The following is a 57,671-nucleotide window of genomic DNA, read 5'->3' as shown; positions in this document are numbered from 1 at the left end:
GGTTTACGTAAAATGCTTGTTCGTGAATTCACAAATGTAGATGTTCAGGAAGTTGTTAATGTGTTAACAACGACTTTACCAGCATTAAAGCAATTCTCACCAGCTGTGAATAGTTATTTAACAAATGAACTCGGCCCTGTTTCAGCATTTTTACCAGAGGATCACCAATGAAAACCTACAAGGCATATTGTTTTGATTTAGATGGTACAGTGTACCGTGGAAAGGATGGCATTCCTTCTGCGATTACTTTTATTCATCGGTTACAACAAATAGGAATCGAGCCATTTTACGTAACAAACAATTCTTCTAAGACAAGAGAGCAACTGCAGGAAGCTTTAAGCGCTATAGGTGTGAATGCACCGTTAGAACATATTTACTCTAGTGCATTAGTTACTGCAAAATATGTAGCCTTGAATTTCCCTGGCAAAAAAGTAGCCATGCTAGGTTCTGATGGTATTCGTAAAGCGTTATTTAATGAAGGCATTGAACCAACTGAGGATGAGCCAGAGGTATTTGTTATGGGAATTGATCGAAATCTAGATTATATGGCACTTGCGAAGGCTACAATTGCTGTGCAAAATGGTGCGACGTTTATAGCAACGAATCAAGATATTAAATTCCCGACAGAACATGGTTTTTTGCCAGGTAATGGGTCGTTTGCCCGATTAGTAGGTGAGGTTGCAGACGTTGAGCCAATCTATATCGGTAAACCATCACCTGCAATGCTTGAAGTCATTGCAACAGAGCATGACTTTAAGAAAGATGAAATGGTGATGATTGGCGATAATTACGACACAGATATTATGTGTGGAATTCGTTATGGCTGTGACACAATCCATGTAAATACGGGTGTTACACCAACAAAGGTTGTACTTGAGAAGGAGCAGCAACCTACCTATGTAGTAGAAGCTTTAATTGCCGAGGCATAATTGAATGAATAGTTCAAACATAAAAAAAGGATGCTTATGTCGATTTTTTTGGCATAACATCCTTTTTATATGTTCAAATTTAGAGTAAGTGTTTCATCATTATATGAATGAGGTATTACGCCTTCATTACCATAACGGATTTTCTTCGATAAATTGATAAATGGCATTCGTCAACGCTTCAGGAGAATCAGCCTCAACTAGTTCACCATTGACGATTGCATAAAATGATTCTGAACATTTTGTACAGTAACTAAGACAGCCATATTCCAAAACGTCGATGTTCGGATCACGCTCTAATATTTCATAAGTTTTTTGGGAGCCGTTTGCTAAATTACTTATACAAAATTCAACCATTGGATTCATACATGTCACCTCACCAAAGTAATGCTACTCGCTTTTAAAACATTCGTCAATGATTTGAGTTGATCATGATATAAAAGCAGATACTAAGTGATAAAGTTGTGCGCACGCCAAATGATGTAAATTCCCTTTACAAAAGTGAAGAGAAGAAAACGATATTCAAGGAAAATTCGAACAATAGCGACAATTTATCGGATCTCAAATGATACAAAAATCGTTCGAAAAAAGCAAGTTAGCATGTATTTTGTGAAATCTTTCACAAAATTGCATTCTGATATTGTGAAACTTCTCACAATCAGTTATACTCATTTGTGGATACTTTGTGAACAATTAATACAAGAGATATAAAAGGAGACTATTATGGGAAAATTAGTACTTTTAGGTGGCGGCTACGGCAATATGCGTCTGATGCTTCGATTATTACCAAATGTTCCATTAGACACAGAAATCGTGCTAGTAGACAGAGCCCCTTTCCATAGTTTAAAAACAGAATTTTACGCATTAGCAGCAGGGACTGCAACAGATAAAGAAATTCGAGTAAGCTTTCCAGAGCATGAACGTTTATCGGCTGTATATGGAGAAGTTGTTGAAATTAATCGTGCGGAAAAAGTAGTCATTCTAGAAGATGGACAACGTATTGACTATGATGATTTAGTAATTGGTCTTGGCTGTGAGGATAAATATCACGGTGTACCAGGTGCAGAGGAGTACACATATAGCATTCAGACAATGGCGAAATCACGTTCAACATTCCAAGCACTTTGTGGTTTACCAGCAGGCTCTACAGTCGGAATTGTAGGAGCTGGCTTAAGTGGTATTGAGCTTGCAAGTGAGTTACGTGAAAGCCGATCAGATTTGAAAATAAAGCTATTCGACCGTGGTCCTCGTATTCTGAAGGACTTCCCAGAAAAGCTAAGCAAATATGTAAAAGACTGGTTCGTAAAACATAATGTCGAAGTCATTGCCAATTCAAATATTACAAAAATTGATCAAGGTAAAATTTACAATCACGAAGATGAAATTGCACTCGATTCTGTAGTTTGGACTGCTGGTGTACAGCCTGTCAAAATTGTTCGTGATTTAGAAGTTGAGAAAGATAAACAAGGACGTCCGCTTGTCACACAATATTTCAATCTTCTTGATGATGAGCATGTATATGTTGTAGGTGACTGTGCTGCTTCAGAATTACCTCCAACTGCGCAGTTAGCGGAGGAACAAGCAGAACAAATCGTCAAAGTACTTCGCATGCGTTGGAAAGGCGAAAACTTACCTGAGAAAATGCCTGATATTAAATTAAAAGGATTCATGGGAGCTCTTGGTAAAAAACAAGGCTTCGTTTACTTAGCAGATACAACAGTAACAGGACGTATCGCACGCTTAATGAAATCAGGATTATTATGGTACTACAAACGTCAAAATGACTAATTAGTTCGTTGATCTTTATAAAAAGGAATTGTTTCAAAATTTACTTTTGAAACAATTCCTTTTATTTCTTTTAAACAGTTTCGTCAGGAACGAAACCTAAATTTTCAAGTGCAGTAAATACAGGCTTTAATTGCACATAGCCTTCGCCCACTACTTCATTATTTATAAGGACAAGTGGATAAAAAAATTCATCTTCTTGAATGCGTGTAGCATAATCTTGATCGCGCTCATTCTCAATTGGTCCCTCGATATCGATATAGCGAATATCATATCCTTGGTTTGGATATTTTCGATCTATGGCTGCTTGTAGCCACTCATATGTATCCTTTGAAGATGGCGCATTGACACAACTTGCGCAAATTATCGCTGTTCCGTAAATTTCAATCAGTGGTTTCGTTTGACTCATTTCATTTCCACTCCTCGTGATTCAATATTGGATTTTTTCTGTTGCTAACATTATAATCATTATAAGGAAAGGAGTCGAGACAAATGGCAGAAGCAACAATTAACGATCAAGTTCAAGAGGTATTAGATAAATTACGCCCATTCTTACTACGTGACGGTGGAGACTGTGAATTAGTAGATGTAGAAGACGGCATTGTAAAATTACGTTTATTAGGTGCATGTGGTAGTTGCCCAAGTTCAACAATTACACTTAAAGCTGGTATCGAGCGCGCATTATTAGAAGAAGTACCAGGTATTATTGAAGTAGAGCAAGTATTCTAAAACGACTAAAAAAAGTTCTAGCTGATGTATTCAGACTAGAACTTTTTTTCTTAAACTTGGCGGGCATGTTCTTTTTCTTCTCGAATAATTGCCCATTGTTCCTTAGCCATATCTACGATCTTCGCTTCTCCGCCAATACTTTGCTTTTCAATGACCTTTGAAAAGAAGCGTGTAGCATTTTCTAAATCACCTACACGTCGTGATAGTTCGGCAATCATATACATAATGCGTATATCTGACATTTGCGTTGAGCTGTAATCCTCAGTTGAATAAGAATCCATATAGTAATCTCGGGCCATTGTCATAAAGCGTTGCTCTTGGCCTTCGTTTTTTAGTGAACGATATAGCCATGCAAGACGTAATGTAAGCCCAGCTATAGCAACAAATTTTTCTTTTTTAATCGTACCGCAAAGGAAGGCTAATTTATATGCTTGTATTGCTTGGAATACAGTGCGTTCGCCCTTAAAATCATGGTGTACCCATTTTTCTGTAATTTGCGCGCGAATATCATCTTGCGTGCCAGGAGAAAAATATTTTGAAAAGTCCTCTGTAAATGAAAATCCGCAATGCTCACAAACAAATACATTATAATAAAGGGCATTTACACCGTCTGCATAAATAGGATGAAAATCTGTTTCTGTATGATCTACTTTAATGAATTTAGAGCGTACTTTTAATGTTGGAAATTCTTTTTTGCAATTAAGACATTGAATTTTTTTTACGTAATAAGGTGAAATCTCCATATTTTATACCTCTTTCATCGACTTATTATAACTATTATACCAATGAAGGTTTTATAGAAATGGATAAAAAATACTAAAAATGTGAAAAATATTAGAATTTTTACTAAAAACCCTTTTGAAGCTGAATGTTTGTCATACAATAGTCAAAATTGATATGATAATAAGTAAGAAGGAAGGTGATTGGGATGACAAGTAAGCAAGTAATTGAAGTTACTGAAGCGGCTGTCTTTCATATTAATGAAATGATGGAGCACAATGAAGAGCAAAGTTCGTTTTTACGTGTAGTTGTTAATGGTGGCGGCTGCAGTGGCCTATCATACGGTATGCATTTTGATAAAGAGAAAAAAGAAGATGATTTTGAAGATATACAACATGGTTTAACAATTCTTGTTTCCCGTGAAGATGCGCCGATTTTAATAGGGACAAAAATTGACTATAAGCAATCGCTAATGGGCGGAGGCTTCACCATCGATAATCCAAATGCAATCGCATCTTGCGGCTGTGGCACAAGCTTTAAAGCGGCGAAACGTGAAGGTACGCCTGAGATTTGTGATTAGAAATAAATTGTCTAAATGTGTGTAGATACCAAGCCTTTTTAATTTGTATGTTGGAAAACATAACGAATTGAAAAGGCTTTTTTGTATGTTCTTGAAAAAGATGAAATATAAGCTGTAGGTAGCAATGGAGAAGAAATCTCCTAACCACAAGCCTCTAGTTTGATAGGCGATGGAGTTGGCAATTTCGTCTTACTCCATAATAGTTCCCATAGATATGAAAGTGTAAGCCAAAATGTATTCTTCGTTGTCTTTTCATCCTTCTTAATTTTAGTTAAAATGCTGACAAGATTTAAACAAAAAATGATCCCGAGTATAGGCATGAAGTAAACGATAATAAACGCAAAAATAATCAAATTACTACCTCCCCATATATAACGTGCAACAGATGAGATTGACCGTTACCACAGGGAAAAAAGATAAGGTCAAAACAGATTTAGCTTACAAGAATAATTGAAGAAACCTCTTAGAAGCAATCCTGTGTGCTGTTAGAAGAAAACAAAAGAACTTGGCAGGGATGAAAATCAATCCTAGATGCAAGTCCTATCTTTTATGGCTATATTAAAATTTGTGATCATTCATAAACAAACTTTGAACAAAGACCCCAATAAGAGCTATCATAGTATTCCGGATATTCAATGAGAAGTTGAGAACGTTCGATCCACAATTTAAGTTCTTTTGATTTGGTTGTATTTTCAATCGTATCTAGTAATTGAGATAGCTTTTGAATATCTCTACCTACCCGAACCATATCTCCAGTGAAAACATATAAAGTATTAAGGAAATAAGAAGTATGTTCACATTGCTCATCCTCAACAAATGTACAAATCATTGGTATATTTTCGATTTTATAGATAGCGAGTTCCCAATCTTGCACAGGTTCCATTTCATCACTATATGCCCATTTTTTTATCTCTTTTTGCGTAGGATTCCAAGGGTCTTTAAACATCATTTTGTACTCCTTTTAAACTAATATTAATTTTCTTCAAAATTATAACATGGAATATTATTCATTGGTATTGAAATGGTAAATGTGCAGTAAGTCATAAAGCTATGTGTTGGGTTAAATTGGGCATAAGAAAAGGACTCGTAAATCTGAGAATCACTCATCAATACAAGCCCCAATTTTAAAGATCCTGTTAGTTCAATAATATTTTTTATTTTTCGATAAGAATGGTAAATCCGATAAAATTAAAATGAGTGATATAACTAATGGTGAAAGTACAATATTGTAAAAAGTTATTTTGGATGGTTCTCTTAAATAGTAAAAAATAAAATTACAACAACTAATTAGAATAGTCATAATAATAAGTTTAAAGAACCGTTTTCTTTTATCCATCTTATCCAATTTTCTTAAATTTATTATAGATACGGTTACTATATAAATAAGGAATAAAACAAGAAAAATTAAATAACCAAATACAAATTTAGCTAAAAATAAATTATCAATATCCTTATATACAAAAAATAATGTGATGATCATACCTACAAAAACTAGGATATACAAAATGCTTGTAAAAATATTTTTCTTCAAATAATTACTACCTCGAAATCTTTATGTATTACAATTATTTTCTCAAAGATAAACAATTTTGTTAACTGGAAAGTAATGTATGCGAATGGTTGTTAGGAACTTCTAATTGGAGGTGAATTACAAATGAGTTGTGAAAGTATAGAGGTCGGTTTTTTGATGTTGAAGAGGCTTTAATATTAATTGAAAATGAAGATTTTAAACATGAACTATTACTTTGCTTAAACTATGGGGCAGAACCTTTTTATATTTCTTTTTAAATAAGAATAAGGCCACGATTATTTTTTATCGTGGCCTTATTACTGTACCGATAATTCACAACTAGTGAAGCTGTGTTAAAACATAATCATAAATTTCATCGGATGGTTTATTAAGAGCTATTGAAAATTCCGAAAAGATAGTATCTTGTAAAGATTGCAATAATTTTTCTTCCTGGTTAGGGAATTTTTTTTCATTGGTCTTATATTCGAGCTTTTTTCGTAGCAATGTGTTTAACAGCTTTGCTTGTTTTTGGCGATTGCCAGATTTAATGATTTCTAAATGAAATCTCATTCGATGTGTATTTTGTTCAATCCATTCCACACCGGGTGATGTGAATGAATGTAAAATACTGAGGGCTTCTTCTTTTTTAATAACATCTCTAAGCTGTTTTTTGGAATTGTCAATAGGGGTACGAATGATTAATTGTGGTTCATTTAGTGGTTGTAAAACGTAATAAGATTTAGTAATGTCGTTAAAGGTTTGTTCACAAATATCTTCAATAGAACAAAGTCCATGTGATGAGTAAATAACTACATCGCCAATGTTGTACATGTATATCCCCTCCAACAAACTATATTGTCAACTAAGTTGACTAAATTAATTGTAAGCAATTTAAAGATTTTTGTCAACTTGGTTGACGATTGATGTTGTTTTTTGTATATTAATAACGAAAAATAGGAAATGAAGGTGAACTAGTTGAAGGACGAATTGCAGAATCGAGATGTCATTGATTTATTGAGCGAACGTCATGAACTACTTCGAAGACTTGCAGAAGAGAAGTGGAATAAGCATAACGATATATATATTTCAAATTCGGAATGGTATATTTTGGGCATGATTTATAAAAAACAACTTACGATTTCAGATGTAGCTAAAAATGTTAAATTTTCAAGACAAGCAACCCATAAAATAATAAAGAGTTTGGAAGTTAAAGGGTTGGTGACAATTACGAGTGTCGAACACAGTAAAAAACATAAAGCTATTCGTATGACTGAATTTGGTGAAGATTGTTTTGAAAAAAATCAATTTTGTAAAGCAGAAATAGAAAAACAACTGGTCAATACAATTGGAGAAGATCAGGTCATCCGATTAAAAAATATATTAAAGCTTAATTGGGATATGAAGCAGTTGGAAGCATAATTTTCGTAGTTTAGGTACGGAAAATGTTTGAACAGCTTATAACATAAAAAGGTAGGGTACTATCTTAGCATGTGGGCTACATTGAAAAATTCCAAAAGCCACTTTCGTTCTACTCGAAAGTGGCTTTTATAACCTCCTTCAGCAGGTGTTCAAAATAATCGTTACTTTACCTTCTCGCGCTCTACGAATGTAGCGCCATTGTCATTTACTAAATTGTAAATGGCGCTTTTTTCATCTAAGCCAAATTGTCCGTTTTCTTTAATGGCAAACTTTTCGTTATTTTTCGTTTGGAAAGAATAAGTGCCTGCCGCACCTATTTCATACTCATAAATGACTTCCTTAATATCCTGCCATTCATATGTAGTTTGATGATGAAATTCTTTGAAAACAATTTGTGTTTTTTGTATAGCGGTATAACTTAAAAGAGAAAAATAGCCTAAAACTAGACTGCTCACGATGACTATAAGTGTAATCAAATAGGTGTATTTATTTCGTTTGAAACCAAGCATGATCAACGTTAAAATAATGAACGCAATTGCTAGGAAAAGCATAGTGAAGTTGCTTGTTGGAGTAATCAGCACGATATTATCTCTGCTAAAATAAAACGTTTGGGAAATGGTTAATGGCAACAAGAAAACGATGAAGGGCAATAGTAAGAGTAACACTATCGCTATAATAAAAAGTTTTGCATTAGGTGATATTTCGTTTAACATAAAACGCCTCCCTATAAATAGAGTGAATACTCCCTTTACTAAAAAGTGTAACATATTTACAAAATTGGAACCAGTGTGTATTTATGATTGGGAGTATGAAGCAATCATAATATTCTGATTTAATACTTCTATATATGGAGAATTGGTCGTTATAATAGTGCTATAGGAGTGAAGCTTATGAAAAAAGATAGAGGAAAAGTTTGGTTAGGTGTTGCAGGGGTAACAGTAAATCCGTTAGGTCAATGGTTAGTTGTTAAAAAGGCTTATAGTGGATTAAAGGGAAGATGGTCATTGCCAGCTGGTTTTGTCAATGCTGGTGAAACCGTAGATGAAGCGGTTGTTCGCGAATTAAAAGAAGAAACGGGTATCGATTGCCACGTATCAGGTTTAATTGGTTTTCGAACGGGTGTGATTCGCGGTGACATTAGTGATAACATGGCGATATTTTATTGTCGGATGAAGGATGAGCAGCAGCAGATTTGCATTCAGGAAAATGAATTATTAGCAGCGGAATGGATGTATCCAAAGGAGCTCGTTCAGGATGAAATGACATCAGTGATGTTAAAAGAAATGGCGTCCAACCAATTTGAAAAGCACCAATTAGAGGGGATTGTAGGCATTAACCCAGGAGATGTCTTTGGCTATTCCTCTTATAAATTGTTCTTTAAAAAATAATGTGACAAAGGATGGGACCTATGATGGAACTATTTTTGTTTATGTTAGAGCGAGTAGGACTAATCATTGTGTTTGCCTTTTTAATGTCAAGATGGCGGCTCTTTCGAGGAGTGTTATTTCAGGATCAAGGGGTTAAGGAAAATGTTTGGCTTATTATTATTTTTAGTGCTTTAAGTATAGTTAGCAGCTATACAGGGATAAAGATCGAAGGTGGGTCTATCAATCCTTTAAATCAAATGATACATAGCACTATAAATGCAGAGGAAGCTATTGCGAATACGAGGCTAATTGGCGTAACGATTGCTGGTATTTTGGTGGACCACTTGTTGGTGTTAGCGTGGGGATTATTGGAGCCTTGGAGTAATTCTAAATACAAGTTGATTTTGCATAATAGAGATTCGATGCTTGTTAGCAGGCTTTATATGAAGGATGTGCGCAAGATTTTCCAGCTATCAAAATAGCTGCATTTCAACAGTAGAAAACACCCTTTCAACTTAAAATTCTGACATTTTAGCGAATTTTACGAATAATCTATCAATTTATATGCTATGATGTGGAAAACGTAAAAAGGAGTGATAACATGAATGCTATTACAATTGTAATAGGTTCCATTTGTGTACTGATGATTAGCTATCGTTTGTATGGCATATTTTTCACAAAGAAGGTACTTAAGATAAAAGATGATACGCCCACCCCAGCACACGCTATGGAGGATGGTAAAGACTATGTTCCGACGAATAAGTGGGTAACATTTGGTCATCATTTTGCAGCGATTGCAGCAGCTGGACCGTTAGTTGGACCTATTTTAGCTGCACAATTTGGATATTTGCCAGGGCTTCTTTGGTTGTTAATTGGTGCAGTAATCGGTGGTGCAGTACATGATGCGGTAGTGTTATTCGCTTCTATGCGCCATGGAGGAAAGTCGTTATCAGAGGTAATGAAGAAGGAATTAGGACCTGTTGCAGGATTTTGTACAGGCCTTGCCATGCTTTTCATTATTACAATTACAATGGCCGGGCTATCGATGGTTGTCCTTGGTGCGTTGGAGCGAAATCCGTGGGGAACTTTTGCAGTAGGGATTACGATTCCAATAGCGATGCTTGTTGGTATTGCTTATCGTAAAACAGGAAATTTAATTGTTACGTCAACAGTTGGCTTTATTTTGTTAATGATCGGTGTATTTGTTGGACCGATGATTCAAGGGACAGCATTTGGTGATTTTTTAACGTTTGACCGTAATACCTTATCGATTATTCTACCTATCTATGCATTCTTTGCGGCGGCATTACCTGTATGGCTCTTATTAGCCCCGCGTGATTATTTAAGTAGTTTCATGAAAATTGGCGTATTTATTGCGTTAATCATTGGGGTCTTTTTCGTGAACCCAATCATTCAATTTCCACCAATTACAGAGTTTATTCATGGTGGTGGTCCAGTAATTGCTGGTCCAGTATGGCCATTCGTCTCCATTACAATTGCCTGTGGGGCTATTTCTGGCTTCCATGCGTTTGTAGGCTCTGGGACAACTCCAAAAATGATTGATCGCTGGGAAGATATTCGTATCGTTGGTTTTGGTGCTATGCTCGTAGAATCTTTAGTAGGTGTAATGGCTTTAATCGCAGCAACGGCTCTACATCCTGCAGATTATTTTGCGATAAATTCAGCTCCTGCAGTCTTTGCTACATTAGGAATGGAACCGGTACATTTACATGCATTAGCCGAAAGTATTGGGATGGACTTAGAAGGACGCACAGGTGGAGCTGTAACGCTAGCAGTTGGAATGACTGATATTTTCACGGGGATTCCTTGGTTTGCCGAATTGTCTTCTTATTTCTATCAATTCGTTATCATGTTTGAGGCGGTCTTTATTTTAACGGCTATTGATGCTGGGACACGTGTAGCGCGCTATTTAATTCAAGATTTTGGCGGCAATGTCTACAAGCCACTGAAGCGTACAAATTGGCTTCCAGGTACAATCTTTGCAAGTGCACTTGCATGCTTTATGTGGGGCTATTTATTGTATTCAGGAGATATCAGTTCGATTTGGGTATTATTTGGCGTTTCGAATCAGTTGATGGCAACAATCGGTTTAGTATGTGGTGTAACAATAGTCTTAAAAGTTGCAGATAAACGAATCTACGCCTTAACTTGCTTTATTCCATTGGCCTATTTATATGTCACTGTAAATGTAGCTGGCCTTTGGATGATTAAAAATGTTTATTGGAATACAGCGGCTGCTGGATACAATATGTTAAATGGTGTATTGTCTGTTATTATGTTAATTTTAGGCTTAATAATTGTGATAGCTGCTTTTAAAAAATGGGCAAAGCTTTGGAAGTCATCAAAGTATTTATTATCACAAACTGCTTCATAATGAAAAGAGAGAAACTATTGAAAATTAGTCGTATACTAGTTTTCAATAGTTTCTTTTATTTCTTAATGATGGTTCATCATCAAAAATAGCGGATGATTTGTTGAAATGTATGTTATTTATAAGTTGATTGGAGTGGAGGCTGGACGCCCCAAGAAGCTTTGCTCTGCGCGAAAGCGAAGCATCAGTCGGAACGGAAATTAACCACACGTTATGGTCATAATCCCTAAATATGACGAACAAGCGAAATCAAGGATATGTTCATTGAAAGCGTTGTAGTAATCATGTAAACTAATGAGAGGAAAACGGAGGTTATACATACATGGATGGTCCAGTTTCATTAGTACAGTTAATTATTTCAATTTTGTTATTTTTCGTCATGTTCTTTGGTATTGGATTTTTATTGAATATGCTACTGCGAATGACTTGGTTAATGGCAATTGTGTATCCAATTGTTGTTATCTTTATTATCGATGATGTAAGCTTTTTAGATTATATTTTCAAGCCAGGTTCCGCATTTCCAGCACTTTTAGATAAGTTGCAAGCACTGCAGTTTGTAGATATTTCTATCTTATCTGGTGGCTTTGCCGGTTCAATTGTTGCGGGGATTGTCATGATTTATTTGCGTAAAAGTGGTTATCGAATGTTTTAACTTCTTTCAGCAGGTTTCTTTTGTACCGAAAGCGTAGCGACAGGTACAGATGTCCAAACATTAGCTGAAATAGAGGAACTCAGTCTAAGAACGCCACATCCTGTCAACGACTGAGTGACCAACATCGTGCTGCTGCTGACGCTTCGCTTTCGCACATACAAAACACTTTGCTGACGCTGCGTTAGCACTACGCTTTCGCGCAAAAAACATCTGATGGCCTAAAGCCTCCGGCGGATGTCACGGAATGCCTAAAACGATCGCATCCATGCGATAACGGCTAACTGACCTGCATCACGCAGGCCTTAGCACAAAGCCGATTCCAGACGAAATTATGCCGAGGCATAATTGATCTTATTTCAGTATTCTTCTTTCTATGAAGAGAAGAATACTGATTTTTTTATGTTTCCGATAAATCACAAAAGTGTTCCGATATAAAAAAACACAGCCTCAACATGAGGATGTGTCTGTCTTCACAAAATAAACTGGTATGTGATGATGGCGATAAAAATGCCGGTTAATGCCCCGAAAAATACCTCACTCCGTTTATGGCCTAGCAATGTTTTTAGCTCTTCCATTTTTTCTTGCCCATCCATTTGTGGCCATTTTTTTAAATCATGAAGTAAAGTTTGAAAGTCTTTACGCAGTTGATTTAATACAGCTGCATGCTGACCTGCCTGAAAGCGTACTCCACTCGCATCATACATGACGATAAATGAAAACATAGCGGCTACGGCAAAAATGGGGGAATCTAATCCTGTTTCATAAGCAATAGATGTTGTTAGTCCTGTTACGGAAGCAGAGTGGGAGCTAGGCATTCCTCCGGTGGAAGTAAATAATCCCCAGTTAATCTTTCTTGTCATAAAAAAATGAATAGGAATTTTTACAAACTGTGCAAAGAGAACTGCAAAAAGGGCAACGAGTAAAGGGGTATTTTGAAGTAAACTCATAATCATCACAACCTTCACTTATAATTACTTTTATTATAACATTCATTATTTTCTAAAAGCTAAATATAACGCGTTTTCTGAAACTTAGGTATAATAGAATTAGTGAATGGAGGAATTTAACATGCATATTGTAAAAGAAGCAAAAACATTTGAAACGATTTCTACTGAAGTGTTAGTAGTGGGAGTCACTAAACATCGTGAGCAAATGCAGGATTGGGCAAGCTTTTCATCATTTTATGGAGAATCCCTTGATATGTGGATTAGTGCAGGGGATGTAACTACTGAGCTTAAAAAAATGACGAAATTGCCATTCTTAAAAGACCATACAACTCTTAAACGTATTTTATTCGTTGGTTTGGATGAGCGTAAAAATTTAACTGAAGGTGATATTCGTGCAGCATTTGGAATGCTTGGCAAGGAACTAAGAGCTTTAAAGGTTAAAGAATATTCGATTTGGCTTGAGTCGTTTACGACAGAGTCGATTACTGTAACAGATGTTGCCTTTTTAGCTGGTGAAGGAACAGGTCTTGGATATTATTCAATTCCTCATTACAAAACAACATCAAATGAAGTAGAGAAACGTATTGACGCTGTTCACCTTGTAACTACTGCTAATGATTTAGATGAAGTGGTGGCAAGCTTTGAGGTTGGTGCTATTTATGCAAATGCAGTAAATGAAGCACGTAGTTTAATTAATTTACCACCAAACTTACTGACAGCGATAGACTTAGCCAATTACGCAGAGTCCCTTGCGGTCGAGTACGATTTCGAAGTAGAAATTTTAGATAAAGCACAAATGGAAGAGCTTGGTATGGGTGGTGTTTTATGTGTCAATCAGGGCTCTCGTGAAGAACCTCGTTTAATCACGTTAAAATATAAAGCGACTGAAGACTTTGACGATCCAATTGGCCTTGTCGGCAAAGGAGTTACATATGATACAGGTGGTTATTCCTTAAAGCCAAAAGATTCAATGGTAGGCATGAAGGGCGATATGGGCGGTGCGGCAGCCGTGCTAGGTGCCATGAAAATCATCGGTGAATTACGCCCTAATAAAAATGTCGTTGCAGTTATTGGTTCTACTGATAATATGGTATCCGGCACAGCATTTAAGCCAGATGATGTCATTACGACATATAGCGGTAAAACGGTAGAAGTTTTAAATACCGATGCGGAAGGACGTTTAGTATTAGCAGACGCTACAACATATGCTAAACAACAAGGAGCTACTGCCTTGATTGATGTTGCAACGTTAACAGGTGGAGTAATTACAGCACTAGGTATGGATAAAACAGGTGCCCTTTCTAATGATGATGAATTCTTTGCTGCTTTCATGGAAGCTGCACAGGAGACTGATGAATTTGTGTGGCGCATGCCTTTAACAGAAAATGATAAAAAACGAATTCGTAAATCAGACGTCGCTGATTTAAATAACTCTCCTGGTCGTGATGGACACATGATTTTTGGAGGAGGCTTCGTTGGGGAGTTCGTTGGTGATACACCATGGATTCACTTAGATATTGCAGGAACATCAGATGCTATTGCTGTACATGACTTAGGCCCAAAAGGTGGTACAGGAGTAATGGTACGTACACTAGCAAACTTTGTGCAACGTTTAGGAGAAGAAAAATAGAATAGGCAATAGACATGTGATAAATGCATTCTCCTACATAAGATAGAGTAAAAAAAGGGAGGAAGCTTATGACATTCTTCGGAGGTTTTCCAGGAGGCTTTATGCCAGTAGGTGGGCCGTTTTTCCGACCATTTCCGCCGTTTTTCGGACCGCCGTTTTTCGGACCGCCGTTTTTCGGACCACCATTTTTCGGACCACCATTTTTCGGACCGCCGTTTTTCAGACCACCGTTTTTCAGACCGGGTCCACCATTTAGAGGGCCATTTAGAGGGCCTCGTAGATTTTAATTCAAACAACATAGATCTCAAAAAAACCAGATGTCAGCAAGTGACACCTGGTTTTTTCTTTAACTTCTTTTAGCAAGTGTTAAGTAGCGAAAGCGAAGTGACAGGTACAGAAGTCTCCCACTTCTATAGGTGGTGGGTTGAACGCGGTTTTAAGTCACTTTTCAGCAGGTGTCAAAAACATCGGCTGAAATATAGGAACTTACTAAGAACGTCACGTCCTGTAGCAACGACTGAGTGACCAACATTATGTTGTTGCTGTCGCTTCGCTTGCGCGCAGAAAACACTTGTTGCTGCCGCTTCGCTTTCGCACAGAAAACACTTGTTGCTGCCGCTTCGCTTTCGCACAGAAAACATTTGTTGCTGCCGCTTCGCTTTCGCACAAAAAACATCTGTTGCTGTCGCTTCGCTAGCGCACAAAAAACATCTGTTGCTGCCGCTTCGCTTTCGCACAGAAAACATCTGCAGGCCTAAGCACAAAGCCGATTCTGGACGCAATTATGCCGAGGCATAATTGATTAAGTAAAATTAAATAAAAATCATTTTTTAGGCACTAAATAATGTATTGACAGAATATACTATATTATTTATTATTCTTATTATATTACTAAGAATTAAATACGTAGCTGACTAGTAAACTAGAGGCTCTTATTATTCACAGGCATTGCTTTGCCTATGGATAATTTGAGTCTCTTTTTTCTATCTCAAGCAAGAGAAAAGAGGGAGTGAAATCAAATGGGAAAAGTTTTTATAGTGGGTGCAGGTCCTGGCGATGTGGATCTTATCACGGTAAAAGGATTACGATGTATCGAATGTGCTGATGTCATCCTATATGACAGACTCATAAATAAGAATCTACTATCCTATGCTAAACGAGAGGCTAAGCTTATCTTTTGTGGTAAGCTGCCTCAGCGGCACGCTATGATCCAAGAGCAAATTAATCAATCACTTGTCAGCTATGCAGAGCAAGGATTGATTGTAACAAGATTAAAGGGAGGCGACCCATTCGTTTTTGGAAGGGGGGCTGAGGAAGCAGAGGTGCTAGCTCAGCATAATATTCCATTTGAAATTGTGCCTGGCATTACTTCTGGGATAGCAGCGCCTGCTTATGCAGGGATTCCTGTTACACATCGTGACTTAAGCTCAAGTTTTGCAGTGGTCACTGGGCATATGAGAGAGGGCAAGGATGATACTATTCAATGGGAAAGTCTGGCAAAAGGAATCGATACGATTGCTATATATATGGGGGTCGGTAACCTTCCCTATATCCGTCAACAGCTACTCAAGTATGGACGTGATAAAGAAACACCGATAGCACTCATCCATTGGGGTACATTTTCACAACAAAAAACAGTTACAGGAACTTTAGCTAATATTGAAGAACTAGTACAGCGTGAAAATATCCAAAATCCAAGCATAATTGTAGTAGGAAAAGTTGTTGCTTTGAGGGAAACAATTCAATGGTTTGAGCAAAACATTCCGCAGCCACATCTAGTGGAAGCTTCTGTGTAAGGATGTGGATTCATGCAAGCTATTTTATATGTCGCTCATGGAAGTAGAGTAAAGGCAGGCGTGGAGCAAGCAAAAATCTTTCTTAAGAGTGTACAACAGGACATTGAAATACCGATTCAAGAAATTTGTTTTTTAGAGCTTGCGACGCCGACGATTGCAGATGGAATAGCAAGCTGTATTAACAGAGGGGCTACAGCTATAGCGATCGTGCCTATTTTATTGCTTGCTGCTCAGCATGCAAAGCACGATATTCCAAGTGAGATTGATAAAGCGAAAAAACAGCATCCACAAGTGCGATTTACATACGGTGAACCACTTGGTGTCCATGAATTATTAATTGATACACTACAGACTAGAATTTTAGAAGCAAGGTGCCCTACTAACGATGCAAGTGTTTTACTTATAGGTCGTGGGAGTAGTGATCCTGCAGTAAAGAGTGATTTAGATAAAATTGCAACAAGATTGCGTGATAAATATGCCTATGAAGCAGTAGACACATGCTTTTTATATGGAATGGGTCCTACGTTTGAAGATTGGATACAACAAGAAAAGAATAGGATCCATCCAGTGTTTATAGTGCCGTATTTGTTATTTACTGGGATTTTGCGCCAAAGTATAGCAAGGCAATTACAAGAGTATGAGAATAAGAACGTTATTTTATGTGAAAGTTTAGGCTATGACGACAATGTAAGGGAAGTTTTAGTGGAACGTATTTGTCAATTATTAAAAATTACTAAGGAAGGTGTTTTGTAATGGTAGATAAAAGGACCGAAAATGTAAATCTAGCATTAGATAATATCCGCCAAATTTTAAATACTGTAAACCACGGATCGATTACATTAATTGTGCAAAATTCCTATGTGGTTCAAATTGAAAAGAAGGAAAAAATACGACTTCGATAATTTTAACTTTTCTCGGTAATCGTATGGTGATAAATCATCAGCAAATGACCTTGAAAATAGTTGTGAAACGCAACCAAATTCAAACAAATAATCAAGATTAGAAATTGATACTAAAACGTGAGGTGGCAAGATTGAAACTACAAGTAGTAAATAGTCCATTTAATGAGGAGCAGGTAAAGCTGTTAAATGAGCTGCTTCCTAAACTAACAGGAGAACAGAGGATTTGGTTAAACGGCTATTTAAGCGCACCACTAGCAACTATTGATTCTGTTGTCGAAAAAGCAACGCCGATAGTAAAAACAAGCACTAAGACCGTGACGATTTTATATGGTTCACAAACAGGCAATAGCCAGGGGTTAGCTGAAAAATATGCCTCAGCTTTGGAAGATAACGATGTCGACGTAACCATTTCATCGTTAGCAACGTTTAAACCAAATAATTTGAAAAAGGTAGCGAATCTTTTGCTCATTGTTAGCACGCATGGGGAAGGGGATCCGCCTGATCAAGCGATACAGTTCTACGATTTTCTGCATAGTAAGCGTGCTCCTAAGTTAGAGCATCTTCATTATTCTGTATTGGCCTTAGGAGATAGTTCTTATGAATTTTTCTGTAAAACAGGAAAGGATTTTGATGAGCAGCTTGCAAAATTGGGGGCAACTTTAATCGTTCCTCGCACAGATTGTGATGTAGATTATGATGACGCGGCTGCACAATGGTTCTTTGCTGTTCAGCAGGCGTTGTTGCAACAGACCGATATAGCTGCTACGACTTCACAAAATCAGACAGTACAAGGAGGCACTACATATTCTCGTAAAAATCCGTTTTATGCAGAAGTACTTGAAAACATTAATTTAAACGGCCGCGAATCAAATAAAGAAACACGTCATATTGAATTATCCATCGAAGGTGCGAGTTTCCATTTCGAACCAGGAGATAGCATCGGTATTCAACCAGATAATGATAAAAAGCTAGTAGATGCTTTAATCACAGCGTTACAGTTTGATCCACAAACTGATGTAACCGTCTTCGAAGAAACGCTACCATTAAAGGATGCATTACAAAAAAAGCTAGAAATTACTGTACTATCAAAGCCGTTGTTAAAAAAAATTGGTGCCTATACGGTCCATCATGAATTTGCAAAGCTACTTGAAGACTCTAATTCATGGAAGGACTATGCAAAGGGAAGAGACTTACTTGACGTTGTGCAAGACTTTGCACCATTTATATGGGATGCGCAGCAATTTGTAGATTTACTACGTAAAATTCCAGCACGTCTATATTCCATTGCTAGTAGTCAGAAGGCAAATAGTGAAGAAGTACATTTAACAATTGGGAAAGTAAGCTATGAGACGAATGGACGACAACGTCTTGGTGTTTGCTCCGGAAGTGTAGCGGAACGTATTCAAATTGGAGATACACTACCGATTTATGTTCATAAAAATCCGAACTTTAGACTACCAGAGCATAAGGACACACCGATTATTATGATTGGTGCTGGCACAGGCGTAGCCCCGTATCGTGCATTTTTAGAGGAGCGTGAGGAATTAGGCATCGAAGGAAAAGCGTGGCTAATTTTGGGTGATCAACATTTTGTCACGGACTTCCTTTATCAAACGGATTGGCAGCGTTGGCTTGCTTCAGGCACGCTCAGTCAAATGCATGTCGCCTTTTCACGTGATACAGATAGAAAAATATATGTTCAACATAAAATCGAGGAAAATGCTGTCGCCTTTTATGAATGGCTAGAGCAAGGGGCTGTCATTTATGTCTGTGGCGATAAAAAATCGATGGCTGCTGATGTTGATGCAACAATACTTCGCGTTATTGAACAACAGGGACAAAAAACGCCAGAGGAAGCTAAAGCCTTTGTCCAAGAGCTAAAACGACAGAAACGCTACCAACGTGACGTTTATTAACTTCTTTCGGCAAGTGTTTTATGTAGCGAAAGTGAAGTGACAGCTACAATTATGCCGAGGCATAATTGATTAAAGGAGCGATAACAAATGACAGAAAAAATAATTTTACCCCCACAACCAGGGAAGCCTAGTGATGTAGAACGTATTAAAACCGACAGTAATTATCTACGCGGAACATTAGAGCGTACGATGAACAATCCATTAAGCTCAGGTATTCCAGAGGATGATAATCGTCTAATGAAGTTCCATGGTAGTTATTTACAAGATGATCGAGATCTTCGTAATGAACGTCAGCGTCAAAAGCTTGAGCCTGCCTATCAATTTATGGTGCGTGTACGTACACCGGGCGGAGCAGCTACTCCAGCACAATGGCTAGTAATGGATGAAATGGCGAGAAAGTATGGTAACGGCTCCTTAAAATTAACGACACGTCAGGCATTCCAAGTGCACGGCATTTTAAAATGGAACGTCAAAAAATATATGCAGGAAATTAATGAGGTGTTACTAGATTCTCTTGCTGCCTGCGGAGATGTGAATCGTAATGTCATGTGTAATGTGAATCCCAACCAATCCGCATTACATGAGGAAGTCTATAATTGGTCTGCAAAATTAAGTGAGCATTTACTACCTAGAACAAGGGCTTACCATGAACTATGGCTAGATGGTGAAAAGGTAGTTGACACTCAAGATGAAGAAATTGAACCTATATACGGTGCGCAATATTTGCCACGTAAATTTAAAATTGGTATTGCTGTTCCACCAAGTAATGATGTAGACGTATTCTCACAAGATATAGGGTTAATTGTAATTGTTGAGGAAGGTAAGCTAATAGGCTTTAACGTAGCAGTTGGCGGAGGGATGGGCATGACACATGGCGATCATGAAACATACCCACAGCTTGCACGTATAATTGGCTTTATAACACCTGATAAACTATTGGAAACAGCGGAGAAAATTATTACGATTCAGCGTGATTATGGGAATCGTTCGGTGCGTAAAAATGCACGTTTTAAATATACAATTGACGCTAGAGGACTTGAATGGTTTAACGAAGAACTAACACGTCGTCTAGGCTGGGGTTTTCAGGAGGCGCGTCCATTTACCTTTCATCGTACAGGTGATGAGTTTGGCTGGGTTAAAGGTGCAGATGGCCAATGGCATTATACATTATTTATTCAAAATGGTCGTATTAAGGACTTTGAAAATTATGAACTACTAACAGGATTACGAGAAATTGCGAAGGTGCATACAGGTGATTTCCGCTTAACGCCAAACCAAAATTTAATGATTAGTAATGTAACGCCGCAAAAGAAGAAAAAAATCGCTGCTATTATTGAGCAATACAAGCTTACAGATGGTGCACACTATTCTGCATTGCGTCGTAATTCGATTGCTTGCGTATCGTTACCAACATGTGGTTTAGCCATGGCAGAAGCAGAGCGTTACCTGCCTTCCCTTATTACAAAAATTGAAACAATCATCGATGAAGCAGGCTTAAATGATACAGAAATTGTTATTCGCATGTCAGGCTGTCCGAATGGTTGTTCTCGCGCAGCAATGGCTGAAATTGGCTTTATCGGTAAAGGTCCAGGGAAATATAATATGTATTTAGGAGCAAGCTTTACAGGTGATCGTCTCAATAAAATATACCGTGAAAATATAGGTGAGGAGGAAATATTGAAGGAGCTTCGTCTAATCCTTCTACACTATGCGAAGGAACGTCTAGAGGGCGAGCATTTCGGTGATTTTGTTATTCGTGCGGGTTATGTAACAGCTGTTTACGACGGACGAGATTTTCATCATAAATAAAATAATAGCCATGTAGCAAAGAAATTTGCTACACGGCTTTTTTAAATGGAAAAGTCCTCTGGGATAAAGACTTTTAATTGCTTTGGTTTGACAAATACATGGTCACCAACCTTAAGCTGAAGGTTAGTAAATTGTTCCTTAGTCAGTTCTGCCTCTAAAAATTCATCTATATCTTCACGACGCAGCTCAATCTGCACGATAGGTCCGAGCAAATGAATATGGCTAACTTTGACGGGGACGGTGCCAGATTTGTTAGTTTTCTCAATATGAATATCATGGGGACGTACATAGCCTACTGCATGATCCACTGTATGTTCTAGTACGCCAGGTACATCAATCGCAAATTCACCATGCAGGAGCATACCATTTTGTAACCGTCCTTTAAAGAGATTCACATTACCTAAAAAATCATAAACAAAAGGACTCTTTGGATTTGTGTATACGTCGTCTGGACTACCAATTTGCTCTATCTTGCCGTTGTTCATTACGACAATTTGGTCTGCAACATCAAGTGCCTCTTCCTGATCGTGTGTGACAAAAATGCTAGTAATATGAAAATCATCGTGAAGCTTTCGTAGCCAACGACGCAATTCCTTGCGTACCTTAGCATCCAGTGCTCCAAAAGGTTCATCTAATAGAAGCACCTTGGGCTCCACTGCGAGAGCTCTAGCAAGTGCAACACGCTGACGTTGCCCACCTGAAAGCTGAGTTGGGTAACGATCAGAAAAATTATCTAGTTTGACGAGTCGTAGAAGCTTCGTCACTTTGTTCTTTATTTCTAATTTAGACGGTCTTGTTTTACGGGGGCGTACTTTAAGACCGTAAGCGACATTATCAAAAACTGTCATATGGCGAAAAAGGGCATAATGCTGGAATACAAAGCCTACATTTCGCTCCTTTGGATGGCGATTTATCATCGATTGACCATCAAATAAAATCTCGCCAACATCTGACGTTTCAAGCCCAGCAATAACGCGTAGTAAGGAAGTTTTGCCAGAACCGGATGGGCCGAGAAGGGCAACCAGTTCCCCTGATTGAATATGAAGTGAAACATTTTCTAAAGCTTGAAAGGAACCGAATTTTTTAGATACATTTTTAATTTGAATGCTCATGCTGACAATACCTCCTTTAAACGGATTTTGATTTCCAAGCAATAATATCTTTAACGATAAGTGTAATAATGGCGATCACACTCATCAGTGAAGCAACGGCGAAGGCTGCTGCAAATTGGTACTCATTATATAAAATTTCAATATGAAGGGGCATTGTATTTGTCATTCCTCGAATATGCCCTGATACTACAGAAACGGCACCAAATTCACCGATTGCCCGAGCATTACATAGTATAAGACCGTACAATAAGCCCCATTTGATATTTGGCAATGTCACATGCCAAAATGTTTTAAAACCATTGGCACCAAGTGAAATGGACGCCTCCTCCTCAGAAGTGCCTTGTGTTTGCATAAGAGGAATAAGCTCCCGTGCAACAAAAGGCAACGTAACAAAGACAGTAGCAAGGATAATACCGGGTAGCGCAAAAACAATTTTAATGTCATGTTCAAATAACCAATCCCCAAATAGTCCCTGTGAGCCAAACAACAAAATAAATACTAAACCTGCAATAACAGGAGATACTGCAAAAGGGAGATCGACGATTGTAAGTAATAGATTTTTTCCTTTAAAGTTGAACTTTGTTAAAGCCCAAGCAGCCATAACGCCAAAGATTGCGTTTAATGGTACTGCAATCGCGACGACAGTTAAGGTTAATTTTATAGCTGCCAATGCATCTGGATGTGTGATAGCTGCTACATATACGTCCACCCCTTTTTGAAAGGCGGTGGAAAAAATTGATACTAATGGAAGTGCAATGAAAAATGCTAAAAAAGCTAGCGCGATAAAAGTTAGCGTATATCGGACAAAGCGAGGCTCTTGTAAGGCAGCAGACTTTGTCACTGCATTATTTTTTTCAGGAGCGACTTGCTGTATAAATGTAGACTGTTCCATAAATACCTCCTAATGTACAAAGCGACGATTTACCAGCCATTGTATAAAATTAATGCTAAATAATAGAATGAAGGAAGTGACAAGCATTACTACTGCAATAGCGGTTGCACCAGCATAGTCATATTGCTCGAGCTTAGTCATAATAATTAATGGTGTAATTTCAGTCTTCATCGGCATATTACCGGCGATAAAAACAACAGAACCGTACTCTCCTAATGCACGTGCAAATGCTAATGAAAAACCTGTTAAAATGGCAGGAGCAAGCTCTGGAAAAATAACTTTACGAAAGGTTTGTAAACGAGTTGCTCCAAGACTTGCAGAGGCTTCCTCAACCTCAGTACTAATATTTTGTAAAACAGGCTGCACAGTACGGACGACAAATGGTAGCCCAATAAATGTAAGGGCAATGATAATGCCGAGTGGCGTATAGGCAATTTTAAAATTAAAAAATTGACCAATCCAACCATTTGGCGCATAGAGTGATGTTAAGGTAATTCCTGCCACAGCAGTTGGCAAAGCAAAGGGTAAATCGACAAGTCCATCGATGATTCGTTTAAATGGAAAGTGATAGCGCACAAGCACCCAAGCAATGATTGTGCCAAAAATAACATTTAGTAAACCAGCAGTGAACGCTGTACTAAAGCTTACCTTATAGGAAGCGGCAGCACGAGGAGCGGTCACAATATCAACAAACTCTGCCCAGCTTAAGGACATTGTATGAATAAAAATCATAGATAGTGGCAATAAGACTAGCAAGCTAACATATAACATAGTGTAGCCAAGTGAAAGGTGGAAACCTGGAATAATGCGGCGTGTCGTTTTATTAACAGTTAAAATACTCATGACATGCCTCCTTATTGAGGTACATAAATTTCATCGAATGTACCACCATCTTTAAAATGCTTCGCTTGTGCTTCTGCCCAACCACCAAAATCATCAATTGAAACGAGTTCAAGTTTTGGAAATTGCTCTTGATATTTTGCTAGAATTTTTCCATTTCGTGGTCGATAGTAATTTTTTGCAGCAATTTCTTGACCCCGTTCACTATATAAATACTTTAAATAAGCCTCTGCTACTTCGCGTGTGCCTTTTTTATCAACGATTTTGTCAACGATTGCCACAGGTGGCTCAGCTAAAATACTTAAAGAAGGTGTAATGATATCAAACTCGTCACCCAATTCATTGAGCGATAAATGTGCTTCATTTTCCCATGCTATTAAGACGTCACCAATTTTACGTTCAACAAATGTTGTTGTAGCACCGCGTGCACCAGAATCCAGTACTTCTACATTGCTATATAGAGCTTTCATAAATTCTTTTATTTTAGCCTCATCATTTTTATATAATTTCCCTGCATAGGCCCAAGCAGCTAAATAATTCCAACGTGCACCACCAGATGTTTTAGGATTTGGTGTGATGACAGATACATCATCTTTAATTAAATCATTCCAGTCTTTAATACCCTTTGGATTGCCTTTGCGTACTAAAAAGGCAATAGTCGATGTATAAGGTGTTGAGTTATTGTCAAATTCTGTTTGCCAATCTTTATTTAATAGGCCTCGAGCTTGTGCAATCTCATCAATATCGTAAGCTAGTGCTAGTGTAACAATATCTGCCCCTAGACCATCAATTACAGCTCGACCCTGTTTACCAGAGCCTCCATGTGATTGTTTTATCGTTACATCTTGACCGGTTTCATCCTTCCATTTTTTTATAAAATCTTTGTTGAATTCCTCATAAAGCTCACGTGTTGGATCATAGGATACATTTAATAGTTCTACAGGTTTTTTGGATTCCTGAGCACTTGTATTCTTCTCTGAAGAGCTACTGCCGCAACCGGTTAATATTAGAGCTAATGTAGATAAAAGTGCTAAAAATTGGAGATAATGTTTCCTTTTTTTCATAAAAAATCGCTCCTTTTTTGTCTAGAGATTACAAAAGGCCATCTACCGGTACGATTTATATCGTCATAAGTAGATGGCCTTCAGATACTCTGATCAGCATTTTATATTGGTTTGGTTCAAAGCTTAGTTATACAATAAACATATATTTCCTATTAGTCAACAAGGAATTTAAAAATGGTGCTCTTAACCATCATTATATGCAAGAATAAAGTAGAAAAATTTGGGCTCATTGAAATGAAATTTTGCAAAAAAACCTAGTTGACTACTAGGTGTACTTTAGTATATATTTGGTAATAAGAAAAATGATTGTAGAACGAGGTAGCAAATACTAGTGACAATCATTTCATAATAAGCTGGCTAGTCAAACTAGAGGCGTTTTAACAAAGACATGTCTATATATGTCTTTCGTTAGAACGTCTCTTTTTAGTTATGAGGAGGATTATATGCTAACATATGCAACTTGGCATGAGCCAACATTGAATTTTCAAGTAGACGAAACGTATAAGGCTGCACTAGAGGTTTTACAGTGGAGTTATGCTGAATATGAAGAGGATATCGTCTATGCATGTAGCTTTGGGATTGAGGGAATTGTCTTGATTGACCTTATTTCAAAGGTGAAGCCTAATGCTAAGATTATCTTTTTAGATACAGATGTTCATTTTAAGGAAACATATGAAACGATTGATAAAGTAAAAGACAAATATCCGCAGCTTAACATTATTATGCAAAAACCAGCACTTACACTCGAACAACAAGCAACTGAATATGGTGATGAATTATGGAAGTCCAATCCAAATAAATGCTGTGAGATTCGCAAGATTGTACCGTTACATGAAGCGTTAGCGGGCGCAAAAGCTTGGATTTCAGGTTTGCGTCGTGAACAATCACCAACCCGACAAAATACGAACTTTATCAATCGTGACGATAAATTCCAGTCTATTAAAATTTGTCCACTCATTCATTGGACATGGAAGGATGTCTGGCGCTATGTCTCAAAGCATAGTTTGCCATACAATCCATTGCATGACAGAGGCTATCCAAGCGTCGGCTGCGAGCACTGTACAAAACCGGCATTTACAATGGATGATTTGCGTTCAGGTAGATGGCAGGGGTCTGGTAAAACTGAATGTGGATTACATGAGTAAAGGGGTTTTGCCATGCTTGAATATGTAGCAATAGCGATTAGTTTATTTTTTGCGATGAATATAGGTGCTAGTGGAGCGGCAGCCTCAATGGGAGTCGCTTACGGAGCAGGTGCCATCAAAAAAGCTTGGCAAGCATTGCTCATTTGCTCAGTAGGTGTTTTTTCTGGGGCAGTTCTTGGAGGTGGAGAGGTAATAAAAACAATCAGCTCCGGCATAATGCCACAGGAGTACATTACAGTAAAGATTGTCATTATTATTTTGATTTCTGCGACAAGCTCACTATTTCTCGCCAATCTTTTAGGCATCCCATTATCAACAAGTGAAGTGACAGTAGGAGCAGTTGTAGGTGTAGGGATTGCCTACAAAGTGTTATATATTAAATCATTGCTTGTCATCATATCGTTTTGGGTAATAGTGCCAATTGTAGCGTTTGTCATTGCATTTGTCTTTGGGAAGTGGCTGTATAAATTACGTGTTAAGGGCTTGTTAAAAGATCATTCAATATTAACAATCCTCCTTGTGTTCGCTGGATTTTTCGAAGCCTTTTCAGCAGGGATGAATAACGTAGCAAATGCAGTTGGGCCTCTTGTTGGTGCAGGAATGATGAGTGTAACAACTGGAATATTACTTGGTGGGGCATTTGTGGCGCTTGGGGCGGTGCTACTAGGAAAACGAGTGCTTGAAACAAACGGTAAAAAAATTATGCGCTTTGAGAAGGCAGAAGGGATATTAATATCGAGCACAGGTGCACTACTAGTCGGTATAAGTTCTATCTTTGGGCTGCCCGTGCCGTTAACACAAGTAACATCCTCTTCGATTATCGGGATGGGGATGGCTAAAAACGGGACACAAATTTTCCATAAGCATATTGTGAAAAAAATAATCCGTATTTGGATTGTCTCGCCAATCCTTTCTTTAACCATCTCCTATTTTTTAGTACAGCTATTTTTAGAGAAAGATTTCTATGCCATCGTCATAATTGGCAGCATTATTATTGGAACACTTGGTGTCATTAGCTTAATGCGAACAATGCGTGAAGAAGAGCGCTCAATATACGATGAGGGTGAAGGAATTTAAATACCTGGTTGAGGGGAAAGCCGGTCAATTCAGAAGGATTCCCGATCATTTCTGTAAGGAAGAAATTAATCGAAGAAGCCTCAATTTGCCTAAGATGAAAAATCAATGTAAATAAACTTAAATATCAGGCGTGTTGATTAGGAAAATATAGGGTTATTATTGGCTAATAAAATGATTTTTTTGTTGATATTTTACTAATGTATGTCCATTTTAACTGATTGTAGCATAGGGCTACTCGACGCTCACCCACAGCGGAAATCAGAGCCTTCTAATTAATTATAGTAGATAAAAATGGTCGATCAACACGCTTGATTAAATATAAAACTGAGTAATTCAATAAAACTAGGAGGAGATTTTGATGAGTTTACAACCGCATGGTGGACGATTAGTGCAAGCTTTTAATCCAAAGAAGGATGTAACGCAGATAAATAAAATTATTGATTTGGATGCCATTGCACTTAGCGATTTAGAGTTAATTGCTATCGGTGGTTACAGCCCAATTGAAGGCTTTTTAACACAGGAGGATTATGAATCTGTTGTTGAACATACACGTTTAGCGTCAGGGGTGGTATGGAGTATTCCAATTACATTACCAGTAGTCAAGGAAGTTGCGGCAACATTGCAACCGGGCGAGGAGGCAATATTAGTATACGGTGATGCTGTTTATGGTGTTATTGAAGTTGCTGATATTTATGAGCCAAATAAACAGAAAGAGGCAATGTTAATATACGGCACGAAGGATTCAGAGCATCCAGGTGTTAAAAAGTTGTATGAACGTCCAAGTATTTATGTGGGCGGGAAAATTACATTAGTAAAACGTCTAGAGCAAAAGTTTCCTGCCTATTCATTCGATCCGCTTGAAACACGAAAGCTTTTTGCTGAAAAGGGTTGGAAAACAATTGTTGGTTTCCAAACACGGAATCCTGTGCATCGAGCACATGAATACATTCAAAAGGCGGCACTTGAAACAATTGATGGTTTATTTTTAAATCCACTAGTTGGAGAAACAAAATCAGACGATGTATTAGCTGCAATTCGCATGGAAAGTTACGAAGTTTTACTACAAAATTATTATCCTGAAAATCGCGTGCAATTAGGCGTGTTTCCAGCTGCAATGCGTTATGCAGGTCCAAAGGAAGCTATCTTCCATGCACTTGTACGAAAAAATTATGGCTGTACGCACTTTATCGTTGGGCGTGACCATGCAGGTGTTGGTGATTACTATGGCACATACGATGCACAAAAAATCTTTGAACAATTTACGGAAGATGAATTAGGAATTATTCCATTAAAATTTGAGCATAGTTTCTATTGCAACAAATGTGAGGGCATGGCAACGACGAAAACTTGTCCACATGATAGCTCGGTGCATGTTATTTTATCGGGTACTAAGGTTCGTGAAATGTTACGTAATGGCGAATTGCCTCCAAGTACATTTAGCCGAAAAGAGGTTGTGGATGTACTAATTAAGGGAATGCGTAAGGAGGTTTTAAAGTGAGTTCAAATATCGTTTGGCATGAAGCTTCCATTACGAAAGAGGAGCGTCGTACACAAAACAAGCATCAAAGTTTTATTTTATGGTTCACCGGCTTATCAGCATCTGGGAAATCTTCTGTGGCAAACGCATTTGCACGCAGACTCTTTGAACGTGGCCATCAAGCATTTGTCTTAGATGGTGATAATGTTCGCCATGGCTTAAATAAGGATTTAGGATTTGATGAAGCTGGTCGAAAGGAAAATATCAGACGTATTGGAGAGGTATCTAAGCTTTTTGTGGAAAATGGACAAATTGTTCTAACTGCTTTTATTTCACCTTACCGAGAAGATCGTCAAGTTGTCCGTGAGCTTGTGGAAACAGGGGAATTTATAGAGGTATATGTGAATTGTTCGGTAGAAACGTGTGAAAAACGTGATCCAAAAGGTCTTTATAAAAAAGCACGTAATGCGGAAATTCCAAACTTTACTGGGATTAGTGCACCCTATGAAGAACCGGAAAATCCAGAAATTATTTTAGACACAGAACTTCATTCTATCGAAGAATGCGTAGTCCAGCTCACAGACATATTAACTTCAAAAGGATATATATACTAAATCTGTTTTCTTAAAGAATCTGCTTACTTATGATGAGCAGATTTTTTTATGTAGATTTACGGTTCATCACCAAAAGTTGTGGATGACTTTTGTTAAAACGTCTACTATGTAAATAGTTATTGGAGTGGAGACTGGGCGACTCCTCGGGGATCAGCGATAGAGGAACGAAGGCTAAAAGCATCACATCCTGTGATAACGCCTTCGTGACCAACATCGTGTTGGCCCGAGACCCTGCAGCGCAGCGGATGTTTTCTGTGCGAAAGCGTAGCGTCAGCTACAAAGCGCCCAGTCGGAACGGAAATCAACCACACGTTTTGGTGATGATCCAGATTTACCTATTTTTATAGAATTATTCCATGTGTTGTGGGATGATTAAGTCATCATATGTTATAGGAGATGAAGAAATGAGCATACATATTCAACTACTAACGGAGGATATTGTAAACCAAAAATTATTAAATGAAATATTGGAGCTATGGAATGAAAATGCCATAGAAACTGCAGATTGCGAATTAGGGGAGAGTGAAAGGAAGGGTATTCAAGAACAACTAGAACAATATATTCAATCAAAATATGGGGCCATTTATATAGCAACTGATGAAAATAATGCAATGATTGGTTTTGGGATGGCTTCGATCAAAAAGGATTTTATTTTCGATATGAACTATGGTCAAATAGACGAGGTTTATGTAGTGCCAGTATATAGAAGACAGAAGGTTGCTAAACGTCTAGTAGATGATTTAGTGAATTGGTTTAATGACGAACATAATACTACTGTAGTAAATGTTTATGTAGATTTAGAAAATGACTTAGCACTAAACTTTTGGGAAGGCATTGGTTTAGAGAAGGAATTTTTTATGCTATCAAATAACTAAAAAAAGTGGCCAATGAAGTTTATTCATTGGCCAACTTTTTTGGAAAAGTTATTTAATGCCTTGTTCTTTTTTCATCCGATCAATTTCAGGTCCAAGCTCGTCGTGTATTGTGCCTTTCCAAGGCTTTACACCAGCGATGTATGAGGAGCGAGTCATAATATGCCCTCCAACAGGACCTGTGATAAACAGGAACAGTATACCGAGTAAAATGCGGGGATTAAAGTGATCTTCAATTAACCAAAAGTGAAAGAATACCCCAATGAGTACGCACATGACACCGAGCGTTGCACTTTTTGAAGCAGCGTGCGCACGTGTGTACAAATCAGGTAAACGGACAAGACCAATGGCTGTCACGACTATAAATAGCACCCCTACAGAAATGAAAAAGATAACTAAACTATTAGCGAGAATTGTCACGTTTAATGATATCTCCTTTCTCTATGAATTTAGAGAAAGCAACCGTACCGATAAACGATAAAATCGCTAACAATAATATAATCTCCAGGAAGAAGCTTGTTTCAACCAGTACTGAAAACAGTCCAATGAGCGAGATGACTGATACACCTAATGAATCCAATGCTACTACACGATCAGATGCAGAAGGTCCTTTAACCATTCGATAAATGACTGCAATCAATGATAAGCAAATCACTACAATCGAAGCAATAATAAATGTTGTCATGATTTACTCACCTCCAAAATCGCTTTCTCAAATGAATCTTGAATTGCTGTAATCGCTTCATCGACATCACTAATATCAATAGCGTGTACATACAAAGTTTTTGCATCATCTGATACGTGGACTACTACAGTACCAGGTGTTAACGTAATAAGACTTGATAATAAAGTAATTTCCCATTCTTGTGTTAACACAGTCGGATAGGCAAAGAATGCAGGCTGCATATCCAACTTAGGCTTTAATACCACTCGAAGAACTTGTACATTCGCTAACACTAACTCCTTTAAAAAGAGTAACGTCAACTTAATGATTGCCCATATGCGGTAGACGTAAAGACGGGTAGTAAAAAATCTACGCATAATAATGAGCAATATAATACCGAGAATGAACCCAATGATAAAGCCTGTTGCTGTGTAATTAGAAGAAAGGAACATCCAAACGAAGGCAAGTACAACATTTAAAATAATTTGAAATGCCATATCTCTAATCCTCCTTCATTACAGCATCTATATAAATAGATGGATCACTTAATAGTTTTGCCGCATCGTCCATAAATGGAGTAATCCATTCAGAGCCTACACCATACGCTACAGTAATGAGCACTAAAAGAACGGTAGGCACAAATAGTGTATAGTAGACTTTTTTATCGACAGTACCCGTTGTTTCTTTTTCTTCACCCCAGAAGGCATAAAGGAAAATACGAATAACCGATAATAAAACGAGAAGTGATGAAGCTAAAATAAAAATACTACTCCATTTACTGCCTGCTTCAAATCCTCCCTGTACAATCAACAGCTTTCCAACGAAGCCACTAAGTGGGGGGATCCCTGCTAAACCAAATGCTGCAATTAAATAGCACCAACCAAGAGCAGGATATTTATTCATAAGACCGCCCATTTTTCGTAAATCAGATGTGCCAGTAATGTAGATGACGATCCCTATTAACATAAAGAGCGCTGCTTTAATAAGCATGTCATGGATTAAATAGAACATTGCACCTTTTAGGGAGATTTCATTCATTTGAGAAACACCAAATAAAATAACACCTACAGCTATGACAATATTATATATAATGATGAGCTTCACATCATGGTAGGCAAGTGCACCAATACAGCCCGCAATAATTGTTGCAACTGCTAATGCCATCAGTAAATCATGTGTATACGATAAATCATGAACAAAGAACAATGTATATGTTCGAGTAATCGCATAAATGCCCACCTTTGTTAGTAGTGCACCAAATAGCGTTAGCACTGGTATAGGTGCTGCTGCATAAGAAGTTGGTAGCCAGAAGTATAGCGGGAAAATAGCCGCTTTTAACCCAAATACCATTAAAAATAGTACAGCTATAACCGTAACGATACCTGGCTGATTAATTTCAGCAATTTTTACTGCAATATCTGCCATGTTTAATGTACCTACTACAGAGTAAAGGAAGGCAACTGTAATAACAAATAAAGCAGATGAAATAACATTAATTAAAATATATTTAATGGAACCTTTAAGCTGTCCTTTTTCGCCCCCAAGAACGATGAGCAAATAAGAGGCCATTAACAATACCTCGAAGAACACGAAAAGGTTAAAAATATCGCCTGTCGTAAATGCCCCGTTAACCCCAGTTAAAATAAACATAATGCCAGGATAATAGAAGAAGCGTTCACGTTCCTTTGTGATGGAACCAAAGCCATACCAAACAACAAAGAAGGTGATCAGCAGCGTTGTAGTGACAAGCAATGCAGATACCATATCAGAAACCATCGTAATGCCATACGGCACAGGCCAATTCCCGAACGTTACCATTTGAATACCATCATTTTTCACTTTTATAAGCAGTGAAATGGCTGATGTAAGTGCGAGCACTATACCAAGTAATGCGAATGAACGCTGATATTTTAAGTTTTTTTGCCCGAATATTAAAATCATACCGAAGAAAAATGGAATGATAATTGGCAGTAGAAGGAAGTTATTCATCCTCATCACTTCCTCTCATTAAGCTTATATCATCTGTCTCGAGCTCCTGATAAGAACGATATGCAAGTACTAAGAAGAAAGCTGTTACCCCAAAACTAATAACAATCGCTGTTAAAATAAGCGCCTGTGGTAATGGGTCTGCAAAAGTTTTTGCCCCTTCCTTTAAAACAGGTGGTGCTTCTCCACCTAGCCCGCCCATCGTTAAAATGAGAAGATGAGCGCCATGACTTAAAAGACCTGTCCCGATAATAATACGCAATAAGCTTTTGGATAAGATTAAATAAATCGCTGCCATAAATAGAAAGCCTATGACAAACGCCATCATTATTTCCATTATTCATCCTCCCCAATCGTTTGAATAATGGTCATCGTAACGCCGACAACAACCAAATAGACACCGCTATCAAAAAGCATAGCCGTGTGTAATGACTGTTTGCCTAGAAGCGGTAAATCGAAATAATCAAAGAAATGTGTAAAAAACGGTTTACCTATAAACATTGGGAAAGCGGCTGTTGCGAGTGCTAGAAGTAAGCCAATTGCAGTTAAATACGTATAATTTATAGGTAAAACCTTACGAACCGTATTTAAATCAAAGGCAAGGACTAAGAGCACGACCGCACTCGATGTTAAAAGTCCACCAACAAAGCCGCCTCCAGGTGTGTAATGACCAGCGAGAAAAATATGAATGGAGAAGAAGAAAATAATGAAGAATACAATTTTTGTTGTAAATTGTATAATTACATCATTTGTTTTCATGTGTTTTCTCCTTTCTATTCATGCGTAGCTTGATCATTGCTAAAATGGCCATTCCAGCAATAGCTAGCACTGTAATTTCAAATAATGTATCAAAGCCACGGTAGTCTACTAAGATAACGTTGACAATGTTTCCACCGCCTGCTTTTGAATAAACTGTTTCCTCATAATACTTCGAAATAGCCGGAATCAATTTTTGTGAATGTGCAGACAGTGCTAAAAGCGTAACCATAACACCGACAGCAACGGAAACAATCGCGCGATTTAATTGGAATCTCATGCGCTCTTCTCGTTTTCCGAGCTTCGGCAGATGATAAAACGCTAGTAAAAATAGCGCAACAGAAATTGTTTCAATGACAAGCTGTGTTAATGCTAAATCAGGAGCATTAAAAATAACGAAGAATAATGCTACTGTGTAGCCCACAGCACCAAGGCCTATAATAGCTGTTAAACGTGACTTTGCCAAAATTGTAATGGCTGTTCCAATGACTAATACTACAACTAAAATGATTTCGTAAGGACGAATAGGTGAAACGTCTTGGAAGGAGACTGTAAAAGCATTCTTCACAAATAAAGAACCGATTACAATCGCCGCAATGCTACTAAACATATACAACAGGTAGTGACGCATAGAGCCCGTCATATAAAGACGTGATACGCGATTTAACCCAACATCTAGTCCGAGCATAATCTTGTCGTATGCATTATTTAACGTTAAAGATTGCGGGAATCTTTGGTAAATAACCTGCCATTTCGGTAATGCTACAAACAATAGAACCCCAACAATTACTATGCCAAATGTCATGACTAATTCGGGAGTAATTTCACCATGCCAAGCAGCCACGTGAATATCAATATCCTTTGGTGAATCATATAAGAATGGCTGAATAGCTTGTACTGCTGGTTTTACAAAGGTATCTCCAACTAGATTCGGAATAAAGAATATTGTTACGACTAATGCTGCTAAAATCATCGGCGAAATTAGCATACCAATCGGTGCCTCATGTGGTTTATGAGGTAATTTTTCTGGTTTATATTTACCAGTAAATGTTCTGAAAACAAAATAGAAGCTATAGACAAATGTAAATATACTAGCAATCCAAGCGACAATTGGGAAAAGTGCTCCCCATGTTTCGAAGCCTAAAAATTCGAAATTTTGCAGTGCAAGCATGGCAGTTAAAAACATTTCCTTACTTAAGAAGCCGTTAAATGGCGGTAGACCAGCCATTGATAAGCTTCCGATAGCCGCTACTGTAAAGCTAAGCGGCATAATACTCATTAATCCACCGAGCTTACGAATATCACGTGTACCTGTTTCATGATCGACAATGCCGGCAATCATGAATAGGCTTCCTTTAAACGTTGCATGGTTGATAAGATGGAAGATTGCCGCAAAGGCAGCAAATTTAATAGTATCTGTAGTCCCATTGCCATGAAACGCTAAAGCACTGGCGCCGAGCAATGACATGATAAGTCCAAGCTGACTCACTGTGGAGAAAGCAAGGATTCCTTTCAAATCTGTTTGCTTTATAGCAAAGAATGAACCCCAGAATAACGTTAAAATACCTACGCTTGTAACGAGCCATACCCAAAGCTCAGAAACAGCGAAAATTGGTGTAAAGCGTGCAACTAAATAAATACCTGCCTTTACCATTGTTGCAGAGTGAAGGTATGCACTTACTGGTGTTGGCGCTTCCATTGCATCTGGTAACCAAATGTAGAATGGGAATTGGGCAGACTTCGTAAATGCTCCTAGAAGTATTAAAACGAGCGACCAGGTGAACAGGGGATGCTGCACTAAACTAGGTGCCATTACAATAAGTTCACGGATTGAATACGTTCCTCCCATTATATAAAGAAGGATGAATCCTCCTAACATCATCAAGCCGCCACCGACTGTAATCATCATTGACTTAAGTGCACCAAAGCGAGAGGCATCACGAGAATACCAATAGCCGATCAGTAAAAATGATGAAATAGATGTTAGTTCCCAAAAGAAGTACAGCGTAATTAAATGATCTGACTGTACTACTCCTAGCATTGCGGTCATAAATAATAATAGGTAAACATAAAAATTATGTAATTTTTCTTTATGTTTGTCTAAGTAAAAAATAGAGTAAAGTACGACCAATGAGCCAATTCCAGTAATCAGCAATGAGAACAGCAAGCTAAGTCCATCTAAATAAGAAACGATGGAAATATCAAGCGATGGAATCCAAGGAAGCTCTTCAAGAAACACTTTACCATCTGCTACTTTTCCGATATAAGATGCGTAAATAATCGCGAGTGTAGCAGGAACTGCAAGAACAAACCAGCCTGTGTGAATATTTTTAATGCTTTTATATAAAAGTGGCACAAATATTGCAGCAAGCATTGGAATGAAAATATAAAGTACTTGTAACAAAAAAATCCTCCTTTATGCAGATAAGTATGTTAATTATATCGCACTTTTTGTAGGATTGCATATGCACTCATATGATTTAGCTTGCGGTAATGGAAGAACTTTGGATATATTATAAATAGGAAGTTATCAATAATAATAGAGGAAAAAATTATTTATGAAAAACCCTTATATTTATGGTTATCTACCATTAATTACAATTTTATTGTTTAGTTTGACATTTGGAATGTATGCAGTAAGTGAATCGTTGCAAGTTTTTCATGCAATCGGTGTGTATTCCGGTATGCGTGAGTTTTTATCCGATTTCGAGCTCCGTGTCTTCTTGCTAATTGTCTTTGCTGTAATCTTTTTTATGCTATTTTCAGCATTAAAATTAGTAGGGGAAACGATTCATGAGTTAGGAATGTTATTTTTCTCAAAGGATCATGATGGTACGACAGTGAATCAAGCTCGAGGTGGATACATCATTTTATTAGTTGGTGCAATCTGTTCAGCCTTTGCTATTCAATTTATTTACGTTTTAGTAGGTATTTTTGTCTTAACCGTTTTTATCTACTTTATTTATCTTATCTATAAAATGAGTCATTTTATGTCGATGGGTGGAACAATTGGCTTATTAGTATTTGAACTTTTTATGTGGACTATACTATTATCGCTATTAGTTTATGTTGTTTTAAAATTGTATAATGGTATTTTAGCAAGTTTACCGTTTGCTCACTAAATGCCTCGGTTTATTAAACTGCATAGTAATGTTAAACAATGAAAGGAGCAGCCTTAGAGTGAAGAATTTCACTCTGGGCTGCTCCTCTTAACTTCTTACAGCGGGTATCCAAACATCTGTACCTGTCGCTACGCTTTCGGTACAAAAGACATCCGCTGTAAGAAGTTAAACCTCGGCGGATGTCACGCAATTATGCCTTGGTATAATTGATTTTTATTCCAGTAGAACATTAAATAGCTTGTGATGAATTTTATAAGCTTCTAATCTCTCCATAGATTGTGGCTTATCGTAGCCAAGCCATACTGCTGCAGTGTACTCATTATTTAATCCGGCAAGCCAGTAGTCGCGATAGTTGTTAGTTGTTCCTGTTTTGGCACCGACATAGTTACTTCTACTATAAACGCCTTGCGCGGTACCTTTGGTAACAACATCTGCAAGCATTGAACGCATATACTTAACTGTTTTCGGTGCCCAAATTTGATCGCGTGCTGAATCCCAGCTGTAAAGCTCCGTGCCATCAGATGCTGTTACTTTACGGATGCTATGGGCAAGTACGTATGAGCCGTCTATAAAACTTGTATAAGCATCTGCTAGTTCAAGTGCTGTAACACCATATGTTAATCCTCCCAAAGAGGCAGCATAAGTATGGTCTTTTGCCACGATAGAGCGGAAGTGAAAGCGATCTAAGTAACTAAAGGCTGTGTCAATTCCGACGGTGTTAAAGAGACGGAGAGCCGATGTATTGTAGCTATTTCGAAATGCTACTCGAATCGGTACATCACCGTATTTAAAGCCTCCATAGTTTTGTGGACAAAATGAACTGACACAATAACTGCCACCACTGACGATAGAATCAGGTGTATGTGCTGTCGTTTCAAAGAAAGGAGCGTACACCGCTAACGGCTTAAAGGCAGAGCCTGGCTGACGTGTACCTTGAAAGGCCCGATGATAACCAAACTTTTCGTAGTTTTTCCCAGCATAAAGACTAACAACTTCTCGGGATGTATTATCAATAACTGCTCCAGCTGCTTGTAATTTACCTGAGCCTAGAATCGCCGTCATTTTATCCTCATCATGTGCTTGTTTGTCTGGATCAAGCGCGGTATAAATCGTTAATCCATTTTGGAATAATGCATTGAGTCGATTGTCTAGCTGCGCTTTGATTTTTTTCTTCTCTTCCTCACTTTGTGTATTTGCAAGTCGATCTGTATAACCTTCTTTTTCTGCAACTAACCATCTAAGCTCTTGTAGGACATACGTGCTGTACATAGGGGAGCTTTGCGCTTTATTCTTGACATTTAATGTGATAGTTTCAGCTTTATATGTAATGGCATCTTCTTTTGTTATAGCGTCACTCGCTACGAGTGTATCTAATAACCGCTCCTGCCTCGCTTTTGTTTTTTTAAAGTTTTTTAAAGGATTATAAAGCGAGGGGTTATTTGGAATAGCAGCAATAAATGCAATTTCAGCTATAGATAGTTCTTGGAGTGGTTTTTGAAAATAATATGTAGCTGCTCCACCGATTCCATAAACTTGATTGCTGAAATAGGCTTCATTTAAATACATCGTTAAAATCTCGTCTTTATCAAATTCTTTCTCAAGCTCATAAGAGTAAAAAATCTCTGTTAATTTTCGTTCATATGTTTTTTCGTCAGATAAATAACGCATTCGAACGAGCTGTTGTGTAATGGTACTAGCACCTTGAGAAGTTGAATTTGTACTTGAGTTAGCAACAACTGCACGGATGATAGCACTGAGGTCAAAACCAATATGCTCATAAAAATGAGCGTCCTCACTTGCAATAAAAATTTCCTGGGCAATTTTTGGGGTTTCCTGTAATGTTAGAGGTTGCCGCCATTCGACATATTCCTCGCTAAATGTTTTACCGTTTCGATCAATAAGTGTTACTGGAAGCTGTGGCTGTACTTCCGGTAAATGAATAGCGCTGGCGATTTGCTCCTCATGTGCTTGTGCCGCATTGATCTCTGTCCTAATATTTGTACTAATCCACCAAAGGACAGGTAAGGATAGTAAAATGATAAAAAAACCAAAAGCCTTTTTCATGTGTGCCTCCACTCTAAATATGAGTCATTCAACAGAATAACATAATTTGGATAGTTTCCAAATACGCGTTCCGACCTATTTGTATTAATAATAATGAAGTTGGAGACGACGTTTGTTAAAACTTATTAAGTGATTGGTGAAGCTATGATAATAAAGTAAAAGGATTCACACACAATTTTGTGTATGAATCCTTTTTTGCTCTTTGGAAGGCGGATGTCGATAACAATTAAAAGTTGAGCGATAATTCCTGCTAAAAAGTTGGATGACATTTTGTCAAAACGTATGTCTATGTGAATAAGTTGATTGGAGTGTAGTTAGCGTCATAGATGAGATCCAGGAGCGAACAGGCAGAGGAACGAAGGCTAATAGCATCAAGAAAGCTTACGCTCTGTTTTTTTGGCTGTTACTTATGATAAGAGGAATTATACATAACAATCCAAGGAGAATGAACAGGATTAAGGTGTTGATTGGATTATCTTTTACTTTTGAATCTTCTATGTGGTTTTTTTCAAATTCTTTTACTTCTTCTATTTGATTTACTTTATTGTTTGGAACAAATTCATTTTTATTGACATCATAGTAATAGAATCTGTGTTTGTTAAAAGTGAAAAAGTCATCTCTAACCGTCTCATATGAACTTGAAATCATCGCTAAGTTTACTTTTTCCGTATCAATTTTTGTTTTTACATATTTTTCACTTTCTGCTTTAAACAATTCTTTTTCTTTTGTTAATAGGTTGGCTGCTTCACTTTTTACTTTTTCTACATCTTGAAGCGTTGTTGCTTTTTTCAATCCCTCTTCAATAAAGGTTAATTGTTCCATTTTCATTTTTTCTTCAAATTCTTTTGTTTTTTGCTCTAATAATGATTTATCTTCTTTTACTGTTTCAATTACTACCATTTTTGTTTCTTGTGCTAATATTTTGGCGGAGTCGTTTTTGTAATAATTAACTTCTTTTTCATTTTTTTCATTTACTGAATTCAAGTGCTCTTCTGTAACGATTTTTGTTGCCATACTGGTAGATGAAAAAACGATACTTAACATACATACCGACAGTCCGATTACACTTATTTTTTGTATAAATTTCATTCAATCCCTCCATTTTTTCTATTATTATTCATATAATCCTATTCCACTTTTAGATATTTTCCATTTTATGGTCAATCAAGGTAATATATGAACAATCATAAAAAATATAGTAAGGGGGTTAATATGAAAGAATATTTCTTAACCGAAGAACAGTACTGTAATAACACCTTCGTGACTACCATCGTGCCGCGGACGCTACGCTTTCGCGTAAAAAAACACTTATTGGCCCAAGCGGCTAAACGGCAGCCTCCAGAAAAGCGCCCAGTCGGAACGGAATTCAACACTGCGGTATGGTGATAAGCTAAAAAATTAAAAGTGCAAGAAATCGTCAATACTTTGGTGAAGAAAACCATTAAGAAGTATGTTAGACTAAAATGAGGTCAGAAATGATAGTACTATCATTTTCAATGAAACTGAAATTTTACATTTAAAGGAGAGACTTCAATGTTTCCACAATTAACAACAGAAGTACTAGAAGGCGAAGTACTTGTAGAAATGAAAACAACATTAGGTGCCATCAAAATTAAATTATTCCCAGAGCATGCACCAAAAACTGTTGAAAACTTCTTAGGCCATGCAAAATCAGGATACTATGACGGCATCATTTTCCACCGTGTAATCCAAGACTTTATGATTCAAGGTGGTGACCCAACTGGTACAGGTATGGGCGGCGAGTCAATTTGGGGTAACTCTTTCGAGGATGAGTTCTCTGAAAACGTATTTAATCTTCGCGGTGCCCTTTCAATGGCAAATGCGGGTCCAAACACAAATGGTTCACAATTCTTTATCGTACAAATGAAGCACCTTCCAAGTGATATGCTTCGTCAATTACAAGGTGCTGGCTTCCCAGAAGAAATTATTGAAGCATATGCTAAAAATGGTGGTACTCCTTGGTTAGACCATAAGCATACAGTATTTGGTCATGTTGTTGAAGGAATGGACATTGTAGACAAAATGGCAGATGTAGAAAAAGACTTCCGTGATAAACCAGTAGAAGATGTGAAAATCGAGTCAATTACAGTTTTTGAATAATAATTGTAAGGACGTGTAAAACATGAAACATTTAATGTATCAATTTTTATATTTCCCAGAAGATAAATCAGGATACATTCCTGCAGCTTTTGAATTTTTAATCATGCTTATTTTATGTATTGTTGTCTTTACCGTTTTCCGTAAGATTTCTAAGAAACAAGAAATGAAATCAAAGGAAATCGAAGCACGTATTCTTTCAGAGAAAAATAATACAAACAATCAGCAAAATATTTAACTTCATTCAGCGGGTGTCTAAACACCCAACTGAGTTAAAGCGTCCGGCCGATTCCGGATGCAATTATGCCGAATCATAATTGATTGTACCAGATGCCTCGCAGCCTTTAAGGACTGCGGGGCATTTTTCTTATTACTCTTATGCCAAAACACTTCATGAATTGTATGTTTTCGTATCATTCTCCATATGAGCTATATTTTCTCAACAAAAAAGGATATCTCAGAAAAACTTGAGATATCCTTCACTATTTACTTTCTATTGTTGAAGTACTTGCTTAAAGCGCTGAACACCGTCTTTTACTGTGTCAAATGAGCAAGCGACGTTCATACGCAGGAAGCCGCTACCCTCTTCGCCATATTTTGTCCCAGGCTCTAATGCTAACTTACCATTTTCCAGCAAGCGTTTCATGATTTCTTTTTCATCAAGTCCTAATTCTCGATAATCAATCCAAAGTAAATAAGTGCTCTGAGGTTTTCTAATATGGATACCAGGTAATTGTTCTAATTCAGCAATCACATAGTCCATATTATTTGAAATATAAGAAAGCATGTCATTTAACCATGGGGAACCCTCTGCATAAGCAGTTTGAAGTGCAACAGAAGCAAAAGTATTTAATGAGCCTTGCCCACTAGCCATATGAACTGCTTCTAGTAGCATACGCTTTTTCTTATCCGTTACAACCATATAAGCGACTTGTATCCCAGCTAGATTAAATGTTTTTGTCGGTGCCATACACGTAATAATACGATCCATTTCATCACCAGCGATTTTTGCTAATGGTGTATGTTTTGAGCCATCCAACATTAAATCAGAATGAATTTCATCGGAAATAATAACAACATCATATTTTGCACATAGTCGTACGATTTCCTTTAATGTAGTTTCATCCCATACATAGCCTCCAGGATTATGAGGATTACACAATATGTAGGCTTTCACATTTTGAGCAAGTGCTTGTTCAAAGGCTTCAAAGTCATAGACAAATGTGCCATCTTCTTCAACTAAAGGACAACTAACGATCTCTCGGCCATTACTTTTCGGGGTATTATAAAATGGTGGATAGACAGGTGAGGAAATAAGAACTTTATCTCCTGGATTTGTTAGTGCCTTGATACTATCTGCTAAAGCAGCAACAACACCGTTACAGAAAACAATTGATTCTTTGTCAATGTGCCAATCATGATGTGTATGCTGCCAGTCTACGATCGCTTGCACTGCTTTATCACTAACAAAGCTATAGCCGAAAACAGTCTTTACAGCATGTTCTTGTAGCGCTTTTGATACGGCTACTGGAGCAGCAAAATCCATATCCGCTACCCACATTGGTAGTATATCTGAAGCATCTTGTAGCCCATATACATTTTCCATCGCGTCCCATTTTACAGAGTTTGTACAACGACGTTTAATAGTTTGATCGAAAATAGACAAGTAAATCACTCTTTTCTTTTTTATTTACTATGGTATCATACGAGTATGATAAAAGGATAATAGGTGAGTATTTTGGAAAATATAAAAATGAATCAAGCGGCCGTACGACTGCTAGAGGAGTGGGATCCATTCCACTTAGGTCCAGATCATTATGATACTGAAACTGCAGATGTTGTAGCAGCATTGCAAGGTATTGATGATCCATCAACTCTTGCAAAGGTTATTCAAGAAACATATGAGCATTCGTTTGAAGAATGGATTCCATTTGAAGATTGTGTAGCCATTTCGTACAAGCTTATTGCGATAAAATTTGAAGCAAAATGCATTATTTAACTTTTTTTAGGGGGTTTCCAAACATCCGCTGAAATAGAGGAACTCAGTTAAGAACGCCACGTCCTGTGGCACGACTGAGTGACCAGCATCATGCCGCTGCCGCTACGTTAGCACTACGCTTTCGCGCAAAGAACATTTGTTGGCCTAAGCACAAAGTTGAATCCGGACGCAATGATGCTTTTGCTTTTCTATAAAACGAGGTTGTCTCTTTCAATTTAGAGACAACCTCGTTTTTTAACGGTCTTTTATTTAAACAAAGGTAAGATCCCTTGGATGAAAATAATTAATATTGCTATTGGAGATACATACCGAATTAAAATATACCAAATATTGAACATCAGACTAGATGAGGCAGGCTCCTTACGAGAAATATCTTTTGTATAATAATAGCCTGCAAAGATGAAATCAGTAAGGCTCCAATTGGCATACCAATACTATTCGTCAAAAAGTCTACAAAGTCGAAAATAGAACGATCTAAAATTTTTACATCAGATAGGAACATAGAATAAATAATAAAATAAAAACACTTCCGCCGTTAGTACCCGCCATCTAAGGAAACTTCCAAATAGCTCTAACCCCTATAGAACTTCCAGCGGCAGCTAAAATAAACCCAATTTTAGATGTAAATTGATCTCTCGAAGATACGGAATTAAATCCTTCTTATATTAAAACTTTATTTAACCGCAATACTCTTCTAACACAAGCAAATTTCGAGAAAATGATTAATAGAAATTCTTGTCTTCATTTTGTTTGTGAAACGGGGGTATTTTAGTGGTTCAGTATATGGTTTTAGTAACGAAGTTCGGGGTCTTAGTGGCTTTGTTTTGATTTAGCGAGATATTTGTATTTTTTATTAATAAGTAAAAATATGTAACAATTAAGAGAAATGATTCGTTACATGTGCGAAGGGGGGATGACCGTGACTGAAATTGAATTAATAGAACGGGCTCAGCGAGGAGACAAAGACGCCTATATAGAGCTAATCCAAATACATCAACGTACAGTTGAAAAATTTGCTTTTCAATGTGGCGTTCATAGTAATGATTTAGCGGATGTTTCACAGGAGGTGTTTGTAAAGCTGTATCGTTTTTTACATCAATTTAAGCAGGATCGTTTTACGACATGGCTCTATAAAATTACATTAAATGCAACCCGTGATTATTATCGCAAAGAACAGCAAGAGCAGGCAAAGGAAGAGAGGCTAGGTGCTCAGCAGCAAACGCCCTCATCTTCAGCCGAAAAGTATGTCCTTAATTTTGAGGAGGATAGGCAATTACATAATGCTATTAAAGAACTCGATGAAAAGTATCGTTATCCTCTCATATTATTTTACTTCCATGAATTTAAGTATGAGGAGATAGCGGAAGTACTAAATATTTCGTTAGCAACTGTCAAAGTTCGTATATTGCGTGCAAAGGAAAAGCTTAAAGCGGTGTTAATGGAGGAGGGGAGTGTTGAAAATGGATGATAAACAATTTGAAAAACGAATGGAGCTTCTAAAAAAATCCTATAATCGCTTGGAACCACAGTTAGATCCAGAAGCCATTTTCGCACAAATCGAGGCAGAAAATGCAACACAACAAGCACTAGAAACAGTAACAACACAAAAGCCCCCTTCAAGATGGCGAAAGCCAGCAGTCTGGATAGCAAGCATTGCAAGTGTACTGTTAGTGAGTGTGCTCGTTTCATCTTATATGATTAATCAACCAGAAATCGTAAATAGTAAAAAGGATGTTTCTCAGGAAGAAAAAAAGGAAGTTGGAATTAAAGAATGGGTTGAAAATATAACTAAAAAATACAATAGTAAAAAAGAGCAAATAAGAATAGAGTTAAAAGTTACTATTGACGAATTGAATGCATTTGAATTTATTAAAGAAGCTGACTACGTGCTAGACTTCTATACAAGAAGGAATTCTCATGTACAAGAAGAGGATGTACAGTTTTTAAAAATTAATGAGGAAACTATACTTAATAAATTAATAACACCAAGAAGAGCCTTGGAAACGATTGATGAATCTAATTTAACGTTCGATGAATCTTTTGAGGTATATCGCTTATATGAAGAAACTGTATTGGAATTAGAGAACTTTTACAGTGATCTTCTTAAACCATATGGACCTCTCCTAAAGAAGTCGAAAGATACCAATAAATATCCGTCAGATTTATGGGCGATTATTAAGGCCGCAAATAATCAATTCATGGAATTAAAAGAAAATGAGGAGGGGACGTTTTATTTTAAAGCCACACCGATTTACGGTGAATTTTCGCCACCCAATATCAATAAATTGCATCCTGATATTTTTGGTTACTTTGAGTATTTAGAAAAGGGACAGTTTTTATTAGCAGATGATTTAAAGTATACACGAGAAGAAACCGCTAAATCATTAAAATTAATGGAGCGTACATTACTAGCAGATGTAAACGCAGGTTCACCTAGTTATAAGGTTGTAAGACAAAGTTTTGAAAATACATGGATGGTGTTGTTGAAAGGAACTGCAAGCTATCCTGCTCTTACAAAAGGTGGGGAACCTCGTGAAGATTATATGGATTTCTTGCAAAAAGTAGCTAATGGAACCTACGGGGAAGTAATGAAGAAAACTGCTTCAACAATTTTGAATGAACTACAACAGAACAATCGCTCAAATACTTTAAGCCAGTTATCAACTTATGATATTTGGACAATCATATTGCAAACTCGAGAAGAAACAGCAGGATTTATTAATGATAGTGATTTTACGATTGTAAGTATTGATGAATCACAAATAAAGAGTATATATGAGCAATATAAAAAAAGCGATACTGAAACATTTATCGATCAATTACGCCCATTAAATATGGTTTCCCTTTATATATATGCAATAACTATTGGAGATAAATCTTTACAAAAAGCTATATTAATGCCAGAAACGAACATTAATACAAGTTTGTTAGACAATGTTAAAAGTTTAGATATCTTTAGCCAATTAGGTGAATATGATGGTATCTATCCAACGGTTGCTGTTCGTGTTTCTGAAGAGTATCAGGATATGTATGGTAGACAATTTCTTATTAAATTATCGATAAACAAAGAAGGTAATTATCGCATAACAGGAATCGTGGATTGATGGTATGAATTTTTGCCCGACTAATACACCTATGTTATAATTTGTGGTGATATATACGTAGCAAACAAAAAGAAAGTGGGCAAAGGTTATGGGACAAAAATATGAATTAGGGGACGTGTTGACCGGTAAAGTTACAGGTATACAGCCGTATGGTGCATTTGTTGCGCTTGATGAAGATACACAAGGCCTTGTACATATTTCCGAAATTACGTACGGCTTTGTAAAGGACGTTAGTGAATTTTTGTCAGTTGGGCAAGAGGTTGAAGTAAAGATACTTGAAATCGATGAAGATGCCGAAAAAATTAGTTTATCGATTCGTGCTTTGCAGGAGCGCCCAGCTACATTGCGTAAAAAAGATGTACTACCACGTAAATCATTGCAGGACCGTGTAGATGAATCGGATGCGAATGGTTTTAATTCCCTAAAAGAAAAATTACAGGGCTGGATCGAACAGTCAGGTCAATAAAGTGAAGCTTTAACTTCTTTCAGCAAACTATCCGCTGAAAGTGGTTAAAGCCTCCGGACCCCCAATTATGCCGAGGCATAGTTGATTTAGTGGGGGTTCTTTATCCCCCACTGATTATAGTCTTCACCGATCGCGCATTTACTGGCAGTTATGTTTACTTTTGCTGTATTTTGAGGTGGGAGTCTGACGCTTTCGATACAGACAAATAATTGCTGCCTGTTAATGTACGAGATAAAAAACGAGGATGCTTTCAAATATGAAGGTATCCTCGTTTTTTAGTATTCAAATATAACTATTGATTTTTTATTTTTCGAATTCGATATTGTAGGTTTTGACGACTCATGCCAAGTGCACTAGCAGCCTTTGTAATGTTGCCTTCATATAAATTTAAGACGTTTTGCACATAATATGATTCTGCTTCACGCAAATAAGCATCGAGTGGCATAACATCATTCTGTTGTTGGAACATAAAGAATTCCGGCTCGTGATTAGATGTGTCCTGCTGTTGTACCTTGAAACGGAAATGCATTGGTAATAAATCTGAGGTAACTGTTGATTCAGTGGTCATAAACGACACAATTTCATCTAGTAATAGCTCAAGCTCCTTTAAATTTCCTGGCCAATCATATTGCAAAAATAGATCCTGGACATCAGGTGCTAGATCCCGGACATTTGAAGCGAAGCGTTCCCGATGGCGGTTAAAGTAATCATCTACGAATGGAAGAATATCTTCTTTTCGATCTGTTAGATTTGGGATGGTAATAGCCATTGTAGCAAAGAAATAATACAGTGATTTTGAAAGTTTTTTCTCCTCAATCAATGTAATAGGGTCGCTTCCGACACTTCCGATTAGCATGTATTTAGACTGTGGAAGAGATTGTAATATCTCTAACAGTTCCTCTTGAATGTCTAGACTTAAAAAGTCAACGCGTTCGAAGAAAAAAGTATATGCCTTGTCATCTTGTAAGAGCTCCTGCAATTTATCTAAAACAGATGGAACAGAGCGACGACTCACTAATGTTACAAATGCTTCAGGGTCAGGCGATGCTGCATGGTGGATCCCCTCTGCGACTAAATCTTTTCCTGTACCCGATTCTCCTATTAATAATACCGGTAACTTCACAGCTGCTGCTTTTTTTGCGTTTGCAATAATTTGTCGCATCGATTCGGATACAGCTGTAATCATATCGAATGTTAAAGGTTCATCATATCGACGAAGAGGCTGATAAACTAGCTTTTCGAGTGATGTAATGTCACGAGCAAATTCAATCGCTCCAATTAGTTTATTTTCAACATAAAGTGGAAAAGTATCATTAATAGTTGTAATTTCATGACCATTTTTATTCCAGTAAGTTTGTTTTACATTAATTTCCTTTTTACCTGTTTGTAATACACGCATTAAAGTACTTTCATGCTGGCGGAAGGAAAACATTTCAATAACAGAACGATCTGCTAATTCATCAAAATGGAAACCTTCAATTTCTTTCATCTTTGTATTATAAATAATTGTTTTGCCAGAAAGGTCTACAGCATGAATACCAACAGAAACATTTGTTGCAATAAACTTATAAAAAGGAAGTAAGGGTTCAGAATTTTTCATAAAATGTGCACCTCAAAAATTTTTTACTTGAAATATGCAACAAAATTTTGCATTATAATAAGTGTAAGAATATTCTAAACGCAAAGATATTTTGCGTCAATGTTTTTTGCGCACTTAAAACACATCTCACGAGGGAGGATAAAGTATGATTTCATACAAACACGAACCATTCACAGATTTTACTCAAGAGGCAAATTACAACGCATATTTAGAGGCATTAAATAAAGTAGAGAGATATTTAGGTCAAGACTATCCACTAATTATCGGTGGAGAACGTATTACTACAGAAGATAAAATCGTTTCATATAATCCAGCAAAGAAAACAGAAGTAATTGGTCGCGTATCAAAAGCAAACAAAGAACTAGCTGAAAAAGCAATGCAAGCGGCAGATGAAACTTTCAAAACTTGGAAAAAAGTAGATCCAGCTGTTCGTGCAGACGTATTATTCAAAGCAGCGGCAATTATTCGCCGTCGTAAACATGAATTCTCTGCACTTTTAACAAAAGAAGCAGGTAAACCATGGGCTGAGGCTGACGCAGATACTGCAGAAGCAATTGACTTCTTAGAATACTATGGTCGTCAAATGCTCCGTGTTAAAGAAGGTCAACCTGTAGAAAGTCGTCCAGGTGAATACAACCGTTATGACTATATTCCGTTAGGTATTGGTATTGTTATTTCACCATGGAACTTCCCATTCGCAATTATGGCGGGGACAACGGTGGCAGCTTTAGTAACAGGTAACACTGTATTATTAAAACCAGCTTCGACAACACCTGTAGTTGCTTATAAATTTATCGAAGTGTTAGAGCAAGCGGGTCTTCCAGCAGGTGCTGTGAACTTTGTACCAGGTTCTGGTGCAGAAGTAGGTGACTACTTAGTTGATCATCCAAAAACACGCTTCATTAGCTTCACAGGATCTCGTGATGTAGGCTTACGTATTAACCAACGTGCGTCTGTATTAAATGACGGTCAAATTTGGATTAAACGTGTTATCGCTGAAATGGGTGGTAAAGATACAATCGTTGTTGATAAAGAAGCGGATCTAGAGCTTGCAGCACAATCTATTGTAAAATCAGCATTTGGCTTCTCGGGTCAAAAATGTTCAGCATGTTCTCGTGCTATTATCGTTGAAGATGTCTATGACCAAGTTGTTGACCGTGTAGTGGAATTAACAAACACGTTAACAGTTGGTGACCCATCAGACTTCAACAACTTCATGGCAACAGTTATTGACCAAGCAGCATTCAATAAAGTGACAGAGTACATTGAAATTGGTAAAGGAGAAGGTCGCCTAGTTGCAGGTGGTACAGCTGATGATTCAGTTGGTTACTTCATTCAACCAACAGTATTTGCAGATGTAGATCCTTCTGCACGAGTTATGAGAGAAGAAATCTTTGGACCAGTTGTAGCTATTACAAAAGCTAAAGATTTCGATCAAGCAATTGATATTGCAAATGATACTGAGTACGGCTTAACTGGTGCGGTTATTACAAATAATCGTATGAACTTAGAAAAAGCACGTGAAGATTTCCATGTAGGTAACTTATACTTCAACCGTGGCTGTACTGGTGCAATCGTTGGTTACCAACCATTCGGCGGCTTCAATATGTCAGGTACTGACTCAAAAGCAGGTGGCCCTGACTATCTACAACTTCATATGCAAGCAAAAACAACTTCTGAAATGTTATAACTTCTTTCGGCTGACTGAAGAAGTTGTCTCCGAACGCAATTATGCTGGGGCATAAATTATAAGAGAATCTGCGAGACTCCTCCTGGTAAAGTGAGTCCGGCAAGAACCGCAGGCGCTAATGTCGAGGCGGCTTACCTAGGAGTAGTGTGCAGATTCTTGCCTTTTATATTCAGAAAATGCTGAAATTGTTTCTATTGAATTTATTTATAGAAAAACAGAGTCTTCCAGAGTTTTTCATCATGAACGTAAGGAGAGAATACTTTATGACAAAAACAAATCAAGTGATTGAACAAACGCAAAATTTTGGTGCTGCAAACTATCACCCGCTACCAATCGTTATTTCAGAGGCTGAGGGTGCTTGGGTAAAAGATCCAGAAGGTAACAAATACTTAGATATGCTATCAGCTTACTCTGCTGTGAATCAGGGGCATCGTCATCCAAAAATTATCGCCGCGTTAAAAGAACAAGCTGATAAAGTAACACTAACTTCTCGTGCATTTTATAGCGAAAACCTTGGTGAATGGTATGAGCTTGTTGGAAAATTAACGAATAAACAAATGGTATTACCGATGAATACAGGTGCTGAAGCGGTTGAGACAGCATTTAAAGCCGCTCGTCGTTGGGCTTATGATGTAAAAGGTGTAGAAGATGGCAAAGCTGAAATCATTGCATGTAATGGTAACTTCCATGGTCGTACAATGCTTGCTGTATCTTTATCATCTGATGAAGAATATCGTCGTGGCTTCGGTCCAATGTTACCGAATGTTAAGTTAGTAGATTACGGTAACCTAGATGCATTAAAAGCTGCAATTACTCCAAACACAGCAGCGTTTTTAATTGAACCTATTCAAGGTGAAGCTGGTATCGTTATTCCATCAGAAGGCTTCTTAAAAGCTGCGCGCGAGCTATGCCGTGAAAACAATGTTTTATTTATTGCAGATGAAATCCAAGCTGGTTTAGCACGTACGGGTAAAATGTTTGCATGTGATTGGGAAGAAGTAGAGCCTGATATGTACATTTTAGGGAAAGCTTTAGGCGGCGGTGTATTCCCGATTTCGTGTGTAGCTGCAAATCGTGAAATCTTAGGTGTATTTAACCCAGGATCGCACGGTTCAACTTTCGGTGGTAATCCTTTAGCATGTGCTGTATCTATTGCATCAATTAAAGTATTACTAGATGAAAAATTAGCAGAGCGTTCACACGAACTTGGTGAATACTTTAAAGGTAAATTAAAAGAAATTAAGAACCCAGTCATTAAAGAAGTTCGTGGTCGTGGTTTATTTATCGGAATGGAATTAACAGAGGCTGCACGTCCATACTGTGAAAAGCTTAAAGAATTAGGCCTATTATGTAAAGAAACACATGATACAGTCATTCGATTCGCGCCACCACTCGTTATTTCACAAGAGGATTTAGACTGGTCAATCGAACAAATTGAAAAAGTATTTAATCTTTAACAAAATGTTCACATTTTAATTCGGAAGTATGTTACAATGATGCCGATATACTATCATTATAAAAAACAAAGAGGCGATTTAATATGTCTGAAAACTTAAATCTGTTCACATCTACTCAAGAAGTCATTCAAGAGGCTCTAAATAGACTTGGTTATGACGAAGCTATGTATGAATTATTAAAAGAGCCGCTTCGCATGCTACAAGTTCGTATTCCAGTGAAATTGGATGATGGTACAACAAAAGTATTTACTGGTTACCGTGCACAACATAATGATGCTGTAGGGCCAACTAAAGGTGGGGTACGTTTCCATCCGGCAGTATCTGAGGAAGAAGTTAAAGCGCTTTCAATGTGGATGACATTGAAATGTGGTATCGTAGATCTACCTTATGGCGGTGGTAAAGGCGGTGTCATCTGTGACCCTCGTCAAATGTCTATGGATGAAATCGAGCGATTGAGCCGTGGATATGTACGTGCAGTTAGTCAAATCGTAGGACCAACAAAAGATATTCCTGCTCCAGACGTATTTACGAATGCACAAATTATGGCATGGATGATGGATGAATACAGCCGTATGGATGAATTCAACTCACCAGGTTTCATCACAGGTAAGCCACTAGTGCTTGGTGGTTCTCAAGGTCGTGACCGTGCAACTGCACAAGGTGTAACAATCGTTATCCAAGAAGCAGCGAAAAAACGTGGCATTGATATTAAAGGTGCACGTGTTGTAATTCAAGGCTTCGGTAACGCAGGTAGCTTCCTTGCGAAATTCATGCATGATTTAGGCGCGAAAGTAATCGGTATTTCAGATGCTTATGGTGCACTTCATGATCCTGAAGGTTTAGATATCGACTATTTATTAGATCGTCGTGATAGCTTCGGTACTGTAACAACATTATTTGAAAATACAATTTCAAACAAAGAATTATTAGAGCTTGATTGTGATATTCTAGTGCCAGCTGCTATCGAAAACCAAATTACTGCTGACAATGCACACAATGTTAAAGCAAACATTGTAGTAGAGGCAGCGAACGGTCCAACAACTGCTGAAGCTACTAGAATTTTAACTGATCGTGGCATTTTACTTGTACCAGACGTATTAGCATCTGCTGGTGGTGTAACAGTTTCTTACTTCGAATGGGTACAAAATAACCAAGGTTATTACTGGACGGAAGAAGAAGTTGAAGAACGTCTTTACAAAAAAATGGTTGATGCATTTGAAAACGTTTATACAACAGCGACAACACGTAACATTAATATGCGTTTAGCAGCTTATATGGTAGGTGTTCGCCGCACTGCAGAAGCTTCACGCTTCCGTGGGTGGGTTTAATCAATATATATAAGAAAAACGGGTCATTCCTAGTCGGATGACTCGTTTTTTATGTATGCAAGCAAAAGTGCAAAGGAAAAATTATGTTTAGAGTGAATACAATGACAGTGGAGTCAAAATTGGTTTAAATCTTTGCTTTCGTCAATAGAAATATGAGAAAATCCAAGTAGAAAGGGGCGAATTGAATGGATTCATTTACATTTTATAACCCAGTGAAGTTACATTTTGGTGAAAATGCACTGGAAAAGCTTGCGAATGAGTTAGCGCAACATGGTGAAAAGGTGTTAGTTGTCTACGGTGGAGGCAGTGTTAAGAAAAATGGTGTATACAATGCTGTTATCGAAAAGTTACAAGAAGCCAATAAAATAATATTTGAACTTAGCGGTGTTGAGCCAAATCCACGTGTGGAAACAGCAAGACTTGGTATTGATCTTTGTAAAAAAGAAGAAATTGATCTAGTCCTAGCTGTTGGTGGCGGTTCTGTAATTGATTGTTCTAAGTTAATAGTCGCAGGTGCAAAATATGATGGCGATGCTTGGGATATTGTAAAACGTAAAGTAATTGTGGAGGACGCTTTACCGCTTGGGACTGTATTAACGCTAGCTGCAACAGGTTCCGAAATGAACTCAGGTTCTGTCATTACAAACGCTGCGACAGAAGAAAAACTAAGCTGGGGTAGCCCTGCTGTATTCCCAAAATTTTCGATTTTAAATCCAGTGTATACAGTGACTGTACCAAAAAATCATACAGTTTACGGTATCGTTGATATGATGTCGCATGTACTTGAACAATATTTCCATAATACGACGAATACACCGATTACAGATGAAATGTGTGAAGGAGTATTACGAACGGTCATTACAACAGCACCTACACTGTTAGAAGATTTAGAAAATATCCAGTTGCGTGAAATAATTTTATTAGCAGGAACAATTGGGTTAAATGGATTCTTATCAATTGGCTCTCGTGGAGATTGGGCATCACATAATATTGAGCACGCTGTTTCTGCGGTTTACGATATTCCGCATGCAGGAGGTTTAGCGATATTACAACCACATTGGATGCGTCTAAGTGTACCCGTAAATCCAGAGCGTTTTGCACGTATTGCAATACGCGTTTTCGGTGTCGACGCAACTGGGAAGTCTCCAGAAGAGGTTGCGTACGAAGGAATTGATCGTTTATCGGCATTCTGGACTTCTCTAGGAGCTCCAAGTAGTCTAGCGGATTATGAAATTGACGATTCAAAATTCCTTCAAATTGTAGAACATGCTATGCAAAATGGACCCTTTGGAAACTTCAACAAATTACAGGAAGAAGATGTGCGAACTATTTTGCAAAACTCCCTATAACTCCGTGATTGCTTAATAGAAGATACAAAGAAGTAAACAAGAATAGAGTTATCTGGTACTTGTATAAAAAATAGCCAACTGCCTGAAATATGGCAATTGGCTATTTATCTTATTTAAAATGTTTTGGATAATAAGTTATTGTTTGAATGTTGAGTTTTCCGGTCTTTCGCCAATATGCACCCAATCTAGTTTCCCGTCATCCTCATCAAATAGAATGGCTACTTTCGATACACCCTTCTGACTTAAAATGACCTCTGTTAAATGGTCGCGTACATCATCTAGAAAAGCGAGTGATAGATTGGGGTCAGCTTCAGCAACTAATTCCACATGTAAAAACTCACCTTCTTTAATGACTTCTAGGCGAACAATATCTTTAATGTTTGGGTCATCCATTACAAGGTGAGCAATATGATTTAGCATTTCTTCGTCTGTTTCACCAATAACTCCACGTGCATTATCAAGGAACACTTTTGCTACAACATAGAACATCATAAAGCCAATAATCATCGAAACGAGTCCTTCTATATTTGCCCAGCCTGTAAAGTGCGCAATTAAAATAGCACCGAAGGCCAACACATTACCACCTGTAGCTACTAAGTCTTCCATAAATACTAATTTTGTTGCTGGTTTTGCGCGATTTAAATAAGGGAAAGCTTTAGGGATAGCTGTTATTATTCCCGTTTTTTCCTGTCCAGCGTCATGAAGTATTTCAACGGCAGCTTTTGCAAGAACTGACCCTTCTAAAACAATACCGATCAATAATACGCCAAGTGCAATGAGCATTCCTTTAGATTCTCCAGCGGGGTGTATAAAATGATGCCAGCCTTCTTTTATGGTTTCATAAGAAAGGATCGCCACGATTATAACAGCAAATAGACAAACTAAATTTACAATTCGGCCAAAGCCTCCCGGAAATTGTTTTGTCGGTGCTTTTTTCGACAGCGCTGAGCCGATATAAACGAATAATTGGTTTGCTGCATCTCCTAGTGAGTGCATCATTTCTGCAAACATGGCAACATTACCTGTAAAGAAGAAGGCAACACCTTTAATAATTCCTAAAAAAGCATTGACTACTGCTGCCAACAGAGAGGGCTTATTCCCATTTTTTAATAGTTTTATTATTTCTACCACGAAAGAATCCTCCAACTAGTTTAAAATTTCCATTTCGATTTTTTCAATATAGGGTAGTGCTCGTAATGAACGATAAAATGACAGTAAGTTATCAGAGACTATTAATGATAAGCGTAAATCTAATTCGTGATAAACATTATTATAATTTGGAACATCTTGAATGCGTATGTTTTCAATAATAATATTGTTTTCCTTTAAGAATTGTAAAAAGGATTCACTATTGTCATCATTGTTAATCTGAACTTTCAATGATATTTCTCGCATACGAATTCTTTTTGGTCCTATTTTCATTAGAAACGGCGATAAAACCTCAATTCCGAAGACAATGATAATAACAGCTAATGTAGCATCTATATAAAAGCCTGCGCCAACAGCAATTCCTATCCCAGCAGCTCCCCAGATCATTGCTGCGGTTGTTAAACCTGAGATACTATCATTCCCTCGTCTTAGAATAACACCTGCTCCAAGAAATCCAATCCCACTAACAATTTGGGCAGCCAAGCGTAGAGGGTCCATTGTAATATTGATTTCTGACCTTGGGGGTGTTGAATAGGCGGTTTCAATCGAAATGACAGTTAATAAACAGCTAAATGTAGCGATAACTAAGCTCGTTTTTAATCCTACAGGCTTCTTTTTTAATTCCCTTTCGATACCGATTACTAAACTTAATGTGGCTGCAATTACTAATTTTATGCCAACTTCATATGTAATCATATTTTCCAAGGTTTCCATACGCAACCCTCCACAGATATTTCGTATTGCTAAGAGATATGCAAGGTGTCATTATTATATGTACATTACTTTGTTGTATTGTACATCACGATCGTAATGAAGTATAAGTATTTTTAATTTCTTTCACCACATATTTTGGGGAGCGAAAGCGAAGCGGCAGCAACAAATGTTTTCTGTGCGAAAGCGAAGCGGCAGCAACAAATGTCTTAACCTTTATAGGTAGTGAGAGGAATACGAGTATAAGTTAAGGTTTCCGGCGGATGACACGGAATTGGCAAGGAGTCCTTTTGCGGGCATAAAGCCAAATCCAAACGTAATGATGCCGAGGCAAAATTAATTGGAGGTTGGATTTAATGGAGAAACCCAAAATTCATCCATACATTCCTATTTTTATTGGCGTAATTTCTGTATCCCTATCAGCCATATTTGTAAAATTAGCAAATGCAGAAGCGGGGGTTATTGCGTTTTACCGTATGTTCTTTTCGGTGTTAATAATGGCTCCTCTGTTTTTTTGGAAGTACACTAACGAGGTAAAGGAATTAAGAATACGTGATTGGCTATTTTCTTCTGTTGCTGGCATATTTTTAGCCTTTCATTTTATTTTATGGTTTGAATCACTCAATTACACTTCTGTAGCAAGTTCTACAGTTTTGGTTACACTACAGCCATTGTTTGCATTTGTAGGTACATATTTTTTCTTTAAAGAGAACATTACTTTGAAAACCATTTTTGCAGGAGTTATTGCTATTGTCGGTAGTATTTTAATTAGTTGGGGAGATTTTAAACTTAGTGGTACTGCATTTTATGGAGACATGCTTGCTCTTGTCGCGTGCGTACTTGTTACAGCTTACTTTTTATTTGGACAAGATGTACGGAAAAGACTATCCCTTGTGACATATACGATGATTGTTTATGCTGTTAGTACAATTACATTGTTTATCTATGTTCTTATTAAGGGGGAATCGTTCGGCCCTTATTCAACTATGGACTGGATATGGTTTATTTTATTAGCGATAGTTCCTAATTTATTTGGTCATACTCTATTTAATTGGTCAATTAAATACGTTAGTACAAATGTAGTCTCCATTGCGATTTTATTTGAACCAATTGGCGCGGCCATTTTAGCTCTTCTAATTTTTAAAGAGTATTTAATAGCCACACAAATTATTGGTGGATTCATTGTTATAGTAGGAATTCTCTTATTTGTAGTTGATGAGAAAAAGATTTTTAAACTTTTTTTAAAAAAAGCTTGATTTTTAAATTGCTATATTATATATTATTACTTGTCCTTAACAAGAAGGACGACTTAAAAAAAGATTTTAAAAAAAGATTTTAAAAAAAGAATTTTAAAAAGTTGTTGACTTCTTGTTGAATACAAGTTATGATAATAAAGTCGCTGAAAACAACAGTGACGAAATGAACCTTGAAAACTGAACAAGCAAAACGTAATCAATAAAGTTTTTACTAGCTAACCTTGAGTTAGTGAACGAAACAAAATTTTGGACATCAAACATGATGCCAGCAAAACAATTTGAGCTAATCAAATTTCTTTTTATGGAGAGTTTGATCCTGGCTCAGGACGAACGCTGGCGGCGTGCCTAATACATGCAAGTCGAGCGAACAGAAAAGGAGCTTGCTCCTTTGACGTTAGCGGCGGACGGGTGAGTAACACGTGGGCAACCTACCTTATAGTTTGGGATAACTCCGGGAAACCGGGGCTAATACCGAATAATCTATTTTACTTCATGGTGAAATACTGAAAGACGGTCTCGGCTGTCGCTATAAGATGGGCCCGCGGCGCATTAGCTAGTTGGTGAGGTAACGGCTCACCAAGGCGACGATGCGTAGCCGACCTGAGAGGGTGATCGGCCACACTGGGACTGAGACACGGCCCAGACTCCTACGGGAGGCAGCAGTAGGGAATCTTCCACA

General features: G+C 37.5%; 59 protein-coding genes and 1 rRNA gene (1 of these 60 running past the window's edge). 35 read left to right on the top strand and 25 right to left on the bottom strand.

Annotated features, from left to right (window positions below):
• Positions 1-171: the 3' portion of a DUF86 domain-containing protein gene (locus ACIQZA_RS10805; protein ID WP_400938745.1), read on the top strand. It extends 282 nt beyond the left edge of the window; 171 of the gene's 453 nt are visible here — the last part of the coding sequence; its start codon lies beyond the left edge, outside the window; its stop codon occupies positions 169-171.
• Complete coding sequence (locus tag ACIQZA_RS10800) at positions 168-929, top strand: TIGR01457 family HAD-type hydrolase (protein ID WP_400938743.1); 762 nt, start codon at positions 168-170, stop codon at positions 927-929. The genes ACIQZA_RS10805 and ACIQZA_RS10800 overlap by 4 nt, the downstream gene beginning before the upstream one ends.
• A gap of 126 nt (positions 930-1,055) precedes the next feature.
• Here the strand turns inward: ACIQZA_RS10800 and ACIQZA_RS10795 are convergent, their stop codons facing one another.
• Positions 1,056-1,292: a YuzB family protein gene (locus ACIQZA_RS10795; RefSeq protein WP_142510561.1), complete on the bottom strand. Its 237-nt coding sequence runs from the start codon at positions 1,290-1,292 to the stop codon at positions 1,056-1,058.
• Between the two features lie 357 nt (positions 1,293-1,649).
• Here ACIQZA_RS10795 and ACIQZA_RS10790 point away from each other — a divergent pair, with 357 nt between their 5' ends.
• Entirely contained in the window at positions 1,650-2,714 is a 1,065-nt protein-coding gene (locus ACIQZA_RS10790) for an NAD(P)/FAD-dependent oxidoreductase (RefSeq protein ID WP_402881493.1), read from the top strand.
• 70 nt (positions 2,715-2,784) lie between these two features.
• On the opposite strand, the gene ACIQZA_RS10785 is transcribed toward ACIQZA_RS10790, so the two are convergent.
• Positions 2,785-3,120 carry a YuzD family protein gene (locus ACIQZA_RS10785; protein WP_400938738.1) on the bottom strand — a complete coding sequence of 112 codons (336 nt, stop codon included), beginning with the start codon at positions 3,118-3,120 and terminating at the stop codon, positions 2,785-2,787.
• Between the two features lie 83 nt (positions 3,121-3,203).
• Between ACIQZA_RS10785 and ACIQZA_RS10780 the strand changes: the two genes are divergently transcribed.
• Positions 3,204-3,440: a NifU family protein gene (locus ACIQZA_RS10780; RefSeq protein WP_010857481.1), complete on the top strand. Its 237-nt coding sequence runs from the start codon at positions 3,204-3,206 to the stop codon at positions 3,438-3,440.
• Between the two features lie 50 nt (positions 3,441-3,490).
• Here ACIQZA_RS10780 and ACIQZA_RS10775 read toward each other — a convergent pair whose 3' ends face one another.
• Positions 3,491-4,183: a DUF2225 domain-containing protein gene (locus tag ACIQZA_RS10775; protein WP_400938735.1), complete on the bottom strand. Its 693-nt coding sequence runs from the start codon at positions 4,181-4,183 to the stop codon at positions 3,491-3,493.
• Between the two features lie 185 nt (positions 4,184-4,368).
• Between ACIQZA_RS10775 and ACIQZA_RS10770 the strand changes: the two genes are divergently transcribed.
• Positions 4,369-4,740 carry a HesB/IscA family protein gene (locus ACIQZA_RS10770; protein ID WP_142510557.1) on the top strand — a complete coding sequence of 124 codons (372 nt, stop codon included), beginning with the start codon at positions 4,369-4,371 and terminating at the stop codon, positions 4,738-4,740.
• A 140-nt stretch (positions 4,741-4,880) separates the two neighbouring features.
• On the opposite strand, the gene ACIQZA_RS10765 is transcribed toward ACIQZA_RS10770, so the two are convergent.
• From ACIQZA_RS10765 to ACIQZA_RS10755, 3 genes are all read right to left on the bottom strand, one after another.
• Positions 4,881-5,093, bottom strand: a complete 213-nt coding sequence (locus ACIQZA_RS10765; protein WP_400938732.1) for a hypothetical protein — start codon at positions 5,091-5,093, stop codon at positions 4,881-4,883.
• A 218-nt stretch (positions 5,094-5,311) separates the two neighbouring features.
• Positions 5,312-5,689 carry a hypothetical protein gene (locus ACIQZA_RS10760; protein WP_400938730.1) on the bottom strand — a complete coding sequence of 126 codons (378 nt, stop codon included), beginning with the start codon at positions 5,687-5,689 and terminating at the stop codon, positions 5,312-5,314.
• A gap of 900 nt (positions 5,690-6,589) precedes the next feature.
• The gene (locus ACIQZA_RS10755; protein ID WP_400938728.1) at positions 6,590-7,081 is read right to left on the bottom strand and encodes a CarD family transcriptional regulator; all 492 of its coding nucleotides are present in this window, start codon (positions 7,079-7,081) and stop codon (positions 6,590-6,592) included.
• A 144-nt stretch (positions 7,082-7,225) separates the two neighbouring features.
• Here ACIQZA_RS10755 and ACIQZA_RS10750 point away from each other — a divergent pair, with 144 nt between their 5' ends.
• Entirely contained in the window at positions 7,226-7,669 is a 444-nt protein-coding gene (locus tag ACIQZA_RS10750; RefSeq protein WP_400938726.1) for a MarR family winged helix-turn-helix transcriptional regulator, read from the top strand.
• Positions 7,670-7,830: 161 nt separating this feature from the next.
• Here the strand turns inward: ACIQZA_RS10750 and ACIQZA_RS10745 are convergent, their stop codons facing one another.
• Positions 7,831-8,382 (bottom strand): hypothetical protein, encoded by a 552-nt coding sequence (locus ACIQZA_RS10745; RefSeq protein WP_402881489.1) that lies wholly within the window; start codon positions 8,380-8,382, stop codon positions 7,831-7,833.
• Positions 8,383-8,559: 177 nt separating this feature from the next.
• Between ACIQZA_RS10745 and ACIQZA_RS10740 the strand changes: the two genes are divergently transcribed.
• From ACIQZA_RS10740 to ACIQZA_RS10725, 4 genes are all read left to right on the top strand, one after another.
• Complete coding sequence (locus ACIQZA_RS10740; RefSeq protein WP_402881486.1) at positions 8,560-9,057, top strand: NUDIX hydrolase; 498 nt, start codon at positions 8,560-8,562, stop codon at positions 9,055-9,057.
• Positions 9,058-9,077: 20 nt separating this feature from the next.
• Complete coding sequence (locus tag ACIQZA_RS10735; RefSeq protein WP_400938720.1) at positions 9,078-9,518, top strand: LytS/YhcK type 5TM receptor domain-containing protein; 441 nt, start codon at positions 9,078-9,080, stop codon at positions 9,516-9,518.
• A gap of 119 nt (positions 9,519-9,637) precedes the next feature.
• The gene (locus tag ACIQZA_RS10730; RefSeq protein WP_142510551.1) at positions 9,638-11,431 is read left to right on the top strand and encodes a carbon starvation CstA family protein; all 1,794 of its coding nucleotides are present in this window, start codon (positions 9,638-9,640) and stop codon (positions 11,429-11,431) included.
• Between the two features lie 319 nt (positions 11,432-11,750).
• Entirely contained in the window at positions 11,751-12,080 is a 330-nt protein-coding gene (locus ACIQZA_RS10725) for a YuiB family protein (RefSeq protein WP_132361742.1), read from the top strand.
• A 470-nt stretch (positions 12,081-12,550) separates the two neighbouring features.
• On the opposite strand, the gene ACIQZA_RS10720 is transcribed toward ACIQZA_RS10725, so the two are convergent.
• Entirely contained in the window at positions 12,551-13,033 is a 483-nt protein-coding gene (locus tag ACIQZA_RS10720; protein ID WP_132361740.1) for a divergent PAP2 family protein, read from the bottom strand.
• 115 nt (positions 13,034-13,148) lie between these two features.
• Here ACIQZA_RS10720 and ACIQZA_RS10715 point away from each other — a divergent pair, with 115 nt between their 5' ends.
• The 7 genes from ACIQZA_RS10715 (at position 13,149) to cysI (ending at position 21,080) form a co-directional block, all read left to right on the top strand.
• Complete coding sequence (locus ACIQZA_RS10715; protein WP_402881483.1) at positions 13,149-14,657, top strand: leucyl aminopeptidase; 1,509 nt, start codon at positions 13,149-13,151, stop codon at positions 14,655-14,657.
• Between the two features lie 68 nt (positions 14,658-14,725).
• The gene (locus ACIQZA_RS10710; RefSeq protein WP_400938711.1) at positions 14,726-14,944 is read left to right on the top strand and encodes a hypothetical protein; all 219 of its coding nucleotides are present in this window, start codon (positions 14,726-14,728) and stop codon (positions 14,942-14,944) included.
• 732 nt (positions 14,945-15,676) lie between these two features.
• A complete protein-coding gene (gene cobA / locus ACIQZA_RS10705) occupies positions 15,677-16,453 on the top strand; it encodes a uroporphyrinogen-III C-methyltransferase (RefSeq protein ID WP_400938709.1) in 777 nt (258 codons plus the stop codon).
• 12 nt (positions 16,454-16,465) lie between these two features.
• The gene (locus ACIQZA_RS10700) at positions 16,466-17,206 is read left to right on the top strand and encodes a sirohydrochlorin chelatase (protein WP_400938708.1); all 741 of its coding nucleotides are present in this window, start codon (positions 16,466-16,468) and stop codon (positions 17,204-17,206) included.
• The gene (locus ACIQZA_RS10695; protein ID WP_400938706.1) at positions 17,206-17,355 is read left to right on the top strand and encodes a YezD family protein; all 150 of its coding nucleotides are present in this window, start codon (positions 17,206-17,208) and stop codon (positions 17,353-17,355) included. The genes ACIQZA_RS10700 and ACIQZA_RS10695 overlap by 1 nt, the downstream gene beginning before the upstream one ends.
• 131 nt (positions 17,356-17,486) lie before the next feature.
• Positions 17,487-19,271: an assimilatory sulfite reductase (NADPH) flavoprotein subunit gene (locus ACIQZA_RS10690; protein ID WP_400938704.1), complete on the top strand. Its 1,785-nt coding sequence runs from the start codon at positions 17,487-17,489 to the stop codon at positions 19,269-19,271.
• Positions 19,272-19,358: 87 nt separating this feature from the next.
• Complete coding sequence (gene cysI, locus ACIQZA_RS10685) at positions 19,359-21,080, top strand: assimilatory sulfite reductase (NADPH) hemoprotein subunit (protein ID WP_402881480.1); 1,722 nt, start codon at positions 19,359-19,361, stop codon at positions 21,078-21,080.
• Positions 21,081-21,121: 41 nt separating this feature from the next.
• Here the strand turns inward: cysI and ACIQZA_RS10680 are convergent, their stop codons facing one another.
• Genes ACIQZA_RS10680 through ACIQZA_RS10665 form a run of 4 tightly spaced genes read right to left on the bottom strand, consistent with a single transcriptional unit; the run spans position 21,122 to position 24,988 of the window.
• The gene (locus ACIQZA_RS10680) at positions 21,122-22,192 is read right to left on the bottom strand and encodes a sulfate/molybdate ABC transporter ATP-binding protein (protein WP_402881477.1); all 1,071 of its coding nucleotides are present in this window, start codon (positions 22,190-22,192) and stop codon (positions 21,122-21,124) included.
• Positions 22,193-22,208: 16 nt separating this feature from the next.
• The gene (gene cysW / locus ACIQZA_RS10675; RefSeq protein ID WP_402881475.1) at positions 22,209-23,084 is read right to left on the bottom strand and encodes a sulfate ABC transporter permease subunit CysW; all 876 of its coding nucleotides are present in this window, start codon (positions 23,082-23,084) and stop codon (positions 22,209-22,211) included.
• A 9-nt stretch (positions 23,085-23,093) separates the two neighbouring features.
• Positions 23,094-23,927 carry a sulfate ABC transporter permease subunit CysT gene (gene cysT / locus ACIQZA_RS10670; RefSeq protein ID WP_402881472.1) on the bottom strand — a complete coding sequence of 278 codons (834 nt, stop codon included), beginning with the start codon at positions 23,925-23,927 and terminating at the stop codon, positions 23,094-23,096.
• Between the two features lie 11 nt (positions 23,928-23,938).
• Positions 23,939-24,988 carry a sulfate ABC transporter substrate-binding protein gene (locus tag ACIQZA_RS10665; RefSeq protein WP_402881469.1) on the bottom strand — a complete coding sequence of 350 codons (1,050 nt, stop codon included), beginning with the start codon at positions 24,986-24,988 and terminating at the stop codon, positions 23,939-23,941.
• Between the two features lie 443 nt (positions 24,989-25,431).
• Here ACIQZA_RS10665 and ACIQZA_RS10660 point away from each other — a divergent pair, with 443 nt between their 5' ends.
• The 5 genes from ACIQZA_RS10660 to ACIQZA_RS10640 all read left to right on the top strand — a co-directional run bounded on the left by ACIQZA_RS10660 (position 25,432) and on the right by ACIQZA_RS10640 (position 30,176).
• On the top strand, positions 25,432-26,133 hold the full coding sequence (locus ACIQZA_RS10660; RefSeq protein ID WP_402881468.1) for a phosphoadenylyl-sulfate reductase: 702 nt from the start codon (positions 25,432-25,434) through the stop codon (positions 26,131-26,133).
• A gap of 12 nt (positions 26,134-26,145) precedes the next feature.
• The gene (locus tag ACIQZA_RS10655; RefSeq protein WP_400938687.1) at positions 26,146-27,210 is read left to right on the top strand and encodes a sulfate permease; all 1,065 of its coding nucleotides are present in this window, start codon (positions 26,146-26,148) and stop codon (positions 27,208-27,210) included.
• Positions 27,211-27,568: 358 nt separating this feature from the next.
• Positions 27,569-28,708, top strand: coding sequence for a sulfate adenylyltransferase (sat, locus tag ACIQZA_RS10650; protein WP_400938685.1), 1,140 nt, complete (start codon positions 27,569-27,571; stop codon positions 28,706-28,708).
• Positions 28,705-29,301 (top strand): adenylyl-sulfate kinase, encoded by a 597-nt coding sequence (cysC, locus tag ACIQZA_RS10645; protein ID WP_400938683.1) that lies wholly within the window; start codon positions 28,705-28,707, stop codon positions 29,299-29,301. Before sat ends, cysC begins: the two co-directional genes overlap by 4 nt.
• A 404-nt stretch (positions 29,302-29,705) precedes the next feature.
• Positions 29,706-30,176, top strand: coding sequence for a GNAT family N-acetyltransferase (locus ACIQZA_RS10640; protein WP_142510537.1), 471 nt, complete (start codon positions 29,706-29,708; stop codon positions 30,174-30,176).
• Between the two features lie 48 nt (positions 30,177-30,224).
• Here the strand turns inward: ACIQZA_RS10640 and mnhG are convergent, their stop codons facing one another.
• Genes mnhG through ACIQZA_RS10605 form a run of 7 tightly spaced genes read right to left on the bottom strand, consistent with a single transcriptional unit; the run spans position 30,225 to position 35,983 of the window.
• Complete coding sequence (gene mnhG, locus ACIQZA_RS10635; RefSeq protein ID WP_132361712.1) at positions 30,225-30,593, bottom strand: monovalent cation/H(+) antiporter subunit G; 369 nt, start codon at positions 30,591-30,593, stop codon at positions 30,225-30,227.
• A complete protein-coding gene (locus ACIQZA_RS10630) occupies positions 30,577-30,858 on the bottom strand; it encodes a Na(+)/H(+) antiporter subunit F1 (protein ID WP_400941703.1) in 282 nt (93 codons plus the stop codon). The genes mnhG and ACIQZA_RS10630 overlap by 17 nt, the downstream gene beginning before the upstream one ends.
• Positions 30,855-31,334, bottom strand: coding sequence for a Na+/H+ antiporter subunit E (locus tag ACIQZA_RS10625; protein WP_400941706.1), 480 nt, complete (start codon positions 31,332-31,334; stop codon positions 30,855-30,857). Before ACIQZA_RS10625 ends, ACIQZA_RS10630 begins: the two co-directional genes overlap by 4 nt.
• Before the next feature lie 4 nt (positions 31,335-31,338).
• Positions 31,339-32,826, bottom strand: coding sequence for a Na+/H+ antiporter subunit D (locus ACIQZA_RS10620; RefSeq protein WP_400941708.1), 1,488 nt, complete (start codon positions 32,824-32,826; stop codon positions 31,339-31,341).
• Positions 32,819-33,160 carry a Na(+)/H(+) antiporter subunit C gene (locus tag ACIQZA_RS10615; protein WP_387083678.1) on the bottom strand — a complete coding sequence of 114 codons (342 nt, stop codon included), beginning with the start codon at positions 33,158-33,160 and terminating at the stop codon, positions 32,819-32,821. Before ACIQZA_RS10615 ends, ACIQZA_RS10620 begins: the two co-directional genes overlap by 8 nt.
• Positions 33,160-33,582 carry a Na(+)/H(+) antiporter subunit B gene (locus ACIQZA_RS10610; RefSeq protein ID WP_400941711.1) on the bottom strand — a complete coding sequence of 141 codons (423 nt, stop codon included), beginning with the start codon at positions 33,580-33,582 and terminating at the stop codon, positions 33,160-33,162. The genes ACIQZA_RS10615 and ACIQZA_RS10610 overlap by 1 nt, the downstream gene beginning before the upstream one ends.
• Entirely contained in the window at positions 33,569-35,983 is a 2,415-nt protein-coding gene (locus ACIQZA_RS10605) for a Na+/H+ antiporter subunit A (protein WP_402881464.1), read from the bottom strand. The genes ACIQZA_RS10610 and ACIQZA_RS10605 overlap by 14 nt, the downstream gene beginning before the upstream one ends.
• A 154-nt stretch (positions 35,984-36,137) precedes the next feature.
• Here ACIQZA_RS10605 and ACIQZA_RS10600 point away from each other — a divergent pair, with 154 nt between their 5' ends.
• Positions 36,138-36,701, top strand: a complete 564-nt coding sequence (locus ACIQZA_RS10600) for a DUF5366 family protein (protein ID WP_142510531.1) — start codon at positions 36,138-36,140, stop codon at positions 36,699-36,701.
• A gap of 213 nt (positions 36,702-36,914) precedes the next feature.
• Here ACIQZA_RS10600 and ACIQZA_RS10595 read toward each other — a convergent pair whose 3' ends face one another.
• Both ACIQZA_RS10595 and ACIQZA_RS10590 read right to left on the bottom strand, forming a co-directional pair.
• On the bottom strand, positions 36,915-38,765 hold the full coding sequence (locus tag ACIQZA_RS10595) for a transglycosylase domain-containing protein (RefSeq protein WP_402881462.1): 1,851 nt from the start codon (positions 38,763-38,765) through the stop codon (positions 36,915-36,917).
• Positions 38,766-39,146: 381 nt separating this feature from the next.
• On the bottom strand, positions 39,147-39,854 hold the full coding sequence (locus tag ACIQZA_RS10590; protein ID WP_402881460.1) for a hypothetical protein: 708 nt from the start codon (positions 39,852-39,854) through the stop codon (positions 39,147-39,149).
• 444 nt (positions 39,855-40,298) lie between these two features.
• On the opposite strand from ACIQZA_RS10590, the gene ACIQZA_RS10585 reads away from it, so the two are divergent.
• Positions 40,299-40,886 (top strand): peptidylprolyl isomerase, encoded by a 588-nt coding sequence (locus ACIQZA_RS10585; protein WP_142510526.1) that lies wholly within the window; start codon positions 40,299-40,301, stop codon positions 40,884-40,886.
• A 22-nt stretch (positions 40,887-40,908) separates the two neighbouring features.
• On the top strand, positions 40,909-41,121 hold the full coding sequence (locus tag ACIQZA_RS10580) for a hypothetical protein (RefSeq protein ID WP_053484185.1): 213 nt from the start codon (positions 40,909-40,911) through the stop codon (positions 41,119-41,121).
• Positions 41,122-41,376: 255 nt separating this feature from the next.
• Here the strand turns inward: ACIQZA_RS10580 and ACIQZA_RS10575 are convergent, their stop codons facing one another.
• Positions 41,377-42,549 (bottom strand): MalY/PatB family protein, encoded by a 1,173-nt coding sequence (locus ACIQZA_RS10575; RefSeq protein ID WP_402881458.1) that lies wholly within the window; start codon positions 42,547-42,549, stop codon positions 41,377-41,379.
• A 72-nt stretch (positions 42,550-42,621) separates the two neighbouring features.
• Here ACIQZA_RS10575 and ACIQZA_RS10570 point away from each other — a divergent pair, with 72 nt between their 5' ends.
• The 4 genes from ACIQZA_RS10570 to yugI all read left to right on the top strand — a co-directional run bounded on the left by ACIQZA_RS10570 (position 42,622) and on the right by yugI (position 46,452).
• A complete protein-coding gene (locus ACIQZA_RS10570; protein WP_132361698.1) occupies positions 42,622-42,882 on the top strand; it encodes a DUF1871 family protein in 261 nt (86 codons plus the stop codon).
• Positions 42,883-43,801: 919 nt separating this feature from the next.
• Positions 43,802-44,350 (top strand): RNA polymerase sigma factor, encoded by a 549-nt coding sequence (locus tag ACIQZA_RS10565; RefSeq protein ID WP_402881457.1) that lies wholly within the window; start codon positions 43,802-43,804, stop codon positions 44,348-44,350.
• Positions 44,343-45,986 carry a hypothetical protein gene (locus ACIQZA_RS10560; protein WP_400941735.1) on the top strand — a complete coding sequence of 548 codons (1,644 nt, stop codon included), beginning with the start codon at positions 44,343-44,345 and terminating at the stop codon, positions 45,984-45,986. Before ACIQZA_RS10565 ends, ACIQZA_RS10560 begins: the two co-directional genes overlap by 8 nt.
• 88 nt (positions 45,987-46,074) lie before the next feature.
• The gene (yugI, locus tag ACIQZA_RS10555) at positions 46,075-46,452 is read left to right on the top strand and encodes a S1 domain-containing post-transcriptional regulator GSP13 (RefSeq protein WP_402881455.1); all 378 of its coding nucleotides are present in this window, start codon (positions 46,075-46,077) and stop codon (positions 46,450-46,452) included.
• 292 nt (positions 46,453-46,744) lie between these two features.
• Here yugI and ACIQZA_RS10550 read toward each other — a convergent pair whose 3' ends face one another.
• On the bottom strand, positions 46,745-48,052 hold the full coding sequence (locus ACIQZA_RS10550) for an AAA-type ATPase lid domain-containing protein (protein WP_402881453.1): 1,308 nt from the start codon (positions 48,050-48,052) through the stop codon (positions 46,745-46,747).
• 145 nt (positions 48,053-48,197) lie between these two features.
• Between ACIQZA_RS10550 and pruA the strand changes: the two genes are divergently transcribed.
• The 4 genes from pruA to ACIQZA_RS10530 all read left to right on the top strand — a co-directional run bounded on the left by pruA (position 48,198) and on the right by ACIQZA_RS10530 (position 53,876).
• Complete coding sequence (gene pruA, locus ACIQZA_RS10545; RefSeq protein WP_402881450.1) at positions 48,198-49,742, top strand: L-glutamate gamma-semialdehyde dehydrogenase; 1,545 nt, start codon at positions 48,198-48,200, stop codon at positions 49,740-49,742.
• A gap of 263 nt (positions 49,743-50,005) precedes the next feature.
• A complete protein-coding gene (locus ACIQZA_RS10540) occupies positions 50,006-51,199 on the top strand; it encodes an ornithine--oxo-acid transaminase (protein ID WP_400941742.1) in 1,194 nt (397 codons plus the stop codon).
• A gap of 83 nt (positions 51,200-51,282) precedes the next feature.
• Positions 51,283-52,527, top strand: a complete 1,245-nt coding sequence (locus tag ACIQZA_RS10535) for a Glu/Leu/Phe/Val family dehydrogenase (protein ID WP_400941744.1) — start codon at positions 51,283-51,285, stop codon at positions 52,525-52,527.
• Between the two features lie 185 nt (positions 52,528-52,712).
• Positions 52,713-53,876, top strand: a complete 1,164-nt coding sequence (locus ACIQZA_RS10530) for an iron-containing alcohol dehydrogenase (protein WP_400941747.1) — start codon at positions 52,713-52,715, stop codon at positions 53,874-53,876.
• Positions 53,877-54,011: 135 nt separating this feature from the next.
• Here the strand turns inward: ACIQZA_RS10530 and ACIQZA_RS10525 are convergent, their stop codons facing one another.
• Positions 54,012-55,007, bottom strand: a complete 996-nt coding sequence (locus tag ACIQZA_RS10525) for a cation diffusion facilitator family transporter (RefSeq protein ID WP_400941750.1) — start codon at positions 55,005-55,007, stop codon at positions 54,012-54,014.
• 15 nt (positions 55,008-55,022) lie between these two features.
• The gene (locus ACIQZA_RS10520; RefSeq protein WP_400941753.1) at positions 55,023-55,739 is read right to left on the bottom strand and encodes an MgtC/SapB family protein; all 717 of its coding nucleotides are present in this window, start codon (positions 55,737-55,739) and stop codon (positions 55,023-55,025) included.
• 353 nt (positions 55,740-56,092) lie between these two features.
• On the opposite strand from ACIQZA_RS10520, the gene ACIQZA_RS10515 reads away from it, so the two are divergent.
• Positions 56,093-56,992 (top strand): DMT family transporter, encoded by a 900-nt coding sequence (locus ACIQZA_RS10515; RefSeq protein ID WP_402881446.1) that lies wholly within the window; start codon positions 56,093-56,095, stop codon positions 56,990-56,992.
• 298 nt (positions 56,993-57,290) lie between these two features.
• Positions 57,291-57,671 (top strand): 16S ribosomal RNA (locus tag ACIQZA_RS10510); the annotation flags it as partial.

Source organism: Lysinibacillus sp. NPDC096382 (assembly GCF_044762845.1).
Lineage (GTDB): Bacteria > Bacillota > Bacilli > Bacillales_A > Planococcaceae > Lysinibacillus.
This window is presented reverse-complemented; position numbering and strand designations above follow the sequence as displayed.

Excerpts from the sequence above, each read along its gene's own strand:
- ACIQZA_RS10560 (WP_400941735.1), top strand. The coding sequence starts at position 44,343 with ATGGATGATAAACAATTTGAAAAACGAATGGAGCTTCTAAAAAAATCC.
- ACIQZA_RS10785 (WP_400938738.1), bottom strand. The coding sequence starts at position 3,120 with ATGAGTCAAACGAAACCACTGATTGAAATTTACGGAACAGCGATAATT.
- ACIQZA_RS10680 (WP_402881477.1), bottom strand. The coding sequence starts at position 22,192 with ATGAGCATTCAAATTAAAAATGTATCTAAAAAATTCGGTTCCTTTCAA.
- ACIQZA_RS10520 (WP_400941753.1), bottom strand. The coding sequence starts at position 55,739 with ATGGAAACCTTGGAAAATATGATTACATATGAAGTTGGCATAAAATTA.
- pruA (WP_402881450.1), top strand. The coding sequence starts at position 48,198 with ATGATTTCATACAAACACGAACCATTCACAGATTTTACTCAAGAGGCA.
- ACIQZA_RS10745 (WP_402881489.1), bottom strand. The coding sequence starts at position 8,382 with ATGTTAAACGAAATATCACCTAATGCAAAACTTTTTATTATAGCGATA.
- cobA (WP_400938709.1), top strand. The coding sequence starts at position 15,677 with ATGGGAAAAGTTTTTATAGTGGGTGCAGGTCCTGGCGATGTGGATCTT.
- ACIQZA_RS10580 (WP_053484185.1), top strand. The coding sequence starts at position 40,909 with ATGAAACATTTAATGTATCAATTTTTATATTTCCCAGAAGATAAATCA.
- ACIQZA_RS10755 (WP_400938728.1), bottom strand. The coding sequence starts at position 7,081 with ATGTACAACATTGGCGATGTAGTTATTTACTCATCACATGGACTTTGT.
- ACIQZA_RS10530 (WP_400941747.1), top strand. The coding sequence starts at position 52,713 with ATGGATTCATTTACATTTTATAACCCAGTGAAGTTACATTTTGGTGAA.
- ACIQZA_RS10795 (WP_142510561.1), bottom strand. The coding sequence starts at position 1,292 with ATGAATCCAATGGTTGAATTTTGTATAAGTAATTTAGCAAACGGCTCC.
- ACIQZA_RS10660 (WP_402881468.1), top strand. The coding sequence starts at position 25,432 with ATGCTAACATATGCAACTTGGCATGAGCCAACATTGAATTTTCAAGTA.
- ACIQZA_RS10760 (WP_400938730.1), bottom strand. The coding sequence starts at position 5,689 with ATGATGTTTAAAGACCCTTGGAATCCTACGCAAAAAGAGATAAAAAAA.
- ACIQZA_RS10590 (WP_402881460.1), bottom strand. The coding sequence starts at position 39,854 with ATGAAATTTATACAAAAAATAAGTGTAATCGGACTGTCGGTATGTATG.
- ACIQZA_RS10535 (WP_400941744.1), top strand. The coding sequence starts at position 51,283 with ATGTCTGAAAACTTAAATCTGTTCACATCTACTCAAGAAGTCATTCAA.
- ACIQZA_RS10735 (WP_400938720.1), top strand. The coding sequence starts at position 9,078 with ATGATGGAACTATTTTTGTTTATGTTAGAGCGAGTAGGACTAATCATT.
- ACIQZA_RS10695 (WP_400938706.1), top strand. The coding sequence starts at position 17,206 with ATGGTAGATAAAAGGACCGAAAATGTAAATCTAGCATTAGATAATATC.
- ACIQZA_RS10700 (WP_400938708.1), top strand. The coding sequence starts at position 16,466 with ATGCAAGCTATTTTATATGTCGCTCATGGAAGTAGAGTAAAGGCAGGC.
- ACIQZA_RS10775 (WP_400938735.1), bottom strand. The coding sequence starts at position 4,183 with ATGGAGATTTCACCTTATTACGTAAAAAAAATTCAATGTCTTAATTGC.
- ACIQZA_RS10780 (WP_010857481.1), top strand. The coding sequence starts at position 3,204 with ATGGCAGAAGCAACAATTAACGATCAAGTTCAAGAGGTATTAGATAAA.
- ACIQZA_RS10540 (WP_400941742.1), top strand. The coding sequence starts at position 50,006 with ATGACAAAAACAAATCAAGTGATTGAACAAACGCAAAATTTTGGTGCT.
- ACIQZA_RS10720 (WP_132361740.1), bottom strand. The coding sequence starts at position 13,033 with ATGATTATGAGTTTACTTCAAAATACCCCTTTACTCGTTGCCCTTTTT.
- ACIQZA_RS10715 (WP_402881483.1), top strand. The coding sequence starts at position 13,149 with ATGCATATTGTAAAAGAAGCAAAAACATTTGAAACGATTTCTACTGAA.
- ACIQZA_RS10595 (WP_402881462.1), bottom strand. The coding sequence starts at position 38,765 with ATGAAAAAGGCTTTTGGTTTTTTTATCATTTTACTATCCTTACCTGTC.
- sat (WP_400938685.1), top strand. The coding sequence starts at position 27,569 with ATGAGTTTACAACCGCATGGTGGACGATTAGTGCAAGCTTTTAATCCA.
- ACIQZA_RS10625 (WP_400941706.1), bottom strand. The coding sequence starts at position 31,334 with ATGGCATTTCAAATTATTTTAAATGTTGTACTTGCCTTCGTTTGGATG.
- cysT (WP_402881472.1), bottom strand. The coding sequence starts at position 23,927 with ATGAGTATTTTAACTGTTAATAAAACGACACGCCGCATTATTCCAGGT.
- ACIQZA_RS10790 (WP_402881493.1), top strand. The coding sequence starts at position 1,650 with ATGGGAAAATTAGTACTTTTAGGTGGCGGCTACGGCAATATGCGTCTG.
- ACIQZA_RS10665 (WP_402881469.1), bottom strand. The coding sequence starts at position 24,988 with ATGAAAAAAAGGAAACATTATCTCCAATTTTTAGCACTTTTATCTACA.
- ACIQZA_RS10550 (WP_402881453.1), bottom strand. The coding sequence starts at position 48,052 with ATGAAAAATTCTGAACCCTTACTTCCTTTTTATAAGTTTATTGCAACA.
- ACIQZA_RS10770 (WP_142510557.1), top strand. The coding sequence starts at position 4,369 with ATGACAAGTAAGCAAGTAATTGAAGTTACTGAAGCGGCTGTCTTTCAT.
- ACIQZA_RS10630 (WP_400941703.1), bottom strand. The coding sequence starts at position 30,858 with ATGACAACATTTATTATTGCTTCGATTGTAGTGATTTGCTTATCATTG.
- ACIQZA_RS10655 (WP_400938687.1), top strand. The coding sequence starts at position 26,146 with ATGCTTGAATATGTAGCAATAGCGATTAGTTTATTTTTTGCGATGAAT.
- ACIQZA_RS10730 (WP_142510551.1), top strand. The coding sequence starts at position 9,638 with ATGAATGCTATTACAATTGTAATAGGTTCCATTTGTGTACTGATGATT.
- ACIQZA_RS10725 (WP_132361742.1), top strand. The coding sequence starts at position 11,751 with ATGGATGGTCCAGTTTCATTAGTACAGTTAATTATTTCAATTTTGTTA.
- ACIQZA_RS10800 (WP_400938743.1), top strand. The coding sequence starts at position 168 with ATGAAAACCTACAAGGCATATTGTTTTGATTTAGATGGTACAGTGTAC.
- ACIQZA_RS10515 (WP_402881446.1), top strand. The coding sequence starts at position 56,093 with ATGGAGAAACCCAAAATTCATCCATACATTCCTATTTTTATTGGCGTA.
- ACIQZA_RS10620 (WP_400941708.1), bottom strand. The coding sequence starts at position 32,826 with ATGAATAACTTCCTTCTACTGCCAATTATCATTCCATTTTTCTTCGGT.
- cysW (WP_402881475.1), bottom strand. The coding sequence starts at position 23,084 with ATGGAACAGTCTACATTTATACAGCAAGTCGCTCCTGAAAAAAATAAT.
- ACIQZA_RS10615 (WP_387083678.1), bottom strand. The coding sequence starts at position 33,160 with ATGGAAATAATGATGGCGTTTGTCATAGGCTTTCTATTTATGGCAGCG.
- ACIQZA_RS10585 (WP_142510526.1), top strand. The coding sequence starts at position 40,299 with ATGTTTCCACAATTAACAACAGAAGTACTAGAAGGCGAAGTACTTGTA.
- ACIQZA_RS10640 (WP_142510537.1), top strand. The coding sequence starts at position 29,706 with ATGAGCATACATATTCAACTACTAACGGAGGATATTGTAAACCAAAAA.
- ACIQZA_RS10610 (WP_400941711.1), bottom strand. The coding sequence starts at position 33,582 with ATGAAAACAAATGATGTAATTATACAATTTACAACAAAAATTGTATTC.
- ACIQZA_RS10740 (WP_402881486.1), top strand. The coding sequence starts at position 8,560 with ATGAAAAAAGATAGAGGAAAAGTTTGGTTAGGTGTTGCAGGGGTAACA.
- ACIQZA_RS10710 (WP_400938711.1), top strand. The coding sequence starts at position 14,726 with ATGACATTCTTCGGAGGTTTTCCAGGAGGCTTTATGCCAGTAGGTGGG.
- yugI (WP_402881455.1), top strand. The coding sequence starts at position 46,075 with ATGGGACAAAAATATGAATTAGGGGACGTGTTGACCGGTAAAGTTACA.
- cysI (WP_402881480.1), top strand. The coding sequence starts at position 19,359 with ATGACAGAAAAAATAATTTTACCCCCACAACCAGGGAAGCCTAGTGAT.
- ACIQZA_RS10600 (WP_142510531.1), top strand. The coding sequence starts at position 36,138 with ATGAAAAACCCTTATATTTATGGTTATCTACCATTAATTACAATTTTA.